The organism is Candidatus Marivariicella framensis (assembly GCF_982709265.1).
Genome location: NZ_CEXPNT010000001.1, coordinates 1 through 57,671, shown reverse-complemented (window position 1 = coordinate 57,671; position 57,671 = coordinate 1). Strand labels below are relative to the sequence as shown.

The 57,671-nt window shown below is 29.6% G+C and carries 51 protein-coding genes, 1 tRNA gene and 1 other RNA gene (1 of these 53 running past the window's edge); 22 read left to right on the top strand and 31 right to left on the bottom strand.

The features are described 5' to 3' along the window. Positions 1–1,017, bottom strand: partial view of a tetratricopeptide repeat protein gene (locus tag AC34EU_RS00265; RefSeq protein ID WP_487532913.1) — the 5' portion only. It extends 204 nt beyond the left edge of the window; the window shows 1,017 of its 1,221 coding nt (coding positions 1–1,017); its start codon is at positions 1,015–1,017; its stop codon lies off the left edge, out of view. Between the two features lie 31 nt (positions 1,018–1,048). Then, positions 1,049–3,697 (bottom strand): DNA gyrase subunit A, encoded by a 2,649-nt coding sequence (locus tag AC34EU_RS00260; RefSeq protein WP_487532912.1) that lies wholly within the window; start codon positions 3,695–3,697, stop codon positions 1,049–1,051. A gap of 224 nt (positions 3,698–3,921) precedes the next feature. Here AC34EU_RS00260 and AC34EU_RS00255 point away from each other — a divergent pair, with 224 nt between their 5' ends. From AC34EU_RS00255 to thrC, 4 genes are all read left to right on the top strand, one after another. Next, positions 3,922–6,474 carry an ATP-dependent Clp protease ATP-binding subunit gene (locus AC34EU_RS00255; RefSeq protein ID WP_487532911.1) on the top strand — a complete coding sequence of 851 codons (2,553 nt, stop codon included), beginning with the start codon at positions 3,922–3,924 and terminating at the stop codon, positions 6,472–6,474. A gap of 187 nt (positions 6,475–6,661) precedes the next feature. Beyond that, the gene (gene thrA / locus AC34EU_RS00250; protein WP_487532910.1) at positions 6,662–9,103 is read left to right on the top strand and encodes a bifunctional aspartate kinase/homoserine dehydrogenase I; all 2,442 of its coding nucleotides are present in this window, start codon (positions 6,662–6,664) and stop codon (positions 9,101–9,103) included. 2 nt (positions 9,104–9,105) lie between these two features. Continuing rightward, positions 9,106–10,029, top strand: a complete 924-nt coding sequence (locus AC34EU_RS00245) for a homoserine kinase (protein ID WP_487532909.1) — start codon at positions 9,106–9,108, stop codon at positions 10,027–10,029. After that, a complete protein-coding gene (gene thrC, locus AC34EU_RS00240) occupies positions 10,029–11,324 on the top strand; it encodes a threonine synthase (RefSeq protein WP_487532908.1) in 1,296 nt (431 codons plus the stop codon). Before AC34EU_RS00245 ends, thrC begins: the two co-directional genes overlap by 1 nt. Here thrC and AC34EU_RS00235 read toward each other — a convergent pair. Next, a complete protein-coding gene (locus tag AC34EU_RS00235) occupies positions 11,321–12,940 on the bottom strand; it encodes an aminopeptidase P family protein (protein ID WP_489666788.1) in 1,620 nt (539 codons plus the stop codon). The genes thrC and AC34EU_RS00235 overlap by 4 nt on opposite strands. Positions 12,941–13,004: 64 nt before the next feature. Here AC34EU_RS00235 and gcvT point away from each other — a divergent pair, with 64 nt between their 5' ends. Genes gcvT through AC34EU_RS00220 form a run of 3 tightly spaced genes read left to right on the top strand, consistent with a single transcriptional unit; the run spans position 13,005 to position 15,667 of the window. Beyond that, complete coding sequence (gene gcvT / locus AC34EU_RS00230) at positions 13,005–14,087, top strand: glycine cleavage system aminomethyltransferase GcvT (protein ID WP_487532906.1); 1,083 nt, start codon at positions 13,005–13,007, stop codon at positions 14,085–14,087. Between the two features lie 6 nt (positions 14,088–14,093). Further along, positions 14,094–14,915 (top strand): sugar nucleotide-binding protein, encoded by an 822-nt coding sequence (locus AC34EU_RS00225; protein ID WP_487532905.1) that lies wholly within the window; start codon positions 14,094–14,096, stop codon positions 14,913–14,915. Between the two features lie 38 nt (positions 14,916–14,953). Next, positions 14,954–15,667 (top strand): YebC/PmpR family DNA-binding transcriptional regulator, encoded by a 714-nt coding sequence (locus AC34EU_RS00220; protein ID WP_487532903.1) that lies wholly within the window; start codon positions 14,954–14,956, stop codon positions 15,665–15,667. 2 nt (positions 15,668–15,669) lie between these two features. Here AC34EU_RS00220 and AC34EU_RS00215 read toward each other — a convergent pair whose 3' ends face one another. Genes AC34EU_RS00215 through AC34EU_RS00205 form a run of 3 tightly spaced genes read right to left on the bottom strand, consistent with a single transcriptional unit; the run spans position 15,670 to position 18,416 of the window. Next, positions 15,670–16,221, bottom strand: coding sequence for a 1-acyl-sn-glycerol-3-phosphate acyltransferase (locus tag AC34EU_RS00215; RefSeq protein WP_487532902.1), 552 nt, complete (start codon positions 16,219–16,221; stop codon positions 15,670–15,672). Continuing rightward, a complete protein-coding gene (kdsB, locus tag AC34EU_RS00210; protein ID WP_487532900.1) occupies positions 16,214–16,951 on the bottom strand; it encodes a 3-deoxy-manno-octulosonate cytidylyltransferase in 738 nt (245 codons plus the stop codon). Before kdsB ends, AC34EU_RS00215 begins: the two co-directional genes overlap by 8 nt. 43 nt (positions 16,952–16,994) lie before the next feature. Further along, positions 16,995–18,416, bottom strand: a complete 1,422-nt coding sequence (locus tag AC34EU_RS00205; protein WP_487532899.1) for an ATP-dependent DNA helicase — start codon at positions 18,414–18,416, stop codon at positions 16,995–16,997. Between the two features lie 91 nt (positions 18,417–18,507). On the opposite strand from AC34EU_RS00205, the gene AC34EU_RS00200 reads away from it, so the two are divergent. From AC34EU_RS00200 to AC34EU_RS00190, 3 genes are read left to right on the top strand one after another with little or no spacing between them, the layout of a single operon-like run. After that, positions 18,508–19,170 carry a hypothetical protein gene (locus AC34EU_RS00200; protein ID WP_487532898.1) on the top strand — a complete coding sequence of 221 codons (663 nt, stop codon included), beginning with the start codon at positions 18,508–18,510 and terminating at the stop codon, positions 19,168–19,170. Next, positions 19,118–19,927, top strand: coding sequence for a DUF3822 family protein (locus AC34EU_RS00195; protein ID WP_487532897.1), 810 nt, complete (start codon positions 19,118–19,120; stop codon positions 19,925–19,927). The genes AC34EU_RS00200 and AC34EU_RS00195 overlap by 53 nt, the downstream gene beginning before the upstream one ends. After that, positions 19,902–20,435 (top strand): RsmD family RNA methyltransferase, encoded by a 534-nt coding sequence (locus AC34EU_RS00190; RefSeq protein ID WP_487532896.1) that lies wholly within the window; start codon positions 19,902–19,904, stop codon positions 20,433–20,435. The genes AC34EU_RS00195 and AC34EU_RS00190 overlap by 26 nt, the downstream gene beginning before the upstream one ends. Here the strand turns inward: AC34EU_RS00190 and rnpB are convergent. Beyond that, positions 20,430–20,732: RNase P RNA component class A (gene rnpB / locus AC34EU_RS00185), an RNA gene on the bottom strand. The genes AC34EU_RS00190 and rnpB overlap by 6 nt on opposite strands. Before the next feature lie 90 nt (positions 20,733–20,822). Here rnpB and dnaX point away from each other — a divergent pair. Both dnaX and AC34EU_RS00175 read left to right on the top strand, forming a co-directional pair. Then, complete coding sequence (gene dnaX, locus AC34EU_RS00180; protein ID WP_487532895.1) at positions 20,823–21,896, top strand: DNA polymerase III subunit gamma/tau; 1,074 nt, start codon at positions 20,823–20,825, stop codon at positions 21,894–21,896. A gap of 260 nt (positions 21,897–22,156) precedes the next feature. Next, the gene (locus tag AC34EU_RS00175; protein WP_487532894.1) at positions 22,157–22,495 is read left to right on the top strand and encodes a DUF8493 domain-containing protein; all 339 of its coding nucleotides are present in this window, start codon (positions 22,157–22,159) and stop codon (positions 22,493–22,495) included. Here the strand turns inward: AC34EU_RS00175 and AC34EU_RS00170 are convergent. The 9 genes from AC34EU_RS00170 to rpsA form a co-directional block, all read right to left on the bottom strand. Then, on the bottom strand, positions 22,484–23,383 hold the full coding sequence (locus AC34EU_RS00170; protein ID WP_489695978.1) for a Ppx/GppA phosphatase family protein: 900 nt from the start codon (positions 23,381–23,383) through the stop codon (positions 22,484–22,486). The two genes, AC34EU_RS00175 and AC34EU_RS00170, sit on opposite strands and share 12 nt — an antisense overlap. Next, positions 23,373–25,445 (bottom strand): polyphosphate kinase 1, encoded by a 2,073-nt coding sequence (gene ppk1 / locus AC34EU_RS00165; RefSeq protein ID WP_487532892.1) that lies wholly within the window; start codon positions 25,443–25,445, stop codon positions 23,373–23,375. The genes AC34EU_RS00170 and ppk1 overlap by 11 nt, the downstream gene beginning before the upstream one ends. Continuing rightward, positions 25,446–25,928 (bottom strand): SixA phosphatase family protein, encoded by a 483-nt coding sequence (locus tag AC34EU_RS00160; protein WP_487532891.1) that lies wholly within the window; start codon positions 25,926–25,928, stop codon positions 25,446–25,448. 1 nt (position 25,929) lies between these two features. Then, on the bottom strand, positions 25,930–26,574 hold the full coding sequence (pdxH, locus tag AC34EU_RS00155; protein ID WP_487532890.1) for a pyridoxamine 5'-phosphate oxidase: 645 nt from the start codon (positions 26,572–26,574) through the stop codon (positions 25,930–25,932). Between the two features lie 26 nt (positions 26,575–26,600). Next, complete coding sequence (locus AC34EU_RS00150) at positions 26,601–27,506, bottom strand: ribonuclease Z (protein WP_487532889.1); 906 nt, start codon at positions 27,504–27,506, stop codon at positions 26,601–26,603. A 3-nt stretch (positions 27,507–27,509) separates the two neighbouring features. After that, positions 27,510–27,836 (bottom strand): hypothetical protein, encoded by a 327-nt coding sequence (locus AC34EU_RS00145; protein WP_487532888.1) that lies wholly within the window; start codon positions 27,834–27,836, stop codon positions 27,510–27,512. Further along, positions 27,833–28,777, bottom strand: a complete 945-nt coding sequence (locus tag AC34EU_RS00140; RefSeq protein WP_487532887.1) for an aspartate carbamoyltransferase catalytic subunit — start codon at positions 28,775–28,777, stop codon at positions 27,833–27,835. Before AC34EU_RS00140 ends, AC34EU_RS00145 begins: the two co-directional genes overlap by 4 nt. Continuing rightward, the gene (gene pyrR / locus AC34EU_RS00135) at positions 28,777–29,322 is read right to left on the bottom strand and encodes a bifunctional pyr operon transcriptional regulator/uracil phosphoribosyltransferase PyrR (protein ID WP_487532885.1); all 546 of its coding nucleotides are present in this window, start codon (positions 29,320–29,322) and stop codon (positions 28,777–28,779) included. The genes AC34EU_RS00140 and pyrR overlap by 1 nt, the downstream gene beginning before the upstream one ends. Before the next feature lie 99 nt (positions 29,323–29,421). Further along, a complete protein-coding gene (gene rpsA, locus AC34EU_RS00130) occupies positions 29,422–31,248 on the bottom strand; it encodes a 30S ribosomal protein S1 (RefSeq protein WP_487532883.1) in 1,827 nt (608 codons plus the stop codon). 248 nt (positions 31,249–31,496) lie between these two features. On the opposite strand from rpsA, the gene AC34EU_RS00125 reads away from it, so the two are divergent. The 3 genes from AC34EU_RS00125 to AC34EU_RS00115 all read left to right on the top strand — a co-directional run bounded on the left by AC34EU_RS00125 (position 31,497) and on the right by AC34EU_RS00115 (position 36,253). Next, positions 31,497–33,254 (top strand): ABC transporter ATP-binding protein, encoded by a 1,758-nt coding sequence (locus AC34EU_RS00125; RefSeq protein WP_487532881.1) that lies wholly within the window; start codon positions 31,497–31,499, stop codon positions 33,252–33,254. A gap of 55 nt (positions 33,255–33,309) precedes the next feature. After that, complete coding sequence (locus AC34EU_RS00120) at positions 33,310–33,672, top strand: PUR family DNA/RNA-binding protein (protein ID WP_487532879.1); 363 nt, start codon at positions 33,310–33,312, stop codon at positions 33,670–33,672. Positions 33,673–33,745: 73 nt separating this feature from the next. Continuing rightward, positions 33,746–36,253 carry a M14 family metallopeptidase gene (locus AC34EU_RS00115; RefSeq protein ID WP_487532877.1) on the top strand — a complete coding sequence of 836 codons (2,508 nt, stop codon included), beginning with the start codon at positions 33,746–33,748 and terminating at the stop codon, positions 36,251–36,253. Positions 36,254–36,901: 648 nt separating this feature from the next. Here the strand turns inward: AC34EU_RS00115 and ilvC are convergent. From ilvC to ilvD, 4 genes are read right to left on the bottom strand one after another with little or no spacing between them, the layout of a single operon-like run. After that, positions 36,902–38,371 carry a ketol-acid reductoisomerase gene (gene ilvC / locus AC34EU_RS00110; protein ID WP_487532875.1) on the bottom strand — a complete coding sequence of 490 codons (1,470 nt, stop codon included), beginning with the start codon at positions 38,369–38,371 and terminating at the stop codon, positions 36,902–36,904. A 2-nt stretch (positions 38,372–38,373) separates the two neighbouring features. Then, positions 38,374–38,904: an acetolactate synthase small subunit gene (gene ilvN, locus AC34EU_RS00105; protein ID WP_487532873.1), complete on the bottom strand. Its 531-nt coding sequence runs from the start codon at positions 38,902–38,904 to the stop codon at positions 38,374–38,376. Positions 38,905–38,906: 2 nt separating this feature from the next. Next, the gene (ilvB, locus tag AC34EU_RS00100) at positions 38,907–40,610 is read right to left on the bottom strand and encodes a biosynthetic-type acetolactate synthase large subunit (protein WP_487532872.1); all 1,704 of its coding nucleotides are present in this window, start codon (positions 40,608–40,610) and stop codon (positions 38,907–38,909) included. Between the two features lie 3 nt (positions 40,611–40,613). Next, positions 40,614–42,293: a dihydroxy-acid dehydratase gene (gene ilvD / locus AC34EU_RS00095; RefSeq protein WP_489695977.1), complete on the bottom strand. Its 1,680-nt coding sequence runs from the start codon at positions 42,291–42,293 to the stop codon at positions 40,614–40,616. Between the two features lie 233 nt (positions 42,294–42,526). Here ilvD and AC34EU_RS00090 point away from each other — a divergent pair, with 233 nt between their 5' ends. After that, positions 42,527–43,255: a nitroreductase family protein gene (locus AC34EU_RS00090; protein ID WP_487532870.1), complete on the top strand. Its 729-nt coding sequence runs from the start codon at positions 42,527–42,529 to the stop codon at positions 43,253–43,255. Here the strand turns inward: AC34EU_RS00090 and AC34EU_RS00085 are convergent. The 9 genes from AC34EU_RS00085 to tgt all read right to left on the bottom strand — a co-directional run bounded on the left by AC34EU_RS00085 (position 43,227) and on the right by tgt (position 52,528). Continuing rightward, entirely contained in the window at positions 43,227–44,120 is an 894-nt protein-coding gene (locus AC34EU_RS00085) for a 5-oxoprolinase subunit C family protein (RefSeq protein ID WP_487532869.1), read from the bottom strand. The genes AC34EU_RS00090 and AC34EU_RS00085 overlap by 29 nt on opposite strands. Next, a complete protein-coding gene (locus AC34EU_RS00080) occupies positions 44,104–44,838 on the bottom strand; it encodes a 5-oxoprolinase subunit B family protein (protein WP_487532868.1) in 735 nt (244 codons plus the stop codon). Before AC34EU_RS00080 ends, AC34EU_RS00085 begins: the two co-directional genes overlap by 17 nt. A gap of 5 nt (positions 44,839–44,843) precedes the next feature. Beyond that, on the bottom strand, positions 44,844–45,551 hold the full coding sequence (locus tag AC34EU_RS00075) for a LamB/YcsF family protein (RefSeq protein WP_487532867.1): 708 nt from the start codon (positions 45,549–45,551) through the stop codon (positions 44,844–44,846). Between the two features lie 39 nt (positions 45,552–45,590). Continuing rightward, positions 45,591–46,787, bottom strand: coding sequence for an Nramp family divalent metal transporter (locus tag AC34EU_RS00070; protein WP_487532866.1), 1,197 nt, complete (start codon positions 46,785–46,787; stop codon positions 45,591–45,593). Positions 46,788–46,804: 17 nt separating this feature from the next. Next, complete coding sequence (dnaB, locus tag AC34EU_RS00065; RefSeq protein ID WP_487532864.1) at positions 46,805–48,340, bottom strand: replicative DNA helicase; 1,536 nt, start codon at positions 48,338–48,340, stop codon at positions 46,805–46,807. Between the two features lie 107 nt (positions 48,341–48,447). After that, positions 48,448–49,404, bottom strand: a complete 957-nt coding sequence (locus AC34EU_RS00060; RefSeq protein WP_487532863.1) for an acetyl-CoA carboxylase carboxyltransferase subunit alpha — start codon at positions 49,402–49,404, stop codon at positions 48,448–48,450. A gap of 17 nt (positions 49,405–49,421) precedes the next feature. Then, positions 49,422–50,336 carry a DMT family transporter gene (locus AC34EU_RS00055; protein ID WP_487532862.1) on the bottom strand — a complete coding sequence of 305 codons (915 nt, stop codon included), beginning with the start codon at positions 50,334–50,336 and terminating at the stop codon, positions 49,422–49,424. After that, positions 50,323–51,396, bottom strand: coding sequence for an LptF/LptG family permease (locus tag AC34EU_RS00050; RefSeq protein WP_487532860.1), 1,074 nt, complete (start codon positions 51,394–51,396; stop codon positions 50,323–50,325). Before AC34EU_RS00050 ends, AC34EU_RS00055 begins: the two co-directional genes overlap by 14 nt. A 1-nt stretch (position 51,397) precedes the next feature. Continuing rightward, complete coding sequence (tgt, locus tag AC34EU_RS00045; protein ID WP_487532858.1) at positions 51,398–52,528, bottom strand: tRNA guanosine(34) transglycosylase Tgt; 1,131 nt, start codon at positions 52,526–52,528, stop codon at positions 51,398–51,400. 150 nt (positions 52,529–52,678) lie between these two features. Between tgt and AC34EU_RS00040 the strand changes: the two genes are divergently transcribed. Genes AC34EU_RS00040 through AC34EU_RS00030 form a run of 3 tightly spaced genes read left to right on the top strand, consistent with a single transcriptional unit; the run spans position 52,679 to position 55,072 of the window. Beyond that, positions 52,679–53,524, top strand: coding sequence for a transketolase (locus tag AC34EU_RS00040; RefSeq protein WP_489695976.1), 846 nt, complete (start codon positions 52,679–52,681; stop codon positions 53,522–53,524). Positions 53,525–53,534: 10 nt separating this feature from the next. After that, on the top strand, positions 53,535–54,488 hold the full coding sequence (locus AC34EU_RS00035) for a transketolase family protein (protein WP_487532854.1): 954 nt from the start codon (positions 53,535–53,537) through the stop codon (positions 54,486–54,488). A 5-nt stretch (positions 54,489–54,493) separates the two neighbouring features. After that, positions 54,494–55,072: an outer membrane beta-barrel protein gene (locus AC34EU_RS00030; protein ID WP_487532852.1), complete on the top strand. Its 579-nt coding sequence runs from the start codon at positions 54,494–54,496 to the stop codon at positions 55,070–55,072. Here AC34EU_RS00030 and AC34EU_RS00025 read toward each other — a convergent pair. Beyond that, the gene (locus AC34EU_RS00025; protein ID WP_487532851.1) at positions 55,065–55,964 is read right to left on the bottom strand and encodes an FKBP-type peptidyl-prolyl cis-trans isomerase; all 900 of its coding nucleotides are present in this window, start codon (positions 55,962–55,964) and stop codon (positions 55,065–55,067) included. The two genes, AC34EU_RS00030 and AC34EU_RS00025, sit on opposite strands and share 8 nt — an antisense overlap. A gap of 67 nt (positions 55,965–56,031) precedes the next feature. Between AC34EU_RS00025 and AC34EU_RS00020 the strand changes: the two genes are divergently transcribed. Then, positions 56,032–56,403: an RNA-binding S4 domain-containing protein gene (locus AC34EU_RS00020; protein WP_487532849.1), complete on the top strand. Its 372-nt coding sequence runs from the start codon at positions 56,032–56,034 to the stop codon at positions 56,401–56,403. Positions 56,404–56,429: 26 nt separating this feature from the next. After that, positions 56,430–56,930 (top strand): phosphoribosyltransferase family protein, encoded by a 501-nt coding sequence (locus tag AC34EU_RS00015; protein ID WP_487532848.1) that lies wholly within the window; start codon positions 56,430–56,432, stop codon positions 56,928–56,930. Here the strand turns inward: AC34EU_RS00015 and AC34EU_RS00010 are convergent. Further along, positions 56,922–57,449, bottom strand: a complete 528-nt coding sequence (locus AC34EU_RS00010; RefSeq protein WP_487532847.1) for a shikimate kinase — start codon at positions 57,447–57,449, stop codon at positions 56,922–56,924. The two genes, AC34EU_RS00015 and AC34EU_RS00010, sit on opposite strands and share 9 nt — an antisense overlap. Positions 57,450–57,534: 85 nt before the next feature. On the opposite strand from AC34EU_RS00010, the gene AC34EU_RS00005 reads away from it, so the two are divergent. Next, positions 57,535–57,607, top strand: a tRNA-Lys gene (locus AC34EU_RS00005). Positions 57,608–57,671 lie beyond the last annotated feature (64 nt).

The window sequence follows — 57,671 nt, the reverse complement described above, 5'->3', positions numbered from 1 at the left end:
ATTCATTTCGTCTACAATTGCAGATTCTCCAGATAAGATTAGTGATGTTAAATTAAAATAAGCAGTCTCATAACTAGGATCAATTTCAATAGCTTTTTCATAAAATCCTCTAGCTGATTCACTATCACCAAGATCATTATTTACTACGCCTAAGTTGAAGTATAATATTGCGTTGTTTGGATCCTTTTCAATAGCTTGAGATATTAATTCTTTAAATTTCTCCTTTTCACCTAATTCGATATAAATTTCAGCAGCAGTAAGTATTAAGTTTAAATCCTCTGGGTTTGCTAAACGCGCTTCCTTTACAGCTTCAAGAGCTTTATCAGTCTTATCTTGCTTAGCATATATTAAAGCAATATTCTTAACAATTTCCGGATATTTGGAAGGTGTTTCTTCTTCTCTAAAATCAGAATATTCATCGGATTTTTGAAAAAATTTATATTGAGTTGCATCTACAGGGATTTCATTTCCTGTGGCAACTTCTTTTGCAAAATAATTTGTAACAGAACCTGAATATTGCTTTTCTTTTAATTGTAATAAATAGTCTAAAGCCATATTATAATCTAGACCATTAATCGCATTTTGTGAAGCATAATAAAGAAAATCCATGCCAGCATCATTATCAATGGTATAAGCCATATATAATTTTTTTGAAGATTCAATAAATTCTTTTGCTTCACTTTCTTCAATAGCTGCAGTAATAATATCCCCGGATAACACTTTTAAACGCTCTTCTACTAAGACTTTAAAATTAGGATTATCTTTTAATGCCTTATAACTTTTAAGAGCCAACGAAAAGTTTTTGTTATGATGATCAATCCTTGCAGACAAAAACTTTACTTGATTTTTTATTTTATCATCTGCACTATCAAAAAGAGCAACATTATCAGAAATTATTGAATATGATAAGCTAACATCCCCTTTTTTAAATGCTTTTTCAGCCGATTTATATTGTTTTTTTTGAGCAAAAATTGTAATACTTACTAATACAAAAAAAACAGTTGTTATTTTTTTCATTACTTATTATTTTTTGTAAAATTAATAGATTTTATTCAATTATAGGACCTTCACTTATATCAATATTATCTAAATCTTCAATAGCATCATCATCTTTCATAACTTTTGCCACAGCTGCAATTTGATCACGACCTTTTAAATTAATGAGTTTTACACCTTGAGTTGCTCTACCCATTACTCTAAGATTTAAGACTTCCATTCTTATTGCTATACCAGATTTATTAATAATCATTAAATCATCTGAATCAGTTACATCTTTAATAGAAACTAAATCTCCAGTTTTTTCTGTGATAGAAATAGTTTTTACTCCTTTACCTCCTCTATTAGTAATCCTATAATCGTCCAAACTAGATCTTTTTCCATAACCATTTTCAGAAACAACTAGAACGCTAGTGTCCATGTCATTAACAGAAATCATTCCTACAACCTCATCCATTTCATTCTTAAGCCTAATTCCTCGAACACCAGAAGCACCTCTTCCCATTGGCCTAGTTTTACTTTCTTCAAATCTTATTGCTTTACCTGACTTAACGGCTAAAACAATTTGACTAGAACCATTAGTTAATTTTGCTTCTAATAGTTCATCTCCTTCTTTTATAGTTATTGCATTAATACCATTTGCTCTTGGCCTAGAGTACTTTTCTAAAGATGTTTTTTTAACTTGACCCTTCTTTGTAGCCATGATAACATAATGACTATTTATATAGGCTTCATCTTTAAGATCTTGAGTACAAATAAACGCTTTAACCTTATCATCTTGCTCAATGCTTACAAGGTTTTGCATGGCTCTTCCTTTAGATGTTTTTGATCCTTCTGGTATTTCATATACACGCATCCAAAAACATTTACCCTTTTGAGTAAAAAACAACATATATTGATGGTTAGTCCCTACAAAAAGATTTTCTAAAAAATCTTCATTTCTTGTTGTAGAAGCTTTTTGTCCAACACCGCCTCTATTTTGTGTTTTATATTCAGATAATGGAGTTCTTTTAATATAACCAGCATGGGATATTGTAATGACTACTTTTTCATCAGGTATCATATCTTCAATACTGAAATTTCCTCCAGCATATTCAATTTCTGAACGCCTATCATCTCCATACTTTTCCTTTACTTCTTCAAGTTCAGTTTTAATGATCTCCATTCGAAGATCTTTGTCGTCAAGTATGTTATTTAAACCAGTAATCATTTTTTGTAGCTCATCAAATTCAGAACGTAATTTATCTTGTTCTAGTCCCGTGAGTTGTCGAAGCCTCATTTCAACTATGGCCTTAGCTTGAATTTCAGATAATTTAAATTTATTCTTGAGTTTCTCCCTAGCTTCATCTGGACTTTTTGATCCTCTTATAAGAGCTATTACTTCATCAATGTTATCTGAAGCTATTATCAAACCCTCTAAAACATGTGAACGTTCCTCAGCCTTTTTCAATTCAAACTTTGTCCTTCTAACAACAACCTCATGTCGATGATCTACAAAATGCAAAATCATGTCCTTTAGATTTAACATCTGAGGTCTTCCTTTAACAAGAGCTATATTGTTTACACTAAAAGAGGATTGCAAAGCAGTATACTTATATAGTTTATTTAAAACTATATTAGGAATAGCGTCACGTTTTAGAATGTATACAACCCGCATACCTTTTCTGTCAGATTCATCTCTGATATTAGAAATTCCCTCTATTTTTTTATCATTAACTAATTCAGCTGTTTTTTTAATCATTTCAGCCTTATTTACTTGAAATGGAATCTCAGTAACTATAATACATTCTCTACCATTAACTTCCTCAATTATCGCCTTAGCTCTTACAACTATTCTACCTCGTCCTGTGTGAAATGCATCACGTACTCCCTCATAACCATATATAACACCTCCAGTTGGGAAATCAGGGGCTTTAACATGTTGCATTAGAGCATCTATGTCACTTTTGTTTTGTTTGTTTATTTTTAAAAGTTTCTGCTCTGAAATGATTTCTTCTTTTGTAGGAGAATAGTTTTCAGTTGTCACTTTTTCTATTAATGAATCAATAGCTTCGTTTTCATCAACCTCAACTTCTTCAGAAAGACCAGTTTTTTCAATAAAAGTTTTGTTTATGAATAAGATGGTACCATTAATAATTTCAGTTAAATTATGAGGTGGCATATTAGTGGCCATACCCACAGCAATTCCAGAAGCACCATTAACTAATAAATTAGGGATTCTGGTTGGCAAAACAGTTGGTTCCTTCAGTGTGTCATCAAAATTGAGTTGATGATCAACAGTGTCTTTTTCAATATCTGCAAGCATATCCTCAGACATTTTTTTCATTCTTGCCTCAGTATACCTCATTGCAGCAGGGCTATCACCGTCAACAGAACCAAAATTACCTTGACCATCAACAAGTAGGTATCTCAAGCTCCACTCTTGAGCCATACGAACCATAGTGTCATAAACAGAAGTGTCACCATGAGGATGGAATTTACCCAGAACTTCTCCAACTATACGAGCTGATTTTTTGTAACCAGTTGTTGCTCGTATACCTAATTCATGCATGCCATAAAGAACTCTTCTATGAACAGGCTTTAGACCATCTCGAACATCTGGCAGAGCTCGCGACACAATGACAGACATAGAATAATCTATGTAAGCCGATTTCATTTCATCCTCAATATTGATTGGAATCAATTTTTCTTCTGAAGCCATTTTATGTTTTTTTTACAGTATTTACGAAAATAGCTATAAGAGTCTTAATTAATGTCTAAATAAAGGTGTTTTATTTTGAAATTTATTAACATTCAATTAATGAAAATTAATCATAATTTTACACGACAAGAGTTTTGATAAATGGATTTTTTTTTGTCTTTTTAACATGTATATATATATTGGAACATTTATTGCACTATATATTTAAAAGATAATTTTATTTTATGGATGATAATTTTTCACCACGTGTTAAAGATGTAATAGCTTTTAGCAAAGAAGAAGCTGTAAGGTTGGGACATAATTTTATTGGAACTGAGCATTTAATGCTCGGTATATTAAGAGATGGTGGAGGAAAAGCTATCTCAATTTTAACCTCAATGGAGATTAATTTAGATTCATTGAGAAAAAAAGTTGAAATTTTGAATCCAGCAGTTATAGAAACCAACTTTTCAATTAATGAAAAAAAGAACCTTCATCTAACACGGCAGGCTGAAAGAGCATTAAAAACTACTTTTTTAGAAGCAAAGCTTTTTCAAAGTGATTTAATTAATACTGTTCACTTATTATTATGCATTCTTAGAAATGAAAATGATCCAACTACTAAACTTTTACAAAATTTAAGTATAGACTATGAATCAGTAAAAGAACAATTTAAACTTCTGATTTCTAATGACAATAATGAATATCAAGACTTAGCTGAGAGTGCGTCATTTCCTGACGAAAAAGAAAATGATGATGAAGATTCAATAAAAAAAGAAAACCCTTTTATTCCTAAATCAGAATCAAAGTCTAATAAAAAATCTAAAACCCCTGTTTTAGATAACTTTGGAAGAGATTTAACTCATATGGCGTTAAATGACAAACTAGACCCTGTAGTTGGAAGAGAGAAAGAAATAGAAAGAGTTTCTCAAATTTTGAGTCGCCGTAAAAAAAACAACCCTCTCTTAATTGGAGAACCTGGAGTTGGAAAATCTGCTATAGCAGAAGGGTTGGCGTTAAGAATAATTCAGAAAAGAGTTTCAAGAATTTTGTACAACAAAAGAGTTGTGACTTTAGATCTTGCTAGTCTTGTTGCTGGAACAAAATATAGAGGTCAATTTGAAGAGAGAATGAAGGCTGTGATGAATGAATTAGAAAAAAATAATAATATTATTCTTTTTATTGACGAAATTCATACAATTGTAGGGGCAGGAGGAGCTACCGGAAGTCTTGACGCATCCAACATGTTTAAGCCAGCGCTTGCCAGAGGAGAAATTCAATGTATTGGTGCAACAACGTTAGACGAGTATAGACAGAGCATAGAGAAAGATGGGGCTCTTGAAAGACGTTTTCAAAAAATATTAGTAGAAGAGACTTCAATTGAAGAAACTCTTGAAATATTAAAAAACATAAAGGATAAATATGAAAACCATCACAGTGTTACATATACAGATGAAGCGCTTAAAGCTTGTGTAGATCTTAGCTTCAGATATATATCTGATCGCTTTTTACCAGACAAAGCAATTGATGCTCTTGACGAGGCAGGTTCTCGGGTACACATTCAAAACATGAATGTTCCCAAAGAAGTTGTTGAGCTTGAAGATGAGTTAGAAAAAATTAGAGCGCAAAAAACTGCTGTAGTAAAAAAACAGAAATATGAAGAAGCAGCAAAACTTCGTGACGACGAAAAAAAGGTTGAACGAAACTTATTAGCAGCTCAAGAAGAATGGAATGAAACATCTAAGAAAAATAGAATATTAGTTGATGAAACACATATTGCTGATGTTGTTTCTATGATGACTAATATTCCTGTAAACAAAATTGTAAAATCAGAAAAAAATAAGCTTTCCAAACTAAGCTCAACTATATCTGAAAAACTTATTGGTCAAAAAGAGGCTGTTGAGAAAGTAGTTAAATCAATTCAGAGAAACAGATCAGGTCTTAAAGCCCCTGATAAACCTATTGGATCATTTATTTTTCTTGGCCAGACTGGAGTTGGCAAAACTCAACTTGCTAAGATATTAGCTGAGGAAATTTTCGAATCTGAAGAAAATTTGATTCGAATAGACATGAGTGAGTATATGGAAAAATTTGCTATTTCAAGATTAATTGGAGCTCCTCCTGGATATGTTGGCTATGAAGAAGGTGGGCAGTTAAGCGAAAAGGTTAGAAGACGTCCATATTCAGTTATACTTTTAGATGAAGTAGAAAAGGCTCACCCTGATGTTTTCAATATGTTACTTCAGGTTTTAGATGATGGGTTTTTAACCGATAGTTTGGGAAGAAAAGTTAACTTTCAGAACACAATAATTATAATGACTTCAAATATTGGAGCCCGACAATTAAAAGATTTTGGAACAGGAGTTGGTTTTGAAACATCATCCCAAAAAGCTCAATCTGACGATCTTCAAAAGGGGGTAATTGAAAGTGCTTTAAAGAAAACATTTGCTCCAGAATTTCTTAATAGAATAGATGACTTTATTATATTTAATTCATTGGATAAAAAAGCAATATCTAAAATTGTTGAAATAGAATTAAAAAAATTAATGACTCGCGTTGAAAAACTAGGCTATTCAATATCACTAACTAAGTCTGCAAAAAGTTTTATAGTTGAAAAGGGTTACGATACTAAATATGGAGCTAGACCACTTAAAAGAGCACTTCAAAAATATGTTGAGGATCTAATTGCTGAGCAAATAGTTAGTAACTCAATAAATGATGGTGACTCCATCACTATTGATCATTTAAGTGATGACAAGGAACTTACTATTTCTAAGGTAAAAGCAACAACTTCTTGAAAAAACATTTTCCATTATTAACATGAACAAAACATTTTAGACTATTTTTAGTTAAAGTTAATTTCTTAGGTTTTCTTTACATATAATTTAACATCAACCTGTAATAGGTTTTTATTTATCATCTCATGATAAAATGCTTTTTGAATTACGATAAAGGGTACAAAAAACATATTAATATTCAATAGTAATGAAAATTTTAAAATTTGGAGGAACATCAGTTTCAAATGCAAAATCTATAGATTGTGTTTCAGAAATTATTAAAAAAGGCACAAATAAAATCACTGTTGTTGTTTCTGCTCTAGGTGGTGTTACAGACATTCTGTCTCTGATGCTAAAAAAAGCTGGAAGCGGAGATTTAAGTTATAAGAATAAAATCAACGATTTAGAGCAAAGACATATAGAAATTATTAAGAACAGAATTCCTATTAACAAGCAGAGTAATGTAATTAGCTTTGTTAAAAATCAACTTAACTCTCTTGAAAGTCTTCTTGACTCTATTTTCTCATTAAAAGAAATAACACTAAAATCGTCTGCAACTATTACAAGTTTTGGAGAAGTTCTTTCTTGCTCAATTTTATTTGAAATATTAAAAAGTCAAAGTATTGATATCGTTTATGCTGATGCAAGAAAATTAATTGAGACTAAAAAAAAGAATGATCAAGAAATTGTTAACCTAGTCAATACAAAAAATAAAGTACTTGACTTTTTTAAAAAAAACAAATATAGAGTTACATTAATTTCGGGATTTATTTCATCAAATAAAGATGGAGATCCAACAACATTGGGAAGAGGTGGTTCAGATTATTCAGCTGCACTTTTAGCAAATATTTTAGATGCTGATATTTTAGAAATTTGGACAGACGTAAGTGGAATGTATACGGCAAACCCAAAAATAGTAAGTCAAGCCATGCCAATAAAAAATCTATCTTATTTAGAAGCAATGGAAATGTCCCACTTTGGCGCTAAAGTAATTTACCCTCCTACACTTCATCCAATCATTGATAAACAAATACCAATGATTATAAAAAACACTTTTAAACCAAATGATCAAGGGACATTAATAAATAATACTAATAACACTAATGGTCAAATTGTCAAAGGTATTAGTCACATTGACAATGTAGCTCTTGTAACATTAGAAGGAAATGGCATGATGGGAGTTCCCGGATTTTCAAATAGACTTTTTAAAGCAATTTCAAAAAAAAATATTAATATCATAATGATTACTCAAGCATCATCTGAATATTCAATTTGTCTGGGATTAAGAAGTGAAGATTCAGAAATAGCAAAACAATCGATTGATGAAGAGTTTGAGTTTGAAATAAGCCTAGGTAAAGTTAGTCCCTCAAAAATAGAAACTAACATGGTCAACCTAGCTGTTGTTGGAGATAAAATGAAAGATCACCAAGGTATTAGCGGAAAACTATTTAGCAGTCTAGGATCAAATAATATTAATATAAGAGCAATAGCTCAAGGTGCCTCTGAAAGAAATATTTCAATTGTTATTAATAAAGTAAATATTGAAAAAGCATTAAACACATTACATGAAAGCTTTTTTGAATCTCAAATTAAAGAATTAAACCTATACGTAACTGGTGTAGGTAATGTTGGTGGAAAATTATTAGAGCAAATATGTAGTCAAGAAAAATATCTTTATATAAATCTTCATTTAAAAATAAGAGTAATGGGCATTTCAAATTCAAAAAAAATGATTTTGAGCGACAACCCTATAGCTTTAAAAAATTGGAAACTTTCTCTAGAAAATGGTGTTAAGGCAGATAGGACTTTATTTTTTAAACATATAAAATCAAAAAACTTAAGAAATTCTATTTTTATTGACAACACTGCTAGTCAATCAATATCAAAAGAATATTCTAAATATTTAAATAGCAGTATTGGTGTTGTAACTTGTAATAAAATTGCTTGTGCTGATGATTTAAAAAATTATAAGAAATTAAAATCTATTTCAAGAAAATTTAATAGTCCATTTTTATTTGAAACAAATGTTGGTGCAGGTCTTCCTATTATTAACACTTTAAACAACTTAGTTGCATCAGGTGATCGAATATTAAAAATTCAAGCAGTTTTATCTGGTAGTTTAAACTTTATTTTCAACAATTTTAAAAATGGAGTTTCTTTTTCAGATGTAGTTTTGAAAGCAGAGAAACTGGGCTTTACCGAACCCGATCCAAAAAACGATTTAAGTGGAGTTGATGTTGCTAGAAAAATTTTGATTTTGGCAAGAGAATCAGGTTTAGATATTGAAATGGATCAAGTGGAAAATAATTCTTTTTTGCCAGAAGAATCTATTAATTCCTTTTCTAAAGCAGAATTTTATAGTAGTTTAGAAAACAACTCAAATCACTTTAATAAAATATTAAAAGATGCAGAGGCTAAAAAATGCAAACTAAAATACGTAGCTGAGTTAGAAAATGGAATAGCAAGTGTTGGTTTAAAGCATATTAATCAAGGTCATGATTTTTATAATCTCGAAGGGAGTGATAATATAATTTTATTTTATACTAATCGTTATGCTGATCAACCCCTCGTGGTTAAGGGAGCTGGAGCTGGTTCAGAGGTTACAGCCGCTGGTATTTTTGCAGACATCATAAGAATAGGGAAAAAATAATCATGGACTCAATCAAAATATTTTCTCCTTCAAGTGTAGCAAATCTTTCATGTGGTTTCGATGTGCTTGGACTTTGTTTAGATACGATTGGAGATGAAATGATTATAAAAAAATCAAAAAAACCAGGAGTACGTATAATAAAAATTGAAGGTGAAAATCTACCACTTTCTATTGAAAAAAATGTAGCTGGAGTTGCTGCAAAATCTTATCTAAACAAGTTTCCTACAGAAATTGGAATAGAAATAGAAATATATAAAAAAATTAAAGCGGGAAGTGGAATTGGAAGTAGTGCTGCTAGTGCAGTTGGAGCAGTTTTTGGAATTAATGAATTATTAGAAAGAGATATTAAAAAGATTGATCTTATTCCTTTTGCTTTAGAAGGAGAAAAGTTAGCTAGTGGGGAAGCTCATGCTGATAATATTGCTCCAGCAATGCTTGGAGGCTTCACATTGATTAGAGATCTTAAGTCTTTGGATATCATAAAACTTCCTTCACCATCAGAACTTGTTGTTACAATTATTCATCCTAAAATTGAATTAAAAACTTCTCATGCAAGAGCAATTTTAAAAACACAAGTTCCTTTAAAAAACGTGGTAAAACAAACAGCAAATATTGCTGGATTAATAAGTGGATTATATTCAAATGATTATAATTTAATATCTAGAAGCTTAAACGATGAGATAGTTGAGAAAGAAAGATCTTTATTAATACCTAAATATTACTCATTAAAAAATTCAGCTCTAGAGGCCGGAGCTTTAGGTTGTGGAATATCTGGTTCTGGCCCATCAATTTTCGCACTATCAAGAGGCTATATTATAGCAAAGGAAGTCGCTAATAGTTTTAAAAATATTATTTCAAAATTGAATATAGATTTTGATATATATATATCAAAAATAAACTCTAAAGGAGTTAGAAAACTGACATAATGTTATACAACAGCTTAAATAATCTATCTAAATCAGAATCATTCAAAGAAGCTGTAATTAAAGGAATTGCGCCAGATAAAGGACTTTACTATCCTAACGAAATAAAATCATTATCAAAAAAAATAATAAAAAATTTAGATAAATATACCATACATAATATTGCTTTTGAAGCAATATATCAGTTTGTTGGGAATACAATTCCTGAAAAAAAACTCAAATCAATAATTGAAGAAACACTCAATTTTGACTTTCCCTTAATTGAAGTTGATGAAAATATTTTTTCTCTTGAACTATTTCATGGACCTACTTTAGCTTTTAAAGATGTGGGCGCAAGGTTTATGGCTCGATGTTTAGGTTATTTTAATGAAAATTCTAAAGAAAAAATTACTGTACTAGTCGCTACGTCTGGAGACACTGGTGGAGCCGTTGCAGACGGATTTTATAATGTTCCGGGGGTTGAAGTTATAATATTATATCCCAAGGGGAAAGTGAGTGAAGTTCAAGAAAAACAAATGACTACTCTTGGGAAAAATATCATATCTCTGGAAGTCGAAGGAGTTTTTGATGATTGTCAGGATATGGTTAAAAAAGCTTTTATGGATACTCAAATAAATGAAAAAATTAGACTCACTTCTGCAAACTCAATAAATATAGCAAGATGGCTCCCTCAAATGTTTTATTATTTTGCGGGATATCAAAAAGCAAGTAAGTTTAATCTTCCAATAAATTTTTCAGTTCCAAGTGGAAATTTTGGAAATATTTGCGCAGGATTAATTGCACAAAAATTAGGATTACCAATTAATCATTTTTTAGCATGCACAAACCTTAACAATGCTATCCCTAGATACTTGAAATCTGGAGTTTACACTCCAAAACCAACAATTCAAACAATTTCTAATGCTATGGATGTTGGAAACCCAAGTAATTTTATTAGAGTTCAAAAGATTTTTAATAATGATATTCATAAGCTTAAAAAAAATGTGACTGGTTATAGTTTTAATGATAATGAAACAAAAAAATGTATTAAAAATATTTATAAAAAAACTAAATATATACTTGATCCTCATGGTGCTATAGGCTATTTAGGGTTGAAAAAATATTTTAAAAAAAACCCTAATCAAATTGGAATATTTATGGAAACTGCTCATCCTTGTAAATTTGCTGAAATTGTTGAGAAAACTATCAATGAAAAAATTGATATTCCAAAAAAATTAAATAAAACCCTTAAAGGCGTTAAGAATTCAATAAAAATTTCAGATTACAGTCAGCTTAAAGAATACTTGTTAGGAGGTTAATTTGAAAGATTAGGTAAATTAAAATTATCTAATGGACTTTTTAAAATCATTGTCTTTTCAATCAAATCCCATTTTCTAGGTGCAAACTTAGATAGATTCTCATTACCGGTATTTGTAATTAATATATCATCTTCAATTCTTATACCTATTGACCACCATTTAGGATCACAGTTACTTCCTTCAGGAATATATATGCCAGGTTCAACAGTAATAACCATATTTTCTGATAGTAAGCCATAATTTCCTGGATCATGAACGTCTAAACCAATATGATGAGCTACTCCATGAGGATAATAAGTTCTTAGTTCTTTTTCATCTTTTATTATTTCTAATTCTATTAAACCATCAAGAGCAACCATTTTGGTTGCTTCATATATTTGTGAAAATGAATTACCTTTTTTAGCCATTTCAATTCCAGCCTCTTGAGCATCGTAAACTATTTTATATATAAGTCTTTGTTCATCTGTAAATTTACCATTTACTGGAATTGTCCTTGTAACATCAGCTGTATAACCTCCATATTCTGCTCCAAGATCCATCAAAACTAATTGATTTTTAATATTGGTTTTATCATTAGTTATATAGTGTAAAATACATGCGTTTTCACCTGAGCCTACAATAGAGGGGTATCCTTCATGAGCTGCTCCATAACGCTTATATATATACTGATGTAGTCCTTGAATTTCTCTTTCACTCATCCCAGGCTTAACAGCCTTCATCACCTCTGATTGACCGATTGAAGAGATTGCAACTGCTTTTCTTATCAAATCAACCTCTTCAGTAGATTTAATTTCTCTTTGATTGGTTAAATACTTATCTAATAAATCAAAATCAAAATTAAACTCTGGAATAAAAAATGATGAATCACTATTTACCTCTTTCATGAAGTCTTCAGTATTTATTGATATGAATTTTTGAATTATTTTATCATTTAATAAGTGTTTATTTCTATTCGAAAAAAAACGAAGTTGTTTTTTTAATCTCTCAATATCTTTATTATTTACTGAATAAATTAAATTATACCATTTGAAAACTTCGGGATTAAAATCATTTGGATAATTTATTTTATTTTTTAATTGATTTTGAAGGTCAAAAAGATCACTTTCATCTGCAATTATATCTTTTACATCAGTTTGAAATGGGTTTAATAAAACTTTATTAAAATTATCAAAATTGAAATTCATTTTTGAAAAACTTTTTTTACTTAAAACTCTATCAAAACCTAATTTTCTTGCTCCTTCTACCCCTTTTCTTTTTCCATTCCACTGTTCATCATCAGGATTTCTTTCTCTAACAAATAAAATTTCATTATAACTCCCTATACTGTCTTTTATGTTATTTTTAAATATCACTAAAACAGAGTGAGGCTCTCTCCACCCAGAAAGATAGTAGTAATTAGGGTCAGGGTGATAAGAATAGTAAACGTCGTTTGATCTATTTCTAACTGGATTTGAAAACAGAACAGAGACGCTATTATCTGGCATTTGATCTCTTAAATTATTTCTATTTTTTAAATGAAATTCATTTGAGATTCCATACTTATCCTGCGCAATTAAATCCACATGTAAAAGCAATGAATAAATAATTAAAAATTTATAAAGTGTTTTAGTTGTCATGTGTAAAAATGAATTTAATTTTGAATAATTATAATTATAAAATTAATATTTTTAAAATTTAAAAATGACAAAAACAATTTTAAATAGTATTCATAAAAATTTGGGAGCCAAAATGGCGCCATTTGGAGGATATGAAATGCCAATTCAATATACAGGTATAAAAAAAGAACATTTGGCAGTCAGAAATAGTGTTGGTGTATTTGATGTTTCCCATATGGGGGAGTTTACAGTTGAAGGATCGAATTCATTAAGCTTATTACAAAAAATTTGTAGTAATGACATTGAAAAAATTAAAATTGGAAAAGCACAATATAATTGTTTGCCAAATGAGAAGGGTGGAGTTGTTGATGATTTAATTATTTATCGAATTGAAAAATATAAATATTTTTTAGTTGTAAATGCCTCAAACATTGATAAAGACTGGAAATGGATTAGTAAATGGAATAAACAATTCAAAGCTAAAATCAATAATATTTCTAGTCAAATCTCTTTATTAGCAATTCAAGGTCCTAAAGCTATTGAGGTAGCTCAACGTTTATCAAAAGCTGATTTAAACTCTTTATCGTATTATAGTCATATAACTACAACCTTTGCAGGTAAAAAAAATGTGATAGTAGCCACTACAGGTTATACTGGATCAGGAGGTGTTGAAGTTTATTGTAAAAATGAAGATACTATAGAAATATGGAAACTAGTTTTTGAGGCCGGACAAAAATTTAATATAATTCCAGTTGGATTAGCTGCAAGAGATACGCTTAGAACAGAAATGGGATATTGTTTATATGGAAACGAAATAAATGATCAAACATCTCCAATCGCAGCGGGCCTAGGTTGGATAACAAAGCCATCTTCTGGATGCATAAACAATAAGCAGTTTGAAAATGAAAAAATAAATGGAACAAATAAAAAATTAATTGGACTCAAAATGTCAGAAAGGGGAATTCCAAGATCAGGGTATAAAATTTTTAACAATTTTAATATTGAAATTGGTTTTATAAGTTCAGGGACTCATTCTCCATCTTTAGAGATAGGTATTGGACTAGGATATATTGATTCTAAATATTCATCCATTGGAACCGAATTGTATGTTGAAATAAGAAATAAAAAAATAAAAGCGTCAATAGTAAAGTTGCCTTTTATAAAATAGTGGTTTTTGAAAAATATTCTAATACTTGGAGGGACCGGAACAGTTGGTAATTCTTTATATAAAGAACTTGCCCCTTATTATAATACTTATGCAACTTTTTATAAAAATGATTCTTTTGTAAATAATAATTTTTTCTATTTTAATTTGACTTATAATTTATTAAAATCGATTTTAAAAAAAACTAAACCAAAATTAATTATTAATGTTTTAAGAGGAGGAGATGAGAGTTTAATCAAAGTGCATAAGAAATTAGTGAAATATTGTCTTAGGAATAATTGTAGGTTAATGTTAATGTCTGGATCTAATGTTTTTGATGCGTTTCATAACTATCCATCCTATGAATGTGATAAAACTTTATCAGAAAGCATATATGGTAAATTACAAATTAAGTTAGAAAACCTAACACTGAAATTACCTTATACAAAATGCGTGATAATTAGATCAGCAATTATATTTGGCTCTAAATCTCCTAGAATTAAAGAAATCGATGTTTGTATTCAAAAAAGAACTCCAATAGAAATTTTCCCAAATGCAATAATTAATTTTAGTAGTCTTTGGAGATTAACTCAACAAATTCATTACATAATTAATCATAATTTAAGTGGAATCTTTCATCTTGGATCCAATGATTTAACAACTCATTCTGAATTGATTGAAAAAATTGTTGATTCTAGATATTTTATTAAACCAATATATAAAAGAGTTTACTCGTCAAATGAAATTGGATATTTAGCACTGCTCAATAAAAAAAACAAACTACCACCTCATCTGTATTATAGTATTGAGGAAGGGCTGAATGACTTAGAATTAATACATAAAAGAATCTAAAGGCCTTATTTATTTATATTTGTACCTAAAATAAAATAATGGGAAGAGCTTTTGAATTTAGAAAAGCAAGAAAAATGAAGCGATGGTCAGCTATGGCTAAGACTTTTACACGAATTGGAAAAGATATTGTCATGGCTGTTAAAGATGGAGGCCCTGACCCTATAAACAATTCAAGACTCAGAGCTGTAATACAAAATGCGAAAGCGGCTAATATGCCAAAAGATAATGTTGAAAGAGCAATAAAAAAAGCTTCAGACAAAAGCACAGAAAATTATAAAGAGATTCTTTTTGAAGGTTATGGCCCTCACGGAGTTGCTATTCTTGTTGAAACAACAAGTAATAATAATAATAGAACGGTTGCAAACATTAGGAGTTATTTTAATAAAGCAAATGGAAATCTTGGTACCTCAGGGTCTGTAGAATTTATGTTTGAACGAACTTGCAACTTCAGGTTAGATAAAAATATTTTTGATCCTGAAGAGCTTGAGTTAGAATTTATAGATCATGGGGTTGAAGAAGTTTTCATAGATGAAGATGGTATATTACTATACGGTCCATTTGAAAACTATGGAAAAATACAAAAGGAATTAGAAAATCGAAATATTGAAATTTTATCTTCTGGTTTCGAAAGAATCCCAACATCGATAAAAAAAATAAAAAAAGAAGAACAAGAAGAAGTAGAGAAATTAATTGAAAATATTGAAGAAGATGATGATGTTCAAAACGTATATCACTCTATGAATCTTTCTTAATTTCAATCATCATTGACCCATGAATATTGAGGGATTTTTCCAACAACACCTTTAAATTGTTTTTTTAAAAAACTCATATCTTTCTCTAAGCTATTAGAAGGATAATAAGGTGGGTGAAAAACTATTTGTTTTTTTCCATAATCAAAGGCTACTAGACAAATTGGGACTTTAGCCGCTTTAGCTATGTGATAAAACCCTGTTTTCCAGTCTTTTACTTTTTTTCTGGTTCCTTCGGGAGCTAAAGCTAGTCTAAATATATTTTTTTGTTTAAAAATTTCAGTGATAGCACTAACTGTATTAGAATTACTTCCTCTATCGACTGGAGTCCCACCCATCATTTTAAAAAACCAACCTGTTAGTGGTCCAAAGATTTCTTTTTTTCCAACAAAATTAATTTGTTCATTAATTACATTTCGAATTAAAATTCCCATTAAAAAATCATTCCAATGAGTGTGTGAAACAACTGGCAAAACCATTTTGTTGATTTTAGGCATTTCCCCAACCAACTTCCATTTTAAAACGTTAAAATAAATCCATTTAAAAAAACTATTCATTGTTATTCCATATTAATTTTGCAAATTCTAAATCTGCTGGTGTATCTATTGAAATCCCCTCAAACTCTGTTAAAATCATTTTAATTTTTTTTCGATTTTCAATATATCTGAGACATTCAATTTTTTCAGACTTTTCTAATGGAGTCATATCCTGATTATAAAATTCAATTAAAGCATTTTTCCTAAAAGCATATACTCCAATATGCTTATAACTTTTCAGAGGTAAAAGTTTATCTCTTTTAAAAGGAAGTCCAAAACGAGAAAAATATATTGCAAAGTTTTCATTATCAAATATAACCTTAACAGTATTGGGGTCATCAATTAATTTTGGATCAGTAATTTTTGTCATTAAGGAAGCTAATGAAATTTCATTATTTTTATCGTTTATTAAAACATCAATAAGAGCAGATAATGAACTTTTATTTATAAAGGGTTCATCACCTTGAATATTCAAAACAATATCAACATCCATATCAATTACAGCTGAAGCAATTCGATCACTTCCACAATCAAAATTCCCTTTACTCATTATGGCTTTTCCACCAACTTTATCAATTAGTGATAAAATTTTTTCATCATCAGTTACCACATAGATATCATCAAAAAGACCTGTTGATAATGCAGCCAAATAAGTTTGTTCAATAATAGTTTTATTACCTAATTTTTTTAAAAGCTTCCCTGGAAACCTTTTTGCTTCATATCTAGCTGGAATAACTGCAATAATTTTCATTTTTTTATTATTATAACACAAAGATGCAAATTTTAATAAATCATTAATTAAAATACTCTTTTGGAAAACCCACCAAATACAATCCCTTCTTTGCTCTAGTAATTGCAGTATACAACCATCTGAAAAAGTCTTTATTTGGTCCATCTGGTAAATACGGATATTCTACAAAAACTCTATCCCATTGACCTCCCTGGGATTTATGGCATGTTATTGAATATGAATATTTTACTTGTAAAGCATTAAAATAAGGGTTGTTTTTAACCTTTAAAAATTTTTTGTAGGAAGATTTTTCATTTTTATAATCTTCTTGAACTGATTTATAAAGAGATTGACTTTCTTCATAGTTTAAGGAAGGGGTATTAGACGTAAGAGTATCGGTTAAAACCACTGTTTCAAAAGAGGGCATTTCTGGATAATCAACTAGTTTAGCTGTGATTTCTGCAAATTTAAAGCCGTAAAACTCTTTTATATTATTAATTTTTTCAACAACAATAATATCTCCATTTGCAATAAAACCTGCTTGCGATTCAGGTTTTATCCAAAAATAATTATTTTTTACAACCATTAACTGATCTCCAACTGATAGTGATGATTCAAGAAATAAAATTCTTTTTCTAATGTTTTGATTATATAAATTAGCTCTCTTATTAGATCTCACAATAAAAACAACTTGATCAATCCCATACTCATTAAATGAGTTGTCTAATATATTAAGCAACTCCTCTCCATCTTGTATTCTTTGTATATCATCAAAGCTATTTAATTCAAACCTAAATTTATTAAATACTTCTTGAAAAATAAACTCTCTTAAAACTGTTGCGTTATATAGAATTCCAGAATCAGAAAGCTGTCTAACAACCTCAGTCAAAGTTATAGCAGTTACTTTTTTATTATAATTATCTTCTAACTCTTCTCTACTCAAAGCTGGACTTATCTCTAGATTAACCGGAGGTAATTGAGCTGTATCTCCAACCAAAATAAGAAAACATGAGTTTCCTGTCGAAACATATTGAATTAGATCATTTAATAAAGAGCCATTTTCAAAAAATTTTGAATTTTGTCTATCATCCCCTATCATTGAAGCTTCATCGACTATAAAAAGAGTATTTTTATGTTTATTAGCTTTTAGTATAAATTTCACACCACTACCCTTTTCACTTTTAGGGTAATAAATTTGTTTGTGAATGGTAAATGCACTTCTATTAGAATAATTAGAAATAACCTTTGCTGCTCTACCTGTTGGTGCAATTAATACACTTTTAAAACTGAATTTTTGTAAATGTTGAACTAGGTGACCTATTAAAGTTGATTTACCGGTTCCAGCATAACCTTTTAATAAAAAAACATTTTCTTTCAAAGGAGAATCTAAAAAATCAGCTATTGATTTAAACCAGTCAATTTGCTTTAAAGTAGGTTTTAGCGGAAAAGTATTTGATAAGATTGAATAAATTTCAGATGAATTCATTTTTGAAAACTACGCATTATAATTAACAAGCAATTCTTTTATGAATAAAAAAAAATTGTAGTTTTGTTTATAGTAAATAAACATATAAAAAATGAAAATCGCACTTCAAGCCTTTCTTTGGATTCTTTCAATATTCTTTAGTTACCAAATATATAATTCTATAATGGGACCAATTGATTTTAATAAAGTAAGGGATCAACGTTATGCAAAAGTAATAAATCGATTAAAAGAAATTCGTAAGGCTCAAATTGCTTTCAAAGATGTCAATGGAAAATATTCAAAAAGTTTTGACACTCTAATAAAATTCATTGATGAAGGATTTTTTACTTTAATTGAAAAGAGAGATTCATCATATTTACAATATGACAGAACATATAGGATAGATATGCTTAAGGAAGTTGTAGTAATTGATACTCTGGGGACTGTAAATGTAAAAGATTCTCTTTTTAAATATAATAATGATTATGTTAATATGGCCAAAATTCCAATTGATGGAGTTGAGGCTCAATTTTCAATAGATGCTGATAAAATTGAAAAAAATAGTGGAGGTACTATCTCATATTATGTTGATGTATTTGAAGTCAAAGTGTCTAAGACTATTATTCTTTATGATCAAAATAAAGACCTTCTCAAACAGGAAAATGAAACAATTTCAGTCGACGGAGTAAATGGTCCTGATATTATTTTAGGTTCAATGATAAATGTTAGCATTAACGGTAACTGGCCTACAATTTTTGATGCTTCCAAAAACTGAAATAAATTCATTAAAAAAACCCTCAATTATTATTGGTGAGGATGGTTTTACGTATTGTAATTTAAAAACCTACTCTTTTATAAAAATTGATGATGTTGAATTATCTAAAGGAAATTCTTTTAAGAATTGGATTAATAAAAACTCTATAGACAATAGCACACAACTAATTGTTGCCAATAATCCGGGTTTGTTTTTTCCGAAAGCTATATTCGATCAAAAACTGATTAATGAATATTATGAAAAGTTTGATGAAATAGATGAGTCAGACACCCTTAAAACAGATGTATCAGCAAACTATATTAATTCAATAATTTATAAAGTATCAAGCTCGATTCAATCTTTAAAGGAAGTTTATTTAATTAATTCAAGTTTAATTCATTATCAAACATTGATTTATGACTATTTAGTATTAAAAAATAAAAATAATAGCGAAAAAAAATTATACGTTAATATTCAAAATGATGCCTTTGATGTTTTTTTGTTTTTTGGTGAGCAACTTCAATTAGTTAACAGATTTCCTATTAAAGGTCCTGAGAGTTTTTTATACTTCTTATACTTCATAATTGAAAAAAATGAGTTAAAAGAAAACGAATTTTTCATTTGTTTTCTTGGTAACTATTTGTTTTATGAGGAATATTATAAAGGCGCTATGCTTTTTCATGACAAAATCGAATTTGTTTTAGCTAATAGTGAAAATCATACTAGCTCTACTCCATTTTTAATAGATCTTCATGCGAATTATTTCAGGAATTCATAAAGGAAGGATAATAAACCCTCCTAAAAATTTATCCGTAAGACCTACAACAGACAGGTCAAAAGAGGCGCTTTTTAATATTTTAAATAATTTGTATAGATGGGAAGACATTAGTGTACTTGATCTTTTTTCTGGAACTGGAAGTGTTAGTTTTGAATTTGCATCAAGAGGAGTTAAAACAATAACATCAGTAGATCAAAATGAAAAATGTATTAATTTCATTAATCAAGTTTCTAATGATCTTGATTTAAACATACTATCCGTCAAAAAGAAAGTCCTAGATTTTTTAAATTTTAATTCAAGAAACTTTAGTATTGTTTTTTTAGATCCTCCATACATTTTTGATATAAAAGAATATGAAAAAATAATATTAATACTAATATCAAAAAACTGGATAGATGATGGTTTAATTATAGTTGAACACTTCTCTAAAGTTAAATTAAATAAAATATTAGGTTTTAAAGAAACTAGAAAATATGGAAATAATTCTTTTTCATTTTTTAAAAAATAAAGCAGGCCGATAAGCCGGATTCTGTCGCGTCTTATCATTTATCTAGACTAAACATTACTGTTTAGTTCAAGCCGCCTACCCTTCTACATTGAGCGAGCAACTCTTGATTGCAGATATACTTGGCGTTTCACCGTATAGAGTTTACCGATTTCACTACAGCCTAACTGTACTTGCTTTCTGTTGCACTGGTCCGCTTTTACATAAAGTAAAAGGACGGGAATTACCCGCTATACCGCTCTATGGTGTCCGGACTTTCCTCTCTATTGTATTTAATACAGCGATAAGATAGCCTGCTTTATACAAATGTACACATTGTTGATAATTAATATTTAAAAATAAAATGAAGATTAAGGCAATTTCTATCTTTGAAAGAGATTATTTACAATTATGGAGTCATTTACTGTTTCAGCATTAAAATATCGTCCACAAAATTTTGACCAAGTAATTGGACAAGATCAAATCACCTCAACATTAAAAAATGCTATAGAAACTAACCAACTTGCACAAGCTTTATTGTTTTGTGGACCAAGGGGTGTTGGTAAAACATCTTGTGCCAGGATTCTTGCTAAAGCAATTAATGATAAAGAAAATAATTCTTCAGACAACGACTTTGCTTTTAATATTTTTGAATTAGATGCTGCATCAAATAATTCTGTTGATGATATAAGAAAACTGAATGATCAAATACGAATTCCCCCTCAAATTGGAAACTTTAAGGTATATATAATTGATGAGGTTCATATGTTATCTTTATCAGCATTTAATGCCTTTTTAAAGACGCTTGAAGAACCTCCTAAACATGCAATATTTATTTTAGCTACTACTGAAAAAAATAAAATCATTCCAACCATTCTTTCAAGGTGTCAGATTTATGACTTTAAACGTATTACAGTTAAAGAAATAAAACTTTTTTTAGTTGAGATTTGTAATTTGAAAAAATTAAAATTTGATGATGACGCATTAATTTTAATTGCACAAAAGGCTGATGGCGCTATGAGGGATGCCTTGTCAATTTTTGATAGAATGGTAAGTTTTACATCTGGAAATCTTACAACGGCTGAAGTGTCTAAAAATCTTAATGTTTTGGATTATGAAACATTCTTTTCTGTTTCTAATTTAATAAAAGAAAATAAAATTCCAGAAATACTTTTAGAATTCAATAATATTATTAATAAGGGTTATGAGTCTTTGCATTTTATAAATGGTTTAGCTAATCATATTCGAACACTTATTTTATGTAAGGATTCTTTAACAATTGAATTATTAGAGGTTGGGGAAAAAACTCGAAACAAATATCTTGATCAATCTAAAACTTTTGATTTTAAATGGCTATTAGATGCACTTTCTATAATAAAAGAGGCCCAATCTAATCATAGATTTTCAATAAATAAGAGGCTGAACTCTGAGCTTTGTTTAATGCAGCTTGCCTCACTCCATTTTAATGGAGAAAAAAAAAATTAATAATTTCAAGTAAGTATTTTAAAAAAAATAAAATTGAAAAAATTAAACAGGATAAAAAATCAATTGAGTTTAAATCAAAACCTCTTTTAAGTAAAGAAGAAGATGAAGTTGTAAAGTCAAATAATTTTGATAAATTCAACACTAATGGAGTTTCAGGGTTTTCTTTAAAAAGTATAAAGCTGAAAAAAGAGGTTGCCCGAAAAAATAAAGATAACAGTAATAAAAATCTTTCACAAGATTCATTTAGAATTGAGGATTTAATGATTCATTGGGGAGATTATCTGGAAAAAATAGAGTCTAAGGGTAATCAAAATATGTTAGCTATTTTAAAAATGGATTCTCCAAAAATAAATAATGAATTTAATATTGAATTTAGTGTGGCTAACTCTATTAATAAAGTTGAATTAAACAAAGAATTAGATTCTATGTTGCCTTATTTAAGAAATAAATTAAATAATCATAAAATAGATTTTAATATTAATATTAATATAAGTAATGACAAAACTTTTATTTACACAGCGGAAGAAAAGTATGAGAAAATGAAATTAATTAACCCTGCTATTAATATTTTAAGAAAAACTTTTGACTTAGATGTTTAAATTATTTTTTGATCTATAAAGCTCTTCAATCATTCCATCTGACAGTCCAATTTTTGAAACAAAAATTTTAGAAGCTTTACTCCATTCCATAATTCTTATATATATCTGAGATGCGGGTAAAATTACATCTGCTATATCAGGGTTTAATTGATATTTAATAATCCTTTCATTATACGTCAGTAATGATAATGTTTCATTCAGGAGTTTTAAAGTTTTCAAGCTTACTGGCTTATCTTCTTTTTCTTGAGTCATTTTATGAATTTTATTTATACTGCCTCCTGTTCCAAGAATAATCAATTTTTTAAATTTTTTTGTATTATCAACTATCCAATTCTGCATTTCATTCCATAACAAATCAGAGATCATGTTTTTTAGAATTCTAACTGTACCTATCTTAAAGGATTTTTCAATAACTTTTTTACCGTTATGGATAATTGAAAACTCTGTGCTTCCTCCACCCACATCAACAAACAAAAAATCAGATTGTTTGTTGATTTCTTTTAATAAATTAGATGATGAAATTAGTTTTGCTTCCTTTTCACCATCAATTATTTCTATTTCAACACCCGTCTTATCTTTAATTAGCCTAACTACAGATGATTTATTTTTTGCTTCTCTAAGAGCAGAAGTGGCATAGACATTGAAATCAACAACTTCATGAATCTTAATTAGCAACATAATAGCTTTAATTGCTTTTAACACTCTTTTGATGTTTTGATTAGAAATGTTTCCTGAAGTGAAAGTGTCTTCTCCTAATCTAATCGGAACTCTAACCAAAGAGTTTTTTGAAAAAAAAACATTATCATTATTACCTTTAATAACATTAGATATAAGCATTCTGATTGCATTAGACCCAATATCAATTGCTGCATACTTTTCAATTTTCATTATCTACTAATAATAATTTAAAATAGTTATAAGTTTCCCGCTGAGAACGAACACTTGAATCATCTCGTTTTTTAATAGTATTTTGTTTTATTTCCTTATTGATAAATCTTGCTTTTACGTTATCACTCCAAGCAATAGTAAAAGTGTCAATAATCTGTTTTTTGATGTCTAAATCGTAAATCGGACATCCAACTTCAACTCTTTCAGACATATTACGAGTCATTAAGTCTGCTGATGATATATATACGTTAGGGTTTGTGTCATTTTCAAATATCATTACTCTGGGATGTTCTAAAAACCTATCAATAATACTTATAACTTCTATGTTTTCACTTAAACCTTTAACTCCCGGTATCAGACAGCAAACTCCTCGAACAATCATTTGGATCATAACCCCTTGTTGACTAGCATGATATAGTTTGTCAATCATTCTATAATCAGTAATATTATTGATTTTTAATTTTATTCCCGATTTTTTTCCTTGATTATGTTGTAAAATTTCATTGTCTATTAACCTATTGATTGAATTAAAAGTGTTGTGGGGTGATACAATTAAATGTTTAAATGTTTTCAATTTATAACTAACCTCAATAAAATTAAATACTTTATTTATTTCTTTAAGAATTTTTTGATCAGATGTAAACAAAGTATAATCAGTATAAATTTTTGCAGTTATCTCATTAAAATTACCTGTACTAATGAAACCATATCTTTTAATTTTTTCACCTTCCTCTCTTTCAATTACACATATTTTTGAATGGACTTTAAGTCCAGGAATTCCAAATGTTACTTGAACACCAGATGCTTCCAAACGAGTTGCAGATTCAATATTATTTTTCTCATCAAATCTAGCCTGAAGTTCAATTTGAACAAGAACTTTTTTTCCATTTTTAGCAGCATTAATAAGTGAACTAATAACTTGAGAAAATTTTGAAAGCCTGTATATTGTTATTTTAATTCTTTTAACCTTAGGGTCTAAAGCAGCTTCTCTTAAAAATTTAATTAAATATGAAAAAGAATGATACGGTGTAAAAATCATATAATCCTTTTTGGAAATTGCCTCTAAAATGTTAGAACTTAATGACAATCCAGGCAAAGGTAGAGGCTCTTGTTTTGGGTATAATAAATCTATACGACCAAGACTAGGAAATTTCATGTAATCTCTTCTATGATGATATCTCCCTCCAGGAATGATACTTCCATCTGGATTTAACGTTAGTTTATTCATTATAAATGATAACGTGTCCTTAGAAATATTACTATCATAAACCATCCTGACTGGCTCACTAAACATTCTGTCTTTGATACTTTCAGTAATTTTTTCTATATAACTTTTTGATGCATCACCCTCAAGGTCTAATTCAGAGTCACGAGTTATCTTAATCATGTGTCCTTCAATTGAATTATAATTAAAAAAACTAAATATTTTATCAAAATGATACCTGATCAAGTCGTCAATCAACATTATATATTGAATATTACTAGTTTTAGGAAGAACAATAAATCTATCTAAATCATTTAAAATTTCAATTATAGCGTATTTTTTATTATTACTTTTTTTTAAATTATCAAATTCCATTTTAATTACTAAAAAAGCTGTGTTATCAGTAAAATCTTGCTCTCTATTTTCGTTAAGAATAACTGTAACTAGTGCAGGACTAATTTTGCTTAAAAAATATTCTCTTAAAAACACTTCTTGCTCAGGAAGAACTTCTTTTTCATTTAAAAAATGAATTTGTTCTTTTTTTAAAGATTTCTCAATTAAACTTAAAATCTTATTACTCTTAAATTGAAGGTTAATAACACGATTAGTAATCTCCTCTAGTAGTTCAATTGCATTAGTTCCACCTAAAACTTTTTTCCCACTCTTAACCGATTGGGCAATTCTTTTAACTGTTGCGTATCTAACTTGAAAAAACTCATCTAGATTGTTTGAAAAGATACCTAAGAATCTTAGCCTCTCAATAATTGGAACACTCACATCATCAGCCTCTTGGAGTACTCTCTCATTAAAGTCTAGCCAACTGTGTTCTCGATTTACAAATCTTTTAGAGCTGTTCATTTAAATTATTTTTACTGACTTACTAAAACTTACTTGACAATTTGAAACTTCAGACCATTTATTTTCCTTAAAAATAATTTTTGCCCAAGATGCAGTAGGCAAATTATCAATCTTTTTACTTGTTATTTTATTTATTATTTCAGTGAAAGCAGGGTTATGTCCAACAAAAATAACATAATCAAACTTATCCGACATAGATCTCATAACGATTTCAACTGATTTTGAAGAAAAAGTGTATAAAGATTCCTTGATTGAGATTTTATTGAATTCTAAATCGGCATGTCTTGCCAATATAATAGCTGTGTGTATTGCTCTATTTGCAGGACTAGTCAGTATTATATTTGATTTATTAAATATAATTTTATCCTCCATTGAAACCTTAGTAATTCTATTAATTCCTTTCACCTTTAGAGGGCGGTCTAAATCATCTAATGGATAATCCCATGATGATTTAGCGTGACGTAATAATACAAGAGTTTTCATTTTAAGGTGATAATCTATTAATAGACCATTTTTTATCCAGTTTATTAAAAATAATTCTATCATGTAACCTATTGGGTCTTCCCTGCCAAAATTCAAACGAAATTGGAAATATTTTAAAACCTCCCCAACTTTTTGGTCTTTTGGGAGGGTTTACTTTATAAATCTTTTTTAAATCATCAAGTTTTTGTTCAAGAATATTTCTATTTACAATTACTTGACTCTGATTGGATGCTATTGCTCCAAGTCTACTTCCTATTGGTCTAGAGTCAAAATATTTATCAGAAATATCATCATTTAATTTAGAGGCACTCCCCTTGATAATAATCTGTCTTTCTAAAGAGGGCCAAAAAAAAGAAACACCAACTTTAGGGTTGCTTAAAATATCTTTTCCTTTTTCACTATTATAGTTTGTGTAAAATATAAAGCCTTCTGAATCAAAAGATTTTAACAAAACAATTCTTGACTTTGGGAAACCGTCTTTACTAATAGTTGAAAGACTAAAAGCATTTGGCTCATCAATAATTTTATAAGATTGTGCCTGATCAAACCATTTTTTAAAAAACAATAAAGGATCTGTACCCACAGATGATATTTCTAAGGATCCCTTTTCATATACTTTTCTTAAATGTCCTAAATCTTTTTTCATTATTGCAAGTTATTAAAAACAAGTAATCATATTTTGTATGTTTCTCCTTCTTTAGCTAAAACAACATTCTCAAATCGGCTCTTTGCCTCTTCTATAAAAAGAAGTTTATTTTTATATCTCGTAGAGAAATGTCCAAGCATTAATTGGCCTACATTTGCTAATGAAGCTATTTTAGCTGCCTGTTCTGCTGTACTGTGTAAGGTTTTTGAAGCTAACTCTTTATGTTCATTTAGAAATGTCGATTCATGATACAATAGGTCAACATTTTTTATTTGATTTACAATCTGGGGATAAAATGCTGTATCACTGCAAAAAGCATAACTTAGCGACTTGTCTGGAGGAAGTGTTAAATCAATATTTTTAATTTTTTTATTTTCTTCATTAATAAAATCTTTTCCGTTTTTTAAATTTTCATAATCACAAATTGGGATTTTTAATTTTTTGACTTTGTCAAAATTAATTTTTCTAAATCCTTCCTTTTCCTGAAAATGAAAACCATTAGTATAAACCCTGTGATTTAAGGGTATAGTATTTACTCTAACTACGGAATCTTCAAATATTAGTTCTGGTTTAGAGCTATTTAATTCATGAAAAAAAAGTTTAAAATTTGTCCAGGAATTTGACAACTTTATTTGAAGCATAATTACTTCTTTTATCCCCTTTGGTCCATAAATATTTAAATCTACATTTCTACCTAAAAGTTTAAATGTGTTAATCAAACCTATTAGTCCATAAAAATGATCACCATGTAGATGCGAAATGAAAATATTTTTTATTCTGGAGAACTTAACTTTTTCTTCTCTAAGTCGAACCTGGGTTCCTTCTCCACAATCAATTAAAAATAAATGATTTTTCAACTCAACTAACTGTGATGTAGTATGAAAATTACTCCTTGGAGTAGCTGAATGACAACCTAGAATTTTGATGTTCATACGCTATAGACCGAGGTCCCTATTTATTCTTTCTAATTCAATATAATCAATTGCTTCTTTGATAGATGGAACAATAATAATAGATTCATTTTTTAATAAAGACTCATCTGCCAAATCAACAACTATTAACACGGAATTATTTGTTCTTTCAAGTTCTATCATCCATTTATTTAAAATATCAATTAAACTAGAATCAATTATAAAATCAATTATCAAAATGACATCATGATTATTATATTTTATATTAAATAAATCTAGATTAAATGATTTAATAAAATTTTCATTATTAGGTTTTAATTTTAATATGTTATTATGTTGCCCAAAAATCATTTTTTATAATTAATACTTTTAATTTTTGAAGCTAATAAGTAAATAACAGCCATTCTTATTGCAACACCATTCTCTACTTGATCTAAAATAATTGCATTTTCTGAATCTGCAACTTCTGATGTAATTTCAACACCTCTATTTATTGGACCAGGGTGTAAGATTGTTATTGGTTTTCTAATTAACTCTAGCTTTTCAACTGTAAGACCATAAAGCTTTGAATATTCTCTTGTTGATGGAAAGTAATTTAAATTCATTCTTTCATTTTGAACTCTTAACATATTTGCAGCATCACACCATTTAAGAGTTTTAATCAAATCTGTTTCAACATGAACTCCCATCGATTTAGCATACTTTGGAAGCAGTGATTTAGGACCACAGATCATAACCTCTGCGCCTAGCTTCTTTAAAGCAAAAATATTTGATATTGCAACACGACTATGAATTATGTCTCCTATTATCGCTATGTGTTTGCCTTTTAAATCTCCCAATCTTTCTTTTAATGAAAAACAATCTAATAGGGCTTGCGTAGGGTGTTCATGAGTACCATCACCAGCATTAATTATTTGAGAATTTACATTTTGTGATAAAAACTTTGCAGAACCTGGATGAGGGTGTCTAATGACTATCATGTCAACTTTCATTGCTAATATGTTATTTACAGTATCTACAAGAGTTTCACCTTTTTTTATTGATGATTGAGACGCTGAAAAATTAATAACATCAGCACTTAATCTTTTTTCAGCTAATTCAAAAGATAATTTTGTTCTAGTACTATTTTCAAAAAATAAATTTGCAATCGTTAAATCTCTTAAGCTAGGGACCTTTTTTATTGGACGATTAATCACTTCTTTAAATTGTTTAGTAGTATTAAAAATTAAATCAAAATCTTGATTAGTTAAATTTTTGATTCCAAGAAGGTGGTTAACACTAAGTTCTTCCATTAGCTTTCTTTTTCAATATAAACGCAATCATTTTCACGATCCGACTTTCTCCATTCCACTCTAACTTTGTCACCTTCAATAGCGTCAATTTGAACACCAAGATAATCTGGTTGAATAGGAAGGTGTCTTGAAAATCTTCGATCAATTAAAACTAGTAATTCAATAATAGATGGGCGTCCATAATAATCAATTGCAGTAAGAGCTGCTCTAATACTTCTCCCTGTATATAAAACGTCATCAATTAAAACAATTTTTCTTCCTTCCACTTCAAAATTAAGCTCAGTTGCTTTAGCAAAATGAATTTTTTCAGATCTTCTAAAATCATCTCTGTAAAATGTAGTATCCAACTTCCCTACTTTAACATCTTTGATTCCATATTCATTTTTAAGCAAATCAACTATTCGTTCAAGTAAATAAATTCCTCTAGGCTGAAGTCCTATTAAAACAGAATTAGAGAAATCTCCATGAAATTCAAGTAATTGGCATGTTAATCTGTTTAATAAAACATTAATTTTTAAATTATTAAGTAGAACTCTATTTAACATCTGTTTATTTATAATTACAAAAATACCAAAATAATGAATGTAAAAAAAAACCACTTCAATTGAAGTGGTTTTAAATAATATATAAATAAATTTATTTTGCTATTTATCATCCATTTTCTGTTTAAGATCTACTAAAGCATCTAGATCTCCTAAAGTGGTTTTTTCATTATTAGTTGCTTTAATGTGTTTTGTTGCTTTCTTAAGATTTTTCCGCTCTTGTTCTTTAAAAACAGAAGTATGAGAAGCTACAACTCTTTTAAACTCCTTATTAAATTCAATAACTTTAAAACTAGCTTCTTCTCCTTTTTCTAATTTTGATCCATCCTCTTTTTCTAAATAACGAGATGGAACAAAAGCAACTATATCTTCATTAAAGGACACTGTAGCACCCTTATCGACAATTTCTGAAAGAGATGCAGTATGAATAGTATCCAAAGCAAATTCTTTTTCATATACTTCCCAAGGATTATCTTTAGTTTGTTTATGACCAAGACTTAATTTACGACCTTCAACATCTAATTCAAGAACAACTACATCTATTGAATCACCAAGAGCTAATATTTCTGAAGGATGTTTTATTTTCTTTGTCCATGAAAGATCCGAAATATAAACTAAGCCATCTATACCTTCCTCCAATTCGATAAATACTCCAAAATTGGTAAAGTTTCGAACTATACCTTTATGTTTTGATTTGAGTGGATATTTTTCTGTTATATCAGTCCATGGATCTTGACTCAATTGTTTGACACCTAGAGACATTTTTCTTGAATCTCTATCAAGAGTCAATATAACAGCTTCAACTTCATCACCAACTTTAACAAAATCTTGGGCTGATCTTAGATGAGTTGACCATGACATTTCTGAAACATGGACAAGTCCTTCCACGCCTTCTTCAATTTCAATAAAAGCACCATAATCTGCAATAACTACCACTTTTCCTTTAATTTTTTCACCTTCTTTCACAGAATCACTTAAATTATCCCATGGATGAGTGCTTAGTTGTTTTAATCCTAATTGAATTCTAGATTTATTATCATCAAAATCAAGAATAACAACATTAAGTTTTTGATCAAGCTCTAGAATTTCACTTGGATGATTAATTCTACTCCACGACAAATCAGTTATATGAATTAGTCCATCAACTCCTCCTAAATCTATGAAAACCCCATAAGAAGTAATGTTTTTTACTGAACCTTCAAGTACTTGACCTTTTTCTAATTGACCAATAATTTCTTTTTTCTGTTCTTCAATATCAGATTCAATAAGCGCCTTGTGAGATACAACTATATTTTTAAACTCATGATTAATTTTAACAACCTTAAATTCCATGGTTTTATCTACGTATTGATCATAATCACGAATTGGTTTAACATCAATTTGAGATCCTGGTAAAAAAGCTTCAATTCCAAAAACGTCAACTATCATTCCACCTTTAGTTCTGCATTTAACAAACCCATTAACAACCTCTCCTGTGTCATGAGCATTATTGACTCTTTCCCAAGCTTTTATAACTCTAGCTTTACGGTGAGACAATATTAACTGCCCAGTTCTATCTTCTCTAACATCAACAATTACCTCAACCTTGTCTCCAACTTTTAAACCAGGATTATACCTAAATTCATTTAGAGATATAACGCCTTCAGATTTAGCATTTATATCAATAATAGCTTCTCTGTCTGTCATATACACAACTTCACCATCAATAACATCTTCATCTGCAGTATCTACAAAATTTTCTATAACTAAAGATTCGAATTCTTTTAATTGTTTCTCCTCAATAACATCAATTCCTTCCTGGTAATTATGCCAGTTAAAGTTAGAAAGAAAATCTTCTTCTGAGTTTGTAGGTGTCTTTGATTCAGTAGTTATTAAATCATCAACTTTATTGATTTCTTGATCTTTTTTTGGAGTAGCTTTTTTAGCCATAATACTTAGTCTTTGTATACTGTGTCTTGGGATTCTATTAATTTGAAAACATCAGTAGTGGTTTATATTTTTGTTTCTCTCAAAACCCCTTATCAATTAAGAGTTTGCAAATTTAATCAAAAAGACTAATAAATAAAGTTTTATCCTTTAAATTTTAAAATAACAAAATTAAAGGGATGAAAAATATAAAATCACATTTTGAACATAGGGATTTGATTAACTTTGACGTATTCATATTAATTAAATAAATGAAAGAGTTAAAACACCTAAACAAGTATCTCTTAAAATATAAGAAAAAATTACTTTTTGGTTTTTTTATTACCATAATTGCAAGAGTTTTCTCTTTAGTCGCTCCAAGATTAATTGGCAACTCACTCACAGCTGTGGAACATTTTATTAAAAATAATTCTAGAACAGATATAGTAACATTACAAAAGACATTGTTAATTAACATATCTATAATAATTGGAACGGCTTTGATTTCTGGCTTTTTTACGTTTTTAATGAGACAAGCCATAATTAACGTTTCAAGATATATAGAATTTGATCTCAAAAATGAAGTTTTTACTCAATATCAAAATCTAACTCAAAGTTTTTATAAAAATAACAGAACAGGAGATTTAATGAATAGGATTAGTGAAGATGTTGGAAAAGTAAGAATGTATTTTGGACCAGCAATTATGTATAGCATAAATACTATTGCACTTTTCTTCATTCTTATCTCATATATGCTGTCAGTTGCACCTAAGTTAACATTTTATACATTATTGCCACTTCCTGTTCTATCATTTTTGATTTACAAACTAAATAAAGCTATACATTCCAGGAGTACTATTGTACAAGAAATGTTATCAAAATTATCATCTTTTACTCAAGAAATCTTTACAGGCATTAATGTTATTAAATCATATAACTTATCGTCTACAATACTATCAAATTTTAATGATCTATCAAATATTACAAAAGAAAAAAACATGAGTCTTGTGACTTTACAAGCATGGTTTTTTCCTTTAATGTTGCTTTTAATTGGTGTGTCAAATCTGATTGTTATTCTAATTGGTGGATCTCAATACATTAATGGAAAAATTGAAATAGGAGTTCTAGCAGAGTTCATAATCTATGTTAACATGTTAACTTGGCCGGTTACAGTAGTTGGATGGTTAACATCCATAATTCAGCAAGCTGAAGCATCTCAAAAAAGGATAAATGATTTTTTAAAAGAAAGTCCCAGTATTAAGGATGGTAATGGTAGTGCAAATGTAAAAAATGGTGAAATTGAATTTAGAAATGTATCTCTTACTTATCCAGAAACTAAAATCAAAGCATTAAATAATGTATCGTTCAAAATTAAAGCCGGAGAAACTATTGGTGTTCTTGGAAAAGTTGGAGCAGGAAAAACATCATTACTAGAATTGATCACAAGATTGTATGATCCAAATGAAGGCGAAGTTCTAATTGATGGACAAAACTTAAAATTGTTTAATTTAAATGAATTGAGAAAAAGTATTGGATATGTTCCACAAAACCCATTTCTGTTTTCTGAATCAATAAGTAATAATATTAAATTTGGGAAAAATAATGCAACAAATAAAGAAATAGAAAATGCTGCAAATAATGCTTCTATTGACAAGGAGATTAAAAAATTAAAAAATGGATATCAAACAATCTTGGGGGAAAGAGGAGTAACTCTATCTGGTGGTCAGGTTCAAAGAATATCGATTGCAAGAGCACTTATTAAAAACCCAAATATAATTCTACTTGATGACTGTCTATCTGCTGTAGACACAGATACTGAAGAGATAATTCTGAAAAGCTTATATAAGTATAGTGAAAAGAAAACTACTTTAATTGTCAGTCACAGGATTTCATCAATGAAATCTGCTGATAGTATTATAGTTTTTAAAAATGGAAATGTAATTGAACAAGGAGGACATAATGAATTGATGGAAAATGAAAGCTATTACAGCAGGCTATATAATAAACAACAATCTGAGCAAAATAAATAATTTGCTATGTTTAATAATTTATTGCATTTTTGATTAACAATTCTAAATCATAAAGATGTTTGTAGAAGGAGAACACAAGGAAATCTTTTCTAAAGTCCAAAGAGCAGGTAGAAGAACCTATTTTTTTGATGTAAGAGAAACAAAGGCTGGAGATTATTACTTAACAATAACTGAAAGTAAAAAGTTTACAAATGATGATGGAACTTTTCATTTTAAAAAACATAAGATTTACTTGTACAAAGAGGATTTTACTGAATTTAAAGAAAATTTTAAAGAGATGACTGAATTTATAATTTCTGAAAAAGGCTCAGAAGTCATAAGTGATAGACATCAAAAAAATTATTCTCCAAAACACAAATCAAATGAAGCTAATGAAGAAACATCTGAATTTTCAGATGTTGATTTTGATGAAGTATGATCTTCAAATTTTTATAAAAAAATTATTGCCTCTATTATGTTAGAGGCATTTTTTTTTATATTTATAATAAAAAATGAAAAATTCTATAAAAATACTTTTATTTTTTATCAGTTTACAACTATCGGCTCAAGTTAAGCAAGATTATTTCTTAAATCCTAGTAATGAATACAACCCAATGATTCCAACGCCTCAAAGTGTGTTAGGTCATGAAGTTGGTGAATGGCATGTTAGCCATGATAAACTAGCACAATACATGTACAAGTTAGCCGCTGTATCAAACCGTATTTCTATAGAAAACAGAGGGTCTACATATGAAGGAAGGCCAATATTGTTATTAACTATAACTGATCCAGACAACCACAATAATATTGAATCAATTAAAAAGTCTCATATAGATCTAACTGAATCAGGTAGTGATAAATTTGATGTCAGCAAACTGCCTATTATTGTATACCAAGGTTTTTCTATTCATGGTAATGAGCCAAGTGGAGCTAATGCTGGAATTCTAGCTGCTTATCATTTAGCAGCCAGTGAATCCATTGAAACAAAAGAAATGTTAAAAAATACAATTATTTTATTTGATCCAAGCTTTAATCCAGATGGACTTCAAAGGTTTTCACAGTGGGCTAATAGTAATAGAAATATGCTGTTGAATCCTGACAGTCAAGATCGTGAGTATAATGAAAATTGGCCTAGGGGAAGAACAAATCATTACTGGTTTGATTTAAACAGAGATTGGCTACCAGTGCAACTACCTGAATCTAGAGCTAGAATAAAAACTTTTACTGACTGGATACCAAATATACTCACTGATCATCATGAAATGGGAACTAACTCAAGTTTCTTTTTTCAACCAGGAATAGATTCAAGAGTTCATCCATTAACTCCATTAATGAATCAAAAATTGACAAAAAAAATTGGGAATTTTCATGCTGATGCATTAAATAAAATTGGCTCACTATATTATACAGAAGAAGATTATGATGATTTTTATTACGGAAAAGGATCTACATATCCTGATGTAAATGGAAGTATAGGTATCTTATTTGAACAAGCGAGTTCAAGAGGACATATTCAAGAAAGTGAAAATGGTATACTAACATTTCCATTTACAATAAGAAATCAGCTTACTGCAGCCTTTTCAACACTGAAAGCCGCTAATGAAATGCGAGTTGAAATTTTAAACTACTACAGGAAGTTTTATAATGATGCTCGAGTTTTGGGAGAAAAGGATAAATCAAAAGCAATAGTTTTTGAAGCCCCAAAAGATCCTGCAACTACTTATCATCTTGCTGAAGTGTTAGATTTACATGATATAAAAGTCCATCGACTTAAAAAAACACTATATCGAAATGGAAAAAAATATTCAAAGGAAAACAGCTTTGTAATTCCATTAAATCAAAAGAAATATAAATTAATTTATGCAATGTTTGATACTCAAACAAAATTCACTGACAGCTTATTTTATGATATTTCTGCATGGACATTTCCTTTAGCATTTAACGTAAATTATCATTTTGATAAATCTGAAGAAATTATAGACAGTGAAGTTGAAAATTTGATTTTCCCAAATGGAAGTGTTGATAAAAAATCTTCATATGCATATCTATTTGAAGGAAATAGCTATTATGCACCTAAGGCAATATATTCTTTAATTAAAAAAGGTATTCGAGTCAAAATAGGTCTAAAGCCATTTAAGCTTAATGAAACTAAATATGATTATGGAACATATTTAATACCTGTAGAGAATCAAAAATTAAACAGTAGTGAAATCTATCAAGAAATAAAGAAAATTGCTTCTGAAAGCTCAATAGAGGTTAGAGGGGTTTCAACTGGACTAACTGAAGGAATAGATCTAGGGTCACGAAATTTCATAACAATTAAACAACCAAAAATTGCTTTAATTGTTGGTGATGGGATTAGAAGTTATGATGCTGGGGAAATATGGCATCTGTTAGATACTAAATATAATATTCCCGTTACAAAAATTGATATAAATAATTTAAAAAGATCTGTTCTATCAAAATATTCACATGTTATACTTCCAAATTATTCAGGAAATAAAATAGATACTAATCAAATTAAAAATTATATAAATAATGGTGGAAACTTGATTGCTTATAGGTCATCAATACATTGGCTTAATAAAAATGAAATTATTAAAGTTGATTTTATTAAAAATGAGTTAAAACCTTCTAATGTTAATTTTGATCAAAAAAGAAGCTACTTCGGAGCCCAATTAATAAGCGGCTCTATATTTAATACAATTTTAGACAGAAGTCATCCTATTAACTTTGGAATTTCTAATTCGAATCTACCTCATTTTAGAAATTCAACAATTTTTATGTCTCCAGAAAAAGACAAATTTAACAATCCTATACAGTATTCTGATCAGCCACTTTTAAGTGGCTATATATCAAATGATAATTTAAATATTTTAAAAAATAGTGTGCCTTTCAAAGTAAAAAAAGTTGGTAAGGGAAAAATAATAATGTTTACTGACAATACTCAATTTAGAGCTTTTTGGTATGGAACAAACAGACTTCTTGCAAATGCTATATTTAATGCTAGTTTAATGTAATAAAAGAATATTTATTTTATACATATTTGTAATAAATCAGGTTTTATTGTTTAAATTCTTACCGTAAAAACTATGCTTTTTTATTCTAGACACTAGAGTTTCAAAGTCTTCAGTATTTTTCAACTCATTATACGCAAAGGCAAATCCTTGAGCATGATTACCAGCCACCTTCTTTAGTCGTGATAGCTTCTTCGACAAGCCTATCTAAGACATTATGAATGGTAATGAGGTTACCCACTGGTGGGCTATTTAAATCCGCCGCAACTGCGCTCAACCCTTCCCCTGGAAAATGTCCGTGAACATCCAGTATCCCCGGCACCATGGTTTGCCCTTGTAAATCAGTAGATGGGTAGTCAGGTAATTTAGCCAGAACCTCTTCATCGCTGCCAATTAATTCAATAACCTACTTCTTTTAACAGTATTGCGCTATAGTCAGCCTGATTTGCGTCCATAGTAATAATAATGCCATTGTAAAAGCGCGATAATTATCTGGAGTGTCCTTAAGACTTGTTATGAAATGGGGGATATCACGATAATAAATAACAGGACAAGTAGAATCTTATTCATGTTTTTTCCTTAAGATATAAAAGCGAGACTAATTAGTTTGGGTTTGAAGTAGCGTAGAAGAAGATGATGAATTCATTAATTTTAAATTTTCTTCATAGCAGTCATAGCCGCACGAAGATCGTATCCAATGATTTCTATAGGATGAAAACGAATCATTTCATTAATTGCGATTAATTTTTGATTATCTGTATCATTTTCACTCTTAATATATGGTCTGCCAATAACTTCAGATGAAATCTTACTCATAAAATCTTTTAGTAAAGGCTTGGCGGCATGATCGAATAAATAACAACCATATTCAGCTGTATCAGATATTACTCTGTTCATTTCAAATAATTTCTTTCTTGCTATTGTATTTGCTATTAGAGGAGTTTCATGTAAAGACTCATAATAAGCAGATTCTTCTTTAATACCAGCCTCTACCATAGTGTCAAAAGCTAATTCTACACCAGCTCGAACAAACGCCACCATTAAAACACAATTATCAAAATACTCTTGATTATTAATTTTTCTTGTTGTAGGAGCAGTTTTTTCAAAAGCAGTTTCAGCAGTTGCAGATCTCCATTTCAAAAGATTTTCATCATCATTAGACCAATCATCCATCATTTTTTTAGAAAAATGACCTGACATTATATCGTCCATATGTTTATTGTATAAAGGCTTTAAAATCTGCTTTAATTCTTCAGAAAGCTCGAATGCTTTTACCTTGGCTGGGTTAGATAATCGATCCATCATATTAGTTATTCCTCCATGTTTTAGCGCCTCGGTGATTATCTCCCATCCATATTGAATGAGTTTTGAACCATATGAAGGATCAATTCCTTCGGAAATCATTTTATCAAAACACAAAATACTTCCTGTTTGTAAAACACCACAAAGTATTGTTTGTTCTCCCATTAAATCAGACTTAACTTCTGCTACAAATGAGGACTCTAAGACACCCGCTCTATCACCGCCAGTAGCCACAGCATATGCTTTTGCCTGATCTAACCCAGTCTCTTTTGGATCATTTTCAGGATGAACAGCTATTAGGGTTGGAACTCCAAAACCGCGTTTATATTCTTCACGAACTTCCGAACCAGGGCATTTAGGTGCAACCATAATTACAGTAAGGTCCTCTCTTATTTTTGTACCCTCTTCAACAATATTAAAACCATGAGAGTAAGAAATAGTTGAACCATTCTTCATTAGTGGCATTACCGAGTTAACAACAGACGTGTGATTTTTATCAGGAGTTAAGTTAATTACTAGATCAGCATCTGGAATCATTTTATCATAATTTCCGACTTCAAAACGATTATTAGAAGCGTTTTGAAATGAGATTCTTTTTTCATCAATTGCACTTTGTCTTAATGCGTAAGAAATTTTAAGACCAGAATCTCTCATATTTAATCCTTGATTTAATCCTTGGGCTCCACATCCAATAATTACAATATTTTTATTTTTCAAAATCGAAATACCATCTGAAAATTCTGAGGATTCCATAAGTCTACACTTACCAAGTTGCTGAAGCTGTTGTCTTAACGATAGTTGATTAAAATAATTTGCCATATCTATTTTTTATTAAAAGTATTTAATATTTCTGAAATTTTCATTTTTGATTTTGTTACTGAAATTCGCCCAGATCTAACAAATTGAAGTAAACCGTACTCAAGTAAATCTCTTCTTAAAGATTCTGTTTCATTTCTAAAACCTGTTTTTTCAATAACAAAAAATTCTGGAGAAACAGTGACTATATTTGCATGACTCTTTTTTATTACATTTTGAATATGCCTTTCTTCGAAAAGAGAACTTGATTTAACCTTATATAAAGCTGATTCTTGAAAGATAGTTTCATCATCAGTATGATAAAAAGCTCTAATAACATCAACTTGTTTTTCTATTTGTAGAATAATTTTTTTTATTTGATCAGGATCCATGTTTACAACAATAATAAATCTAAAAACATTTTCTATTTCCGATAAAGACGTAGAAAAACTTTCAATATTAATATGTCGTTTTAAAAATATTGCGGAAATTCGGTTTAATAAACCAATGTTGTTCTCCGAATATATGGATATAGTATATGTTTCTTTTGTATTCATTTTTATGATAATCTTATGTCTGATACTGATGCACCAGTTGGTATCATTGGAAAAACGTTAGCTTCTTTTTCAACACATATTTCTAAAAAATATGGTTTATCTGAAGATAACATTCTAGATACAGCAGCATCTAATTCATTTCTTTTACTAACTCTTTCAGCGTCAAGGTAATATCCTTTTGCAATAGCAACAAAATCAGGGTTTAACATTTTGGTTGAAGCGTATCGTTTATCAAAAAACATTTGCTGCCACTGTCGAACCATTCCTAAAAAATCATTATTTAAAACAACAATTTTAACAGCAGTTTTGTTTTGAAAAATAGTTGCTAATTCTTGTATTGTCATTTGATATCCACCATCTCCTATAACAGCAATAACCTGTCGATTAGGAGCTCCCATTTTAGCTCCAATTGCAGCGGGTAAAGCAAACCCCATTGTTCCTAAACCTCCAGAAGTAATATTACTCTTAGACTTAATAAAGTTAGCATACCGACAAGTTACCATTTGATGCTGACCGACATCAGTTACTATTATCGCATCTCCTTTAGTATACTTATTTATAGCTTTAATTGACTCAGCCATTGTAAGTCCTTCTTTTTTTGGGAACATATCTTTTTTGATAACTTTTTCATTTTCAATTTCCATTAAAGAATCAAAACGATTAATCCAGGAAACGTGAGAACCTTTTTTTATCATTGGAATAATTTTCTCCAAACTATCTCTACAATCTCCAAGAACAGCAACATCTGCATATACATTTTTGTTAATTTCAGCAGGGTCAATTTCGAAATGAATCACTTTAGCTTGTTTAGCATAATTCTCAAGATCCCCTGTAACTCTGTCGTCAAACCTCATACCAACAGCAACTAAAACATCACATTCATTAGTTAAGATATTTGGACCATAATTTCCATGCATACCTACCATACCTTTATTTAAAGGGTGAGAAGTAGGTATCGCTGATAATCCTAATATAGTCCAAACAGCAGGAATTCCTGAAGTTTCAATAAATTGTTTGAATAATTCTTCTGCTTTACCTAAAATAACACCTTGACCCCAAACAATCATTGGTTTTTTTGCATTATTTATAATTTCAGCAGCGTCCTTTATTGAATCAATATCTAAATCTGGCACAGGCTTATAACTTCTAATACCGATACAATGTTCGTATTTAAAATTAATTTTTTCAAACTGAGCATCTTTAGTAATGTCGATAAGTACAGGCCCTGGTCTACCAGATTTAGCTATGTAAAAAGCTTTTGCTAATATATAAGGTATTTCACTTGCTTTTGTTATTTGATAATTCCATTTAGTGACAGGTGTTGAAATACCAATTATATCAGTTTCTTGAAAAGCATCAGAACCTAATAAATGAGATGCTACTTGACCAGTGATACACACCATAGGAGTTGAATCAATTTGAGCATCGGCAATTCCAGTAACTAAATTAGTAGCTCCAGGGCCCGATGTTGCAATAGCAACACCAACTCTCCCAGAGGCTCTTGCAAATCCTTGAGCTGCATGAGCAGCTCCTTGCTCATGTCGAGTTAAAATATGTTGTAAACTGTCTTGAAATTTATATAATTCATCATAAATTGGCATTATTGCCCCGCCAGGATAACCATAAATCAGATCTACTCCTTCAGCTAAAAGACTTCGAATAACAGCTTCTGCTCCAGATATTTTTATTGGTTTATTGTTTTTCATGATTTAATTTTCATCGGTTACACAGCCATTTGAAGCATCGCTAACATTTTTAATGTACTTAAATAATACTCCTTTTTTGAATTTATATTCTGGTTTAATCCATTTTAACTTTCTTGAGTGTAATTCTTTATCAGTCAAAGCAACGTTTATAGTGTTAGATTCGGCGTCAATAGTAATAATATCTCCATCTTTAATAAATGCAATTGGTCCTCCTTCTTGAGCCTCAGGAACTATATGTCCAACTACAAAACCATGAGTTCCTCCAGAAAATCTTCCATCAGTAATTAGTGCAACATTTTTACCAAGCCCTGCACCCATTATAGCAGCAGTTGGTTTAAGCATTTCAGGCATGCCTGGACCTCCTTTTGGTCCCTCATAACGTATCACTAAAACATCTCCTTTATTTACCATTCCAGAGGAAATCCCTTTGTTTGCATCATATTCACCATCAAACACATTGGCAGGTCCTTTAAAAACAAGCCCTTCTTTTCCAGTAATTTTAGCTACAGATCCCTTAGGGGCAAGATTACCTGTCAAAATACGTATATGACCTGTAGGTTTTATCGGATCACTTAATGGTCGGATTATATTTTGATTTTTTTTAAGAGGTGGAACATTTTTTAAATTTTCCGCTAATGTTTTTCCTGTAACTGTTAAGCATTCTCCAAAAAGCATATCATTTTCTAACATAAATTTTAAAACGGCTGGAATACCTCCAATTAAATGTAAATCTTTCATTAAAAATTTTCCACTTGGTTTCAAATCCGCTAAAAAGGGAGTATTGTCACTTACTTTTTGAAAATCTTCTATAGTTAAATCAATATTTGCTGCTTTGGCTATGGCTATGAAATGAAGAACAGCATTTGTAGAACCTCCTAGAACAGATATTAATCTTAATGCATTGATTAGTGATTTTTTAGTTATTATATCAGATGGCTTAATGTCTCTCTTTAAAAGATTATAGATAGAACTACCAACTAATTTACATTCAGATATTTTATCTTCACTTACTGCAGGATTAGATGAGTTATAAGGTAAAGACATGCCTAGAGCTTCTATCGCAGATGCCATTGTGTTTGCAGTATACATTCCTCCGCAAGCCCCTGCTCCAGGGCAAGCTTTTTGAATTACATTTTTATATTCTTCTTCATTAATTATTCCAGCTACTTTTTCACCCCAAGCTTCAAATGCAGATACAACATCTAATTCTTTTCCATTGTGGCATCCTGAGGAAATTGTTCCACCGTAAACAAGTATACTTGGACGGTCTAATCTTATCATAGCCATTAGTGCACCGGGCATGTTTTTGTCACATCCAACGACTGTTGCAACAGCATCATAAGACATAGCTTGGACAACAGTTTCAATTGAATCTGCAATTATATCACGTGAAGGAAGTGAAAACCTCATACCAGGAGTTCCCATAGATATACCATCACTTACTCCAATAGTATTGAAAATTAATCCAATCATGTTTTTATCATTCTCAATACCTTTTTTAACATGAACAGATAAATCATTTAAATGCATATTGCATGGGTTTCCTTCATATCCTGTACTTGCAACTCCAACTAATGGCTTTTTAAAATCTTCATCTGTTAATCCAATAGCATGAAGCATGGCCTGGGCTGCAGGCTGAGTTGAATCCTGAGTAACTTGGTGACTATATTTATTTAAATTCATAAAAAATTCTTAAACAAAATTAACTAGAACAACTTATTAGATTAAAATTATGTTATAAACATACAAAACCCAAAACACATGATTTATTCTTAAAATATTGAATTTCAATATTTTAACATCATTATAAGCTGTAATTCAAATTAATTAACGTAATAATAATTTTAAAAAATATTTAAAAAATTCTCATATTTGCAACAAAATTAATCCTTTTAAACAAAGGATATACCATTACTATGCAAGAAAAATCAGTTAGTCAGGCTCTAGATTTTAGAAGATCTGTTCGTGTTTACGATTCAGGAAAATCAATCGATATAGTTAAGGTGAAGAAGTGTATAATACAAGCAACCTTAGCTCCATCAAGCAGTAATATGCAATTATGGGAATTTCATCATGTGATATCTAAAAATAAAATACAACAAATTGCAAAATCTTGCTTTAATCAACCTGCAGCAAAAACAGCTGAACAATTAGTTATTGTAGTAGTTAGAAGAGATTTATGGAGAAAAAGGCTTGACTCAAATATAAATAATATCAAATTTTCTTTATCTAAAATTCAAAATTTAGACCCAATTAAAAAAAAGAAAGCATTACAATATTATGAAAAATTAGTTCCAATGATATATTCAGATTTCTTTGGAATAATAGGTTTCCTTAAAAAAATATACGTAAAAATGATAGGTTTATATAGGCCTATTTATCAAGAGGTTGGGAGTGGTGATGTGAGAGTAATTGCGCATAAAAGCGCAGCTTTAGCTGCTCAATCATTTATGGTTAGCATGGCTGGAATTGGATACGACACATGTCCTATGGAGGGTTTCGACTCTAATAGAGTTAAGAAAGACTTAAATATTTCATCTAAGACCGAAATAAGCATGGTTATAGGTTGTGGAATTAGAAAAAAAGATGGCATTTATGGAAAAAGATTTAGAGTCTCTATTGATGAGACTTATCATATTCACTAATTTCAAAACTAATCACCTTTCCTGTTCTAAATTGTGATAATAATGATTGAGAATTTTCAGTCAATTGTAAAATTCTTGGGTATCCTCCCGTAACCTGACCATCTCTCATTACAACAATTAGATCTCCTTTTGGTGTTAACTGAACTGTTCCAGGCATAACAGAAGCACTAAATGATGAAATTTTATTTTCAAGAACACCTCCAGATAATCTATATGCCATTCTATCATTTGAGCCAATTTTAAATTCTGTGTTTAATATTTTATTTTTTAATTCATTTTCTAAATTATTCCAATAAGGACCTTCAAATACTTTTAATTTGCTATCAAAACTCAAATTGTTTAATTCGTTTTTAATTTTATTTTTATATGTGACTCCCCCTTTAATTTTATTTTTATATGTGACTCCCCCTTTAATTTTAATGTTTTGTCCCTTTGTGATTGTTCCATTCTCTGAGATTGGGTAATATTGTGAATAGCTACCAAAAATCTTATTTTGACAAAGACCTCCACTAAAACTAATATAATTTCTAAAACCATTTTCAACAACCCCTAATTCTAAAACATCTCCTAAATCACAAAAAAAAGGTTTATTTAATTCAATGTTTTCATCATTCTTAAAGATGGGAATTATTGCTCCACTTACTGCCACAACACAAGGTCCTGAAAATAATAATTTGGGACCTTTAAAAGTGGTTTCTAAAACAGCTTCATCTTTGAAATTTCCAACTAATTTATTTGCAGTTGTAAAAGAATATTTATCCATTGGGCCTGAAACAGGAAACCCCAATCTTCTGTATCCATAACGACCATTGTCTTGAATAGAAGTATGAAATCCGGGATCGATTATTTTAATAAATGATTTCAAATGAGGATGATTTTGGGATATTATTTTGATGAATTTTATCAATTTGACTTTGATATTCATCAAGACTTATGGAAATGAATTTAATTTTATCACCCGGCAAAGTATAACATGGGGGATTGTTTTTATTATTAAAAAAAGAACAATATGTTCTTCCAATTCTATTCCATCCTCCAGGACTTTTTTGAGGATAAACACCCACATATGACTCACCCACAGCCACTGTTCCAGGAGCAACATATTTTTCAGGAGTAGGCTTTCTTGGTAAATGTAATTTTAATGGAAGTCCAGATAAGTATAAAAAACCTGGCAAAAAACCATAATGATGAACCTCAAATATGCATTTTAAAAATTCTGAAATGTATGATTCGTATGTAATTGAATTGTTTTCACTTTTAACTAAAAGGTCTTCAGAGAAAACCTCATCAAAACAAACAGGAATTTCCCATAAGTTTCTTATTATGTGTTGCTTTGTTAATGAAAAGTTCTTAATCCAAGTACTTATTTTTTTTTCATGGACTCTATTTGGTAAGATTTTAAAAAAAAGTGTTATTTCTGAAAATGAAAAAACAACATCTTCTAATATATCATGAAACTCCTTTTGAAGAGAAATACATAATTCAGATTGCCAAGCAACATAAATATTTTTATCAATATTATTTTTAAAATCAATAATAATTGCTTTTTCTCCGTATGAATTAAAATTGATTTTGAAACACATTTTAATTATTTTTTATCTATAATATTTGTCATTAATTTAATAAAATTTTTAGACATCAATGTATCGCTATGCAAACAAATAGTGTCATATGAAACTTTTTTTATAGTTCCGTTTGTTACTTGAATCTCGCCATCTAATATTAGTTTTAAATTCCTGCTAAATTCATCAGGTGAGGTTATAATTGAATTTTTTTGATTTCTTGGAACCAAAGAAAGTGATTCATCATATTTTCTATCTGAAAAAACTTCATTAAGGACGTTAAAGTTCATTTTTTTTGCAGATTTTATAATTGGTTTTGAGGCTGGAAGTATTAAATAATTGATTTCTGGAAATTCATATAAAACCTCTAAATATGCTTTGGTTAATTTTCCGTTTTCAGCTATATCATTGTATAAAGCTCCATGGGCTTTACAATGATGCCAATTAGTAGGAAAAAAACTAAGAGCATCTTTAAAGTTTAATAACTGATCATTAATTGACTTTTGGAAATCATTTAAGTTAATGTTCATAGATTTTCTTCCAAAATTTTTTTTGTCAGGATATGAAGGATGAGATCCTATATTAACATCATAACTCAAAGCTAGATCAATTGTTTCTTTAATTGTTTCAATAGATCCAAAATGTCCTCCACAAGCTATACTACAGGCGCTAATATTAGACATGAAATCTTCATCATTCTTACCTCCTTCACCTAAGTCAACATTTATTTGCACTTATTTATATTTGAAATAATCAATATTACCTTAAAAATACTATAAAAATAAAACCTTAAAAGCTAGAAAAGTAAAAAATATGAATAAAATAAATAGACATAAAAATCGAATCTTTTTAATCAAAAGGTCTTCTTTTTTTGGAAAGCATAAAACACTTATAAACAAAGCTACTCCTGGAAGTAATAATCCATTTGCAACTTGTGCTATTCTTATCAGTTCAATTGGTTTATATCCAGATATTGCAAATAATAGACCAAGAATAATAACAAAATTTATTGCTATTTTTTTATAAATCTTTTTATTTCTATGATTTATGAAAGACTCTTCAACTACATAACCAGCTGCTATTGGAGCTGTGATAGCAGAACTTATACCAGCCGCAAAAATCCCAATAGAAATAAAAATATGAGAGTTAGCTCCATACAAGTTATTTAGAGCATCACCTAAATCATTTATTGATCCAATTTGATTAATATTAGCTCCAGCTGCAGCTATTATGATTGAAGATGAAATTATTCCTCCAAAACTCACAGCTATAAATGTATCTCTTTTCAAATATGAAGTACTTAAACAACTTAAATCTTGCTTTACTAATGCTGCATGTAAAAATAGATTGTAGGGCACTATAGTGGTGCCTAAAACAGCAATAATAGTTTTCCATATATCAGGTCTCCATCTTGGAATAAAAAACCCATTTAATACCTCATAAATATTTGGTTTTGTTAAAACAGAAGCTATTAAAAATGATATACTCATTACAAGTACAGTAACGCCTAAAATATTTTTAATTAACTTATTATCTTCTCTAAGAACAATAATCATTATAATAATAGTAATAAAACAAAGTAAAAAAGAAGATGTAATTTCTACTGAATTAAATGACGATAATTCAATAATTTTTTTTAAACCCATAAAGGCTCCAGATATATTTCCAGCTTCATATGCTGCATTACCAAAAAAAATTGCAGTTAAAACAATCGCTGTAAATGAATAACGCAATATTGAATTATTTAATTTATGGTTAAACAATTCAACTAAACCTTTTCCTGATTTAAAGCTTAAAGTGGCAACTGTGTTTTGAAAAAAAATTGTAATCAAGCAAGAAAACAAGACAGCCCATAATAATTCATAGCCAAATTCAACCCCAGCAAAAGCACAAATAGTTAAACTGCCCGGGCCAATAAAAGCTGCAGTTATTACTATAGCTGGTCCTGAAGTAAATGAAAATTTATTCATTTAAATAATTTTGTTCTTTAGAAAGGGGTGTCGTCTTCATTTGGGTTATTATAAGACTCGCCAAAGGCAGCTTTAGCATCAGGGATGTTTTTATTTGATATAGTATTATTTTCAGGATTCATTTTTGATTCAAATTCAGATGATGAATCAAAATCAGAAATATTTTCAAACTTACCAAGATGAGGAATAAACTTAAGTCTTATATTATCCAACCCACCATTTCTATGCTTAGCAACAATAAATTCTGCCTGACCATCAGAGGAATTTCGCCCTTCGTCATCCCACTCATCAATTCCATAATATTCTGGACGATATATAAATGACACAATGTCTGCGTCTTGTTCAATTGCTCCAGATTCTCTCAAATCTGATAATTGAGGTCTTTTGGTCCCTCCACGAGTCTCTACTGCTCTTGAGAGCTGTGATAGAGCAATAACTGGAATATCTAGTTCTTTTGCAAGAGCTTTAAGATTTCTGGAGATTGTAGAAATTTCCTGCTCCCTATTTCCAGATTTGTTATTTGTAGCTGCGGTCATTAATTGTAAATAATCAACAACAAGTAATTTAATTCCATGTAACCTTGATAATCTTCTTGCTTTAGCTCGAAGTTCAAAAATTGATAATGATGGAGAATCATCAATATATAATGGTGCTTTCTCAAGATCACTCACCTTTACATTTAGTTGTTGCCATTCATGTTGTGCTAATTTACCAGTTCTTAATTTTTCTGAAGAAAGACCAGTTTCAGATGATATCAACCTGGTTATGAGTTGAACTGATGACATTTCCAAAGAAAAAAATGCAACAGGAATCTGTCTACCCACTGCAATATTTCTTGCCATTGATAATGTTAATGCAGTTTTTCCCATACCAGGTCGTGCAGCAATAATAATTAAATCACTTGGTTGCCATCCTGATGTCAGTTTGTCAAGCTCCTCAAAACCACTACTAACACCACTTAAGCCATCTCGACTTGCAATGTCTTCAATTTTCTTTTTTGCTTCTATAACTAGGCTTTGAGCAGAAGAAAATGATCTTTTGATATTTCCTTGTGTAACATCATAAAGCTTGGATTCTGCTTCATCTAATAATTCTAAAACATCTGTTGAATCTTTATAAGACTTTTCTATTATTTCGCTTGATATTTTAATTAAACTTCTTTGAATATATTTTTGTAGTATAATTCTTGCATGAAATTCAATATGTGCTGAACTAGCTATCTTCTGAGTCAATTGAACCAAATAAAAATCTCCTCCAATAGATTCCAGTTTTCCAGCTTTCTTAAGAGCTGATGAAACTGTCAATAAATCGATAGGATCTGCTGACTCAAATAAAATTAATATTGCTTCAAAAATATATTGATGGGCAGTTTTATAAAAAGCGTCTGGTTGAAGAATATCTATTACTTCATCCACACCTTTTTTATCTATAAGCATTGCTCCTAATACTGCTTCTTCTAAGTCAAGAGCTTGAGGAGGTAATTTTGCCTGTTCAAGATTTACAATTGATGTATTTGATTTAATAGTTTTATATAGAGATTTTTTTTCTTCCATTAATCAAATGTAACTCTGATTAACCAAATACAAGTTTTTTTTAAAACTCAAATGTAAACAGAAAAGAAGTTGATAACTTAAAAAAGTTGTTAATAAGCCAAGGATTATTATTTGTCTTCAAAAACACCCATGTTTGAAAATTTATTTCTACGTAAATCAATCCTCATTCTAGATTCCATTTTCTTTAATTTTTGAAATGTATTCCATATTTCTTTTTTTACCGATTCAAATGTAGTTTGTCTGTCATAATGTGCACCACCAAGAGGTTCTTTTATTATTTTATCTATTAATTTAGCCTTAAGCATATCTTGAGGTGTTAATTTTAGTGCTGCAGCTGCAGCTTCTTTATACTCCCAACTTCTCCATAAAATTGACGAGCATGACTCTGGAGAAATCACTGAGTACCATGTGTTTTCAAGCATATATACTCTATCTCCAACTCCAATCCCCAAAGCTCCTCCAGAAGCACCTTCACCAATAACAATGACAATAATAGGAACTTTAATAGACATCATTCCTATAATGTTTTTTGCAATCGCCTCCCCTTGTCCTCTTTCTTCAGCTTCAAGTCCAGGGAAAGCGCCTGGAGTATCAATAAAACATATAATAGGAATATTGAATTTTTCAGCTGAATGCATAAGTCTTAATGCTTTTCTGTAGCCTTCAGGATTGGCCATGCCAAAATTTCGATATTGTCTCGTCTTTGTATTATAACCTTTTTGGGTGCCTATGAGCATAAAAGATTGGTCATCTATTTTACCTAAACCACCAATCATAGCTTTATCATCTCCAATATTTCGATCACCATGTAGCTCAAGAAAAGTATCATTAGTTAAAGCTTTAATATAATCTAATGTATAGGGTCTAGAGGGATGTCTTGACAACTGAACTCTTTGCCATGCAGATAAATTACTGTAGATTTCTTTTTTTGTTGATCGAAGTTTAGTCTCTAAAAGCTCACAAGTATCACTAACATCTACTGCACTTTCATTACCTATATCTTTACACTTTTTAATCTGCTCGTGGAGGTCTTTTATTGGTTCCTCAAAATCTAAATATTCCATATTTATTGATGTGATATTTACAAATGTAAATTCTTTTCGGTTAATTTCTTTATTCTAGTTTTTCGTTTATCTAAACTATCTAAAAATATTGCTGTTAAAATTAAAGTAAATCCAATATAAAAATCAAAACTCATTAATTCATTTTTTCCAAAAAATACTAAAGATAGTATAACTGCGTAGACAGGCTCAAGGTTTATTATTATCATAAAGGAGAAAGGAGATAAGTTTCGCATTACTTTAACAGAACCTACATGAGCATAGGCTGTACAAATAGAGCCTAAAATAAATAATAAAATTATATCATTTTGACTAAATTCAAATAATGTACTTATTTGATCTACATCAAATAATATATAAACAGATATTGCAACCCAACCAATGAAAAGTTCGTAAAAAGTAATTGACAAAGGAGAAAGTTTTTCTTTAACTAGTTTACTGTTTAAAAGTGTAAAAATTACACTTAGAATAGTTGCTAAAAAGGCAATTGACATTCCAATGTATTGATCAAGTTCTGATCTGAAAATAATAATTAAACCAATTAGTGTAATTAAACCAAATGTCAACTCTTTCAATGAGAATTTTCTTTTAAAAACAATAGGCTCAATCAAGGATGTTATAAAGGCGCCTGAGGCCATTATTGATAAAGTTAAAGAAACACCTGAAATTTTAATCGCATAAAAAAAAGCAACCCAATGAGCAGATATTAAAACTCCCGCAATTAATAATTGAAAAAAATACTTTTTTTGAATAATAAACTTTTTTCTTTTAGTAAATAATAAATATAATCCTACTAAAACATAAGCGATAAACATTCGGTGCCAAACAATTTGAATTGAGTTTAATTTTATTAGAGCACCTAATATTGATGTAAATCCCCAAAGAAAAACTAAAAAGTGAAAATGGATTAAATCTTTAATTTTATCGTTTTGCATATTTTAATAAAAAAATGGCTAAAACACCAAAAAGAAATAGTGGGAGCCATGCCCCTAAAAAAGGAGAGAAGTTTGATTTTGTTACTAATACTCCAAAGATTTTATCAAAAAAAATAAATAAAAACCCAAGAGTAATTCCAAAGGCTAAATTAACTCCCATACCTCCTCTTCTTTTAAAAGAAGACATGGAAACTGCTATAATGGTTAAGATAAAAGATGCTAACGGCAAACTATACCTTTTGTGCCTTACTAATAAATGAGAGTTGATCATTACAGATCCACTTTCCTTTTCTTTCCTGACAAAATCATTCAAATCAAGCATTGTTAATGTTTCTGCTTTATAATTAACCGGAGCAAGATCATCAATTTTAAAATCAAAAATAGTGTCCTTTACTTTTAATATTTCAAAAAATTCATTATCCCCATTTACAGTTCTTTTAGTGTAGTTTGAAAGTCGAAAAAATGAATCTTTTTGAACCCAACGAATACTTTCAGCTGTTATTTTTAATTCTAACTTTTGTTTATTAAACTTTTCAAGCGTAAAGTTATTAGCTCTCTTTCTCAATGGGTTATAGCTACTAACATAAATAAACTCTTCAGGATTAATTTGCTTAAACAGATATGAGGTATTTCTTTCATTTTTCTTTTTTATGTACTTAAACACAAATTCATTATAACCTTTATTGGAATTTGGAACAATAAACATTCCCATTCCAAATGCAATTATAGCTATAAGTAAAGCTGAAATCATAAATGGTCTCATGAACCTAGTAAATGAAATTCCTGAACTCAATATTGCTATTATCTCTGAGTTATTAGCTAGTTTTGATGTAAACCAAATAACTGATAAGAAAAGAAATATAGGGAATAAAAGGTTTGAAAAATACCAAGTAAAATCAATGTAGTAACTAAAAAGAGCACTAGATGGCACCTCATTCTCTTTAAACTTATCTATCTTCTCTGCAATATCTACCATTATTCCTATTGGAATAAACAATAAAATCATTACGAAAAAAGTTCCTAAATATCTTTTTATAATATACCAATCAATAAGTTTCATTCTATAAGCGTTGGTCTAATTGTTTCACCATTTTTATTTTCCATGATATAAAATCTCCTGCTAATATATGTTTTCTAGATTCTCGAACCAACCACATATAAAAAGCAAGATTATGAATTGTACATATTTGCTTACCTAACATCTCATTAACAGTAAAAAGATGTCTAACATATGACTTAGAATAAGAAATATCCACAAAACAATAGTTGTCTGAATCAAGCAATGAAAAATCCAACTCCCATTTTTTATTTTTAATATTTATTGTTCCATTTGCAGTAAAAATCATTCCATTTCTTGCATTTCTTGTAGGCATTACACAATCAAACATGTCTATTCCTAAAGAAATATTTTCAAGTAAATTTATTGGAGTACCTACTCCCATTAAATACCTAGGTTTATCTTCTGGTAAAAGAGCAGTAACTACTTCCGTCATTTCATACATTTCTTCTGCAGGTTCACCTACCGACAGACCGCCTATAGCATTTCCAAAAGCATTTTTATTAGAAATATATTCTGCTGACTCTTTTCTAAGGTCTTTATATACACTTCCTTGAATTATTGGAAAAAGTGTTTGCGAATAACCATAAATAAAGTCTTCTTTTTCATTTTGAGCAAAACAACGATCAAGCCAACGATGAGTCCTTTTCATTGATGTTTTTGCATATTGAAAATCACAAGGATATGGAGTGCATTCATCAAATGCCATAATTATATCAGCACCTATTTTTCTCTGTATAGAAATAGCACTTTCTGGTGTAAAAAAATGAAATGATCCATCTATGTGAGATTTAAATTTAACACCCTCCTCTTTTATTTTTCGGTTTGCAGACAAGGAATAAACCTGGTATCCACCAGAATCAGTTAAGACCGGCTTTTTCCAATTTATGAATTTATGAATTCCACCAGCAGCTTCAATAATCTTGGTTGTTGGCCTAAGATATAAATGATAGGTATTAGCCAATATAATATCAGGTTTAATATCATTTTCTAACTCTCTTTGATGAACTCCTTTAACAGTTCCAGAAGTCCCGACCGGCATAAAAATAGGTGTTTGAATCTCTCCATGATCTGTTAAAATAGTCCCAGCTCTTGCTTTTGAATTACTATCTGTTTGATGTAAACTAAATTTCATATAAAAATAAATAGTAAAGATACCAATCTATAGTAAGAGAAGATTGTAATGTTAACTAATTACTAATAAACTATAAAAATTACCAAAGTTTGAGCTTTGCTGATATTTGCATTTAATGTAATATTGCTTATCACATAAAATCAATTTAATATGACAGACATTTTATCTTTAGAAGCCTTTGTTAAACAAGTAAGAAGGGATATTCTAAGAATGGTTCATAAGGTTAATTCTGGACATCCTGGCGGCTCTTTAGGTTGTGCAGAGTTTTTAGTAGCATTATATAGCGAGATTATGGAACATAATCCAGAATTTAATATGAATGGTGAAAAAGAAGATCTTTTTTTCTTATCAAATGGGCATATTTCTCCTGTTTTTTATAGTGTTTTAGCTAGGAGTGGATATTTTAATATAAACGAATTAAATACTTTTAGATTAATCAATTCAAGGCTACAAGGTCATCCAACAACTCATGAGGGGCTTCCTGGAATAAGAGTTGCCTCGGGATCGCTTGGTCAAGGACTATCAGTTGCTATTGGTGCCGCTTTAAGTAAAAAAATTAATAATGATTCTAAAACAGTTTTTGTTTTAATGGGAGATGGTGAACTTCAAGAGGGTCAAAATTGGGAAGCATTAATGTTTGCATCCGCAAAGGGAGTTGACAATTTAATTGCAACCATTGACCTAAATGGAAAACAAATTGATGGATCAACTGACGATGTTCTTAACTTAGGAAGTTTAAAATCTAAATTTGAGTCTTTTGGATGGAAAACATTAGAATTAGAAGAAGGAAACAATATTGAATTAATTATTTCAAAAATAAATGAAGCAAAGAGTCATCTTGGAAATGGTGTTCCAATAGCTATTTTAATGAAAACTGAAATGGGTAATGGCGTTGATTTTATGATGCACACTCATGCTTGGCATGGAAAAGCTCCAAACGACGATCAACTTGAAATAGCACTTGCTCAAAACTTAGAAACACTAGGTGATTATTAATAAAAATATTATGAAAAAATATATAGATACGGGTGCAAACGATACTAGATCTGGGTTTGGAGCCGGATTAACTGAGCTTGGAAGAACTAACCCAAATGTTGTTGCACTATGTGCAGATTTAATAGGTTCATTAAAAATGAATCAATTTATAAAAGAAAATCCAAAACGTTTTTTTCAAGTAGGTATTGCTGAAGCAAATATGATGGGGATTGCAGCTGGATTAACTATTGGGGGTAAAATTCCATTCACTGGAACCTTTGCAAACTTTTCAACAGGAAGGGTATATGATCAAATTCGTCAGTCAATAGCATATTCAGGTAAAAATGTAAAAATTTGTGCTTCACATGCTGGAGTTACTTTAGGAGAAGATGGAGCAACACATCAAATATTAGAAGATATTGGACTTATGAAAATGCTTCCAGGGATGACTGTAATCAACACATGTGATTTCAATCAAACAAAAGCTGCAACTCTTGCAATAGCAGATCATATTGGTCCAGTTTATTTAAGATTTGGAAGGCCAAAAGTTCCAAATTTCACTCCAGAAAAAAATTCTTTTAAAATCGGAAAAGGTATTTTACTAAATGAAGGTAGTGATGTAACTATTATTGCAACTGGCCACTTGGTTTGGGAGTCACTTAAAGCTGCTGAAGGTTTATTTAAAAAAGGTATTTCAGCTGAAGTTATTAATATCCACACAATAAAGCCTTTAGATGAAGAAATTATAATCAACTCTGTTTCTAAAACTAAAGCTGTTGTAACCGCTGAGGAGCACAATATTTATGGAGGACTTGGCGAAAGTGTCTCCAGAACACTTTCAGTAAACCTTCCTTCTCCACAAGAATTTGTAGGAACAAATGACACCTTTGGAGAATCTGGTACTCCAAGTCAATTAATGGAAAAATATGGCTTAAGTAGTAAGAATATTATTACTAAAGTGGAGAAAGTTCTTAAAAGAAAATAGTTTACATGAAAAATTTTTATTTAATTCTAATTTTATTAATACCATTATCAATTCATAGTCAAATTGATTATGGATTTAAAGCTGGAGTTAATTTAAATAATAGTTCCAATATTTCGATAATTTCTGAAGCTTTTGAAAATAAAATTACTAAAAATAATTTTCAAGGTTTTTTTATTGGAAGTTATGCTTCTATTGATGTAATTATTTTTAATTTAAGAACTGAACTTCAGTTCAGTAAAACAAAAAAAAGTAATGATTTAATTCAAGAAAAAATTGAATTACCCATAACTATTGGGTATAAAATTATGCCTTTTATAAGTGCTTTTATCGGTCCATCTTTTCAGTATATTTTAAATGAAAAAAGTAATACATTCAACTTAGATGAAGTGAAAGGTAAATCAATTGTGGGCTTAAATATAGGAGCTCGTTTAGATATAGGTAAACTCCAATTTGACCTAAGGTATGAAAAAGGCCTTAGTTCTTTAGAAACTAAATTACTGCAAAAACAAAGCAATATAAATGTTGCTAATATTGATAATCGAGCGTCTTTATTATCATTAGGATTTTCTTATAAAATTAATTAGAGGTATTTGGATCTAAATAATCAGGGACCCCGTCTCCATCAGTATCATCAATAACTCCATCATTGTCTTTGTCTAATTCATTAATCGTGAGCACTCCATCTCCATCATCGTCAGCATCATATAAATTAATATTTCCATCTCCGTCAGAATCATCGTTTAATGGCTCACCATCAAGGTCAATGTCCTCAAGGTAAGAAGCAATTCCATCATTATCATGGTCACTAATATTCATTGTTAATAGTGAAACACTAAAAATCAAAGGAGAGTATTGTGGTATACCTGAATTAGTATTACTGTAATAGCCTAACCCTGATGGAAAAAACATAACACCCTGTCCAAAACCTTCAAAATTGACAGATCCATTAGTATTTACAGAATAACTTCCTGACTTAAAGTTTGTGATTCCCATTCTAAAACCCTGAACTACTTGTGCCAAATCAAACCACAATGGTAAATCACGAGAATCGAAAATAGAACCGTCAATTAGACTTCCCTGATAGGTTACAAAGGTTGAATCAATGTTTGAAGGTCTGGAAGAGTTTCCTTCTCTAGCAACCAAATAATATAGTTTATGAGGGATATCAATATCGTCTTGCTTAACAGTTAAGTTTTGCTCTTGAACCATGTTAATAAGTGGTGTTTTATTAATATTATCTCCAGAGAGAGTGTCAATTTTTATTTTTAAAGAATAGTCATTGGGGAATGATTCAAAGTCTTCGTAATTATAAAAGTGACTCTCCAAATATAATCTTAATTCAATATCGTCTTCAGGTGATTGCACCGACGCATCTCTAACAACAACTTCCTCAATATTATTATCATTATTATTTTCACAACTAAACAAAAATAAAATCAAAACTAAATTGATACTTTTCAAAAAATTAATTTTCATAGGACAAAATTGCAGCGCAAGATACAATTTTACTTTATTTTTGTATAAATTTTAACTAAGTTTTAAAATGCGAATTGATCAATTACTATGGTATTTGAGATATTATAAATCAAGGTCACTAGCTACAAATGCATGTAAAAAGGGACATGTTCGTTTAAAAAATCAAATATTAAAACCTTCAAGAGATATTTTACCCCTAGATTTAGTTTTGGTGAGAAAAGATCAAATAAATTATGAATTTAAAGTTTTAGATATACCTAAATCAAGAGTGGGAGCAAAAATTGTAGATATTTATCGTCAAGATTTGACCAAGAAAAATGCTTTTGAAAACAAAGAAAGTCAAGGTTTAAATAAAATAATTAATAGAAGCAGGGGGTTAGGAAGGCCTACGAAAAAGGATAGAAGAGAAATTGATGAGTTTAAAAAAGATGACAAATAAATTTTTATATTAATGCTTTATTAAATATGAAAGAAAATAAAATCCTAAACGAAAAAAATATTAGAAATGCTACTCGAAGAATAGCTTTTCAGATATATGAATCAAACATTGATCTCAAAGAAATATATCTTGTTGGAATCTCATCTAATGGAATAATTTTAAGTAAACGCATAGGAGAGTTCTTAAAAAGAATAAGTGCTTTTAATGTTCATCAAATTGAATTAGAAATTGATAAAGAAAATCCAAGAAACGGAGTTAGAATATCTTCTAATATTCAAAGTTTAAAAAATAAATCAATAATTATTATAGATGATGTTTTAAATAGCGGTTCTACTTTGCTATATGCAGTTAATGCTTTTCTTGGTATTTCTTTAAAAAAAATTCAAACTGTAGTCCTGGTGAATAGAAATCATAAAAAATATCCAATCAAAGCAGATTTTAAAGGAATTTCTTTATCAACTTCAGTCAAAGAGCACATTACGGTTGTGTTTGACACTAAAGAAAAGGAAGGTGTTTTTTTAAGTTAAAAATAATTCAATCTCTTTTGCTACCGCATTAATAGACTTGTTATTTGTATTTATGATGAATTTTGATTTGTTATAGAAATGGTTTCTTTCAAACAGATGCTTTCCAATAAATTCGCTTAATACTGTTTTAGTTTTTAAATTTTTTATTTTAGGCCTGTGATTAATTTCTTTAGATAATCTTTCTACTAAATTATTAACACTTGCTCTTAAAAAAACAGTGTTAACTTTATCATTATCATTTAACATTTTAATTGTATTGTAATAACATGGAGTTCCTCCACCTAAAGAAATAACACTCAAAACAGATGATTTTAAAATATTTTTTAAACAATCGTGTTCAACTTTTCTAAAATACAACTCTCCATTTTCTTCAAATATTTTATCAATTGATCTTTTTTCAACTTTAACAATTTCATCGTCTAAATCAATAAAAGGAATATTAAATATTTTTGAAAGCTCTTTACCTACAGCTGTTTTACCAGAACCCATATAACCAATTAAAACTATTTTATTATTCAAAATAACATTATTAATACCCTCAAATTTAAAACAAAATAAAATTGAATAATACATTTATAGACACTATATTTGCACCCTAAAAATTGACTTGATAGCTCAGCTGGTAGAGCATCTCCCTTTTAAGGAGAGGGTCCTGGGTTCGAGCCCCAGTCAGGTCACTTTTTTTAGACTTGATAGCTCAGCTGGTAGAGCATCTCCCTTTTAAGGAGAGGGTCCTGGGTT

Coding starts and splice junctions, on each gene's coding strand:
- AC34EU_RS00260 (WP_487532912.1), bottom strand. CDS start 3,697: ATGGCTTCAGAAGAAAAATTGATTCCAATCAATATTGAGGATGAAATG.
- AC34EU_RS00255 (WP_487532911.1), top strand. CDS start 3,922: ATGGATGATAATTTTTCACCACGTGTTAAAGATGTAATAGCTTTTAGC.
- thrA (WP_487532910.1), top strand. CDS start 6,662: ATGAAAATTTTAAAATTTGGAGGAACATCAGTTTCAAATGCAAAATCT.
- AC34EU_RS00245 (WP_487532909.1), top strand. CDS start 9,106: ATGGACTCAATCAAAATATTTTCTCCTTCAAGTGTAGCAAATCTTTCA.
- thrC (WP_487532908.1), top strand. CDS start 10,029: ATGTTATACAACAGCTTAAATAATCTATCTAAATCAGAATCATTCAAA.
- AC34EU_RS00235 (WP_489666788.1), bottom strand. CDS start 12,940: ATGACAACTAAAACACTTTATAAATTTTTAATTATTTATTCATTGCTT.
- gcvT (WP_487532906.1), top strand. CDS start 13,005: ATGACAAAAACAATTTTAAATAGTATTCATAAAAATTTGGGAGCCAAA.
- AC34EU_RS00220 (WP_487532903.1), top strand. CDS start 14,954: ATGGGAAGAGCTTTTGAATTTAGAAAAGCAAGAAAAATGAAGCGATGG.
- AC34EU_RS00215 (WP_487532902.1), bottom strand. CDS start 16,221: ATGAATAGTTTTTTTAAATGGATTTATTTTAACGTTTTAAAATGGAAG.
- kdsB (WP_487532900.1), bottom strand. CDS start 16,951: ATGAAAATTATTGCAGTTATTCCAGCTAGATATGAAGCAAAAAGGTTT.
- AC34EU_RS00205 (WP_487532899.1), bottom strand. CDS start 18,416: ATGAATTCATCTGAAATTTATTCAATCTTATCAAATACTTTTCCGCTA.
- AC34EU_RS00200 (WP_487532898.1), top strand. CDS start 18,508: ATGAAAATCGCACTTCAAGCCTTTCTTTGGATTCTTTCAATATTCTTT.
- AC34EU_RS00195 (WP_487532897.1), top strand. CDS start 19,118: ATGTTAGCATTAACGGTAACTGGCCTACAATTTTTGATGCTTCCAAAA.
- AC34EU_RS00190 (WP_487532896.1), top strand. CDS start 19,902: ATGCGAATTATTTCAGGAATTCATAAAGGAAGGATAATAAACCCTCCT.
- dnaX (WP_487532895.1), top strand. CDS start 20,823: ATGGAGTCATTTACTGTTTCAGCATTAAAATATCGTCCACAAAATTTT.
- AC34EU_RS00175 (WP_487532894.1), top strand. CDS start 22,157: ATGATTCATTGGGGAGATTATCTGGAAAAAATAGAGTCTAAGGGTAAT.
- AC34EU_RS00170 (WP_489695978.1), bottom strand. CDS start 23,383: ATGAAAATTGAAAAGTATGCAGCAATTGATATTGGGTCTAATGCAATC.
- ppk1 (WP_487532892.1), bottom strand. CDS start 25,445: ATGAACAGCTCTAAAAGATTTGTAAATCGAGAACACAGTTGGCTAGAC.
- AC34EU_RS00160 (WP_487532891.1), bottom strand. CDS start 25,928: ATGAAAACTCTTGTATTATTACGTCACGCTAAATCATCATGGGATTAT.
- pdxH (WP_487532890.1), bottom strand. CDS start 26,574: ATGAAAAAAGATTTAGGACATTTAAGAAAAGTATATGAAAAGGGATCC.
- AC34EU_RS00150 (WP_487532889.1), bottom strand. CDS start 27,506: ATGAACATCAAAATTCTAGGTTGTCATTCAGCTACTCCAAGGAGTAAT.
- AC34EU_RS00145 (WP_487532888.1), bottom strand. CDS start 27,836: ATGATTTTTGGGCAACATAATAACATATTAAAATTAAAACCTAATAAT.
- AC34EU_RS00140 (WP_487532887.1), bottom strand. CDS start 28,777: ATGGAAGAACTTAGTGTTAACCACCTTCTTGGAATCAAAAATTTAACT.
- pyrR (WP_487532885.1), bottom strand. CDS start 29,322: ATGTTAAATAGAGTTCTACTTAATAATTTAAAAATTAATGTTTTATTA.
- rpsA (WP_487532883.1), bottom strand. CDS start 31,248: ATGGCTAAAAAAGCTACTCCAAAAAAAGATCAAGAAATCAATAAAGTT.
- AC34EU_RS00125 (WP_487532881.1), top strand. CDS start 31,497: ATGAAAGAGTTAAAACACCTAAACAAGTATCTCTTAAAATATAAGAAA.
- AC34EU_RS00120 (WP_487532879.1), top strand. CDS start 33,310: ATGTTTGTAGAAGGAGAACACAAGGAAATCTTTTCTAAAGTCCAAAGA.
- AC34EU_RS00115 (WP_487532877.1), top strand. CDS start 33,746: ATGAAAAATTCTATAAAAATACTTTTATTTTTTATCAGTTTACAACTA.
- ilvC (WP_487532875.1), bottom strand. CDS start 38,371: ATGGCAAATTATTTTAATCAACTATCGTTAAGACAACAGCTTCAGCAA.
- ilvN (WP_487532873.1), bottom strand. CDS start 38,904: ATGAATACAAAAGAAACATATACTATATCCATATATTCGGAGAACAAC.
- ilvB (WP_487532872.1), bottom strand. CDS start 40,610: ATGAAAAACAATAAACCAATAAAAATATCTGGAGCAGAAGCTGTTATT.
- ilvD (WP_489695977.1), bottom strand. CDS start 42,293: ATGAATTTAAATAAATATAGTCACCAAGTTACTCAGGATTCAACTCAG.
- AC34EU_RS00090 (WP_487532870.1), top strand. CDS start 42,527: ATGCAAGAAAAATCAGTTAGTCAGGCTCTAGATTTTAGAAGATCTGTT.
- AC34EU_RS00080 (WP_487532868.1), bottom strand. CDS start 44,838: ATGTGTTTCAAAATCAATTTTAATTCATACGGAGAAAAAGCAATTATT.
- AC34EU_RS00070 (WP_487532866.1), bottom strand. CDS start 46,787: ATGAATAAATTTTCATTTACTTCAGGACCAGCTATAGTAATAACTGCA.
- dnaB (WP_487532864.1), bottom strand. CDS start 48,340: ATGGAAGAAAAAAAATCTCTATATAAAACTATTAAATCAAATACATCA.
- AC34EU_RS00060 (WP_487532863.1), bottom strand. CDS start 49,404: ATGGAATATTTAGATTTTGAGGAACCAATAAAAGACCTCCACGAGCAG.
- AC34EU_RS00055 (WP_487532862.1), bottom strand. CDS start 50,336: ATGCAAAACGATAAAATTAAAGATTTAATCCATTTTCACTTTTTAGTT.
- AC34EU_RS00050 (WP_487532860.1), bottom strand. CDS start 51,396: ATGAAACTTATTGATTGGTATATTATAAAAAGATATTTAGGAACTTTT.
- tgt (WP_487532858.1), bottom strand. CDS start 52,528: ATGAAATTTAGTTTACATCAAACAGATAGTAATTCAAAAGCAAGAGCT.
- AC34EU_RS00040 (WP_489695976.1), top strand. CDS start 52,679: ATGACAGACATTTTATCTTTAGAAGCCTTTGTTAAACAAGTAAGAAGG.
- AC34EU_RS00035 (WP_487532854.1), top strand. CDS start 53,535: ATGAAAAAATATATAGATACGGGTGCAAACGATACTAGATCTGGGTTT.
- AC34EU_RS00030 (WP_487532852.1), top strand. CDS start 54,494: ATGAAAAATTTTTATTTAATTCTAATTTTATTAATACCATTATCAATT.
- AC34EU_RS00025 (WP_487532851.1), bottom strand. CDS start 55,964: ATGAAAATTAATTTTTTGAAAAGTATCAATTTAGTTTTGATTTTATTT.
- AC34EU_RS00020 (WP_487532849.1), top strand. CDS start 56,032: ATGCGAATTGATCAATTACTATGGTATTTGAGATATTATAAATCAAGG.
- AC34EU_RS00015 (WP_487532848.1), top strand. CDS start 56,430: ATGAAAGAAAATAAAATCCTAAACGAAAAAAATATTAGAAATGCTACT.